We start from the raw sequence: 54,942 nt of genomic DNA, 5'->3' as shown, positions 1-54,942 counted from the left end.
GGCGGCGCCGGCGGGCGGCCGCCATCGCCAGCCCGCGCGGCAGCTCGGCGAGCGCCAGCACGATCCCGGCGGCGCCGGGGGCGTCGCCGTCGCGGAGGTGGTCGAGGACCGCGCGACCCCGCCGGGCGAGGAAGACCGCCGTCTCCCGGACCGGCCGCTCGGCGTGCTGGGGGAGGAGCACCTGCACCGTGCGGGCGTAGTGCCACTCGCGCAGGAACACCCCGCGGGCGGTGCGCCCGCCCTTGCCGTGCCGGAAGACGGTGTCGGGCACCCGCAGCAGCAGGTGCCCGGCCGCGCGCAGCCGCCGGGAGGCGTCCCGGTCCTCGTTGTAGAAGAAGTACAGGGGGTCGAAGCCGCCGGCGGCGAGGAACTCCGCGCGGCGCACGAGCAGCGCGGTGCCGCTGAGCTCGGAGGCGGGGAACGGCGGGCCGGGCGGGTCGTCGTCCTCCCCGGGGCCGTGCACCGCGGGCGCGGCCCAGACCGCCCGCGGCTCGGCGTCGAGGACCGCGGCCAGCCGGCGCAGCATGCCGGGGTCGGGCTCGCCGTCGGAGTTGACCAGCGCGACGTAGCGGCCCGTGCAGGCGCCGAGCGCGAGGTCCATGGCGCGCGCCCAGCCGAGGTTGCGCGGCGAGGACAGCACCCGGGCGTCGGCGTCGGGGTGGCAGTCGCGCAGGAGGGCGCGGGCGGCCGCGGAGGTCGCCGGCGCGGCGGCGTTCTCCACCAGCAGCGCCCGGCCCCGCCACCCCCGGCCGGTGGCCGCCGCGACCGCGGCGTGGTGCCGGGCGAGCATCTCCGGCGCCTCCCGGTGGACGAGGAACACGACGTCGACGTCGTCGAGGGAGGGGCGCGCGGGAGCCGTCACCGTGGCGCCCTACCCCGGGCGCGCCGGTGGCCTACCGTGCCGGGAGGGGACGGACGGCGGGGGGACCGTGGCGGGCACGATGCGGGTGGCGTCGACGGGCGAGGACCTGCGCGCCGCGGCCCGGCTGCTGGGCGTCGGCCCGGCGGCGCTGGCGCCCGAGCTGCTCGACCCCGGCGCGCGGCTGCTGGTCGGCGACGACGCCGCCGCGCACCTGCGGCGCCGCTGGACCGACGAGGGCACGACCGAGGCCGTCGTCCTCCACCGCTCCACGCACGTCACGGGCCGCGCGGCGCTGCTCGCCGTCGCCGCGGCCTGGGGCTGCTCGCAGGTCCGCGACGCGGGCACCGGCCGGGTGGTCGAGGTGGCGCCTCCGCCGGACGACGCACCGCTGACCGCGCGGTTCGCGCACCTCGCCGCGCTGGCCGCCACCAGGGTCGAGGTGGCCGTGGCGCTGGCCCGCGACACCGGCCGCGACCGCCGCAAGGACGACGGCAGCTGGTCGATGGCCGCCGACGAGGCCGCCCACGCCGCCGCGGCCGGGACGCTGGCCCCGCTCGGCGTGCCCGTGCTGTCGGAGGAGCGGCCCGACCCGGCCGTGCCCGACGGCGACCCGTGGATCGTGCTCGACCCGCTCGACGGCACCGGCAACTTCCGCGCCGGCCTGCCGCCGTGGGCGTTCTCGGCGGCGCTGGTGCACCGCGGCCGGGCGGTCGCCGGGCTCGTCGTCGACCTGTCCTCGGGGCGCCGCTGGGCCGGGACCGCGGACACCGGCGCGCAGCGGGACGGCGTGCCGGCGCGGGTGCGGGAGGGCAGCACCGTCGTCGCCCCGTCGGGCCGGACCGTGCGGGTGCCCGCGACGGCGCACCGCGTGCGGGTGACCGGCTGCACCGCCGTCGACCTGTGCCTGGTCGCCGACGGCTCGGCCGGCGCCTGGCACGACCTGGACCGCAGCGGCACGCACGTGCACGACGTCGCCGGCGGGCTGGCCGTGCTGGCCGCCGCCGGCGGGGTGGCGCTGACCGCGGACGGCGACCCGCTGTCCCTGCGGCCGGACACCGAGACGCTGATCCGGTTCGTCGCGGCGGCCTCCGCCCAGGGCGCGCGGGACCTGATCGAGGCGGTGCGGGACTAGCGCGCCGCGGCCGCCCGCACCGCGGCCAGCAGGGACTCGCGCTCGTGCAGCGTGGTCCGGGCGCGGCCGCGGGTGGCGCCGAGGGCGACCTCGGCGGCGTCGATGGCCCGCCAGTCCTCCAGCAGCACCGGCTCGGCGCCGCGGGCGCGCAGCGTGCACACCAGGTCGTCGCGGTCGCCGTGCGGGCCGATCACCCCGGCCTCGGCGTCGGCCAGCAGCGACGCCACGGTCTCGCGGGCGTCGTGCTTGTTGGTGCCGACGACGCCGGTGGGCCCGCGCTTGATCCACCCGGCCACGTACTCGCCGGGGGAGCGGGCGCCCTCGCGCAGCACCCGGCCCTCCTCGTTGGGCACGGTGCCGGTGCGCGGGTCGACCGGCAGGCCGGGCAGGCCCTGCCCGCGGTAGCCGACCGAGCGGACGACGAGGTCGGTGGGCAGCACCTCGGTCTCGCCGGTGCCCACGGCCCGCCCGTCGCCGTCGACGGCGGTGCGCTCCACCTCGATCCCGGTGACCCGGTCGGTGCCGAGGACGCGCACCGGCCGGCGGTAGAAGCGCAGCCACAGCCGGCCGCGGCCGGGCTCGGGCCGGTGGCCGGCCCACTCGCGCAGGACGGCGAGGTTCCGGCTGGCGTTGCGGTCACCGGACAGGCGTTCCTCGGCGGCCGGGTCGAGGTCGAGGTCGGCGGGGTCGACGAGCACGGTGGCCCGCTCGAGCCCGTCGAGCTCGCGCAGCTCCATCGTGGTGAAGGACGCCTGCGCGGGGCCGCGGCGGCCGAGCACGGTGACCTCCTCGACCGGCGTCCCGGCGAGGGTGTCGAGCACGTGCTGGGGCATGTCGGTGGGCTCGAGCTCCTGCGGGGCGCGGGAGAGCACCCGGGCGACGTCGAGGGCCACGTTGCCGACGCCGACGACCACCGCCCGCCGCACGCCCTGCAGCGCGGCCTCGACCCGCGCGCGGTCGGCGTCGGGGTGGCCGCAGTACCAGGCGACCAGGTCGGTGGCGGCCAGGCTGCCGGTGAGGTCCTCGCCCTCGATCGCCAGCGCCCGGTCCAGCGCCGCCCCGTAGGTGTAGACGACGGCGTCGACGTGCGCGCGCAGGTCCTCGAGCGGGACGTCGGTGCCCACCTCGACGTTGCCGACGAACCGCACGCCGGGGTGGTCCAGCGCGCGGTGCAGGGTGTCACGGATCGCCCGCATCTTCGGGTGGTCGGGCGCGATGCCGTGCCGGACCAGGCCGAACGGGGTGGGCAGCCGGTCGAGCAGGTCGACGGTGACCGGGACCGGCGCCCGGCGGGTCAGCGCCTCGGCGGCGTAGATGCCGGCCGGGCCGGCGCCGACGATGGCGACCCGCAGCGGCCGCTCGCCGCCCGGGGCGGGGGATCCGTCGTCGGCCACGACTGGCATCCTGGCCCGGCCGGGGCGTCGTGCGCCAGATCACCGCCCCGGCGAGCCGACCGCCCACCTCAGAGGGGACCGCCCGTGTCCGTCGTCGTCGTCGCCACCATCAGCCCGAAGCCCGAGCACGTGGACGAGGTCCGTCAGGCCGTGCTCGAGACGGTGCCGCAGGTGCACGAGGAGCCCGGCTGCGAGCGGTACGCGCTGCACGAGGGGCGGGGGGTGTTCGTCATGGTCGAGCAGTGGGAGAGCCCCGAGGCGCTGGCCACGCACGGCAAGGCCGAGCCGCTGACCGCGCTGTCGGCGAGGCTCGAGGGCAAGCTCACCGAGCGCCCCGCCGTCCAGGTGCTCACCGCCCACCCCGCCGGCGACGCCGCCAAGGGCGCCCTCTGAGCTCACCCCTCCCGTCGAGATCACGTGATCTCGTACGTCCCGGTCGGCCCTGGCGTACGAGATCACGTGATCTCGGCAGCCGTCAGACCGCCTGGCAGACGGGGCACCAGTAGAGGTTGCGGCCGACCATCTCCTCGGTGCGCACCTCGGTGCCGCAGACCCGGCAGGGCAGACCGGTGCGCCGGTAGACGTAGTGCGCGTCCTCGCGGCGCACCGCGCCCGAGCGGCGGGAGCGGTCGGCCGGCTGCGTGGTCACGATCCGGCCCATCCGGACGCCGGCGCGCATGAGCACCACCAGGTCGTCCCACAGCGCCTGCCACTCCTGCGCGCCGACGTCGCGGCCGGGGCGGAACGGCGAGATGCGGTGCCGGAAGAGGATCTCGGCGCGGTAGACGTTGCCGACCCCGGCGAGCACCGACTGGTCCATCAGCAGCGCGCCGACCGCCGTCCGGCTGCGGCCGACCTTCGCGTACGACAGCGGGCCGCCCCGGCGCGTGCGCAGCGGGTCGGGGCCGAGCCGGTCGAGGATCGCGTCGACCTCGGGCTGGGTGAGGACGTCGCACGCCGTCGCCCCGCGCAGGTCGGTCCACACGCCCTCGCCCTTGGGCCCGTCGGCCACCCAGCGCATCCGCAGCGCGCCGCGCGGGGTCGGCGGGTCGCCGACGCCGGTCGTGTAGGTGCCGTAGAGGCCCAGGTGGACGTGCAGCACGTGGCCGCCGAAGTCGGCGAACAGGTGCTTGCCGTAGCTGGTGACCTCCTCGAGGACCCGCCCGTCGAGCAGCCCGGCGCCGGCGGCGAAGCGGCCCTGCGGGCTGGTGACGTGCACCGGCCGCCCGGCGAACAGCTCGGACTGCTCCCTCGCCAGCCGGTACAGGGTGTGGCCCTCAGGCACCGCGCACCGCCTGGTACCGGGCCAGCGCCACCCGGCGCTCCTCGGCGTGGTCGACGACCGGCAGGGGATAGCCCTCGGGCGGGCCGCCGGGCAGGGTCCACGGCTCGTGCACGTACCGGTCGGGGACGTCGCGCAGCTCGGGCACCCAGCGCCGCACGTAGACGCCGTCGGGGTCGAACTGCTGCCCCTGCCGGGTCGGGTTGAACACCCGGTAGTAGGGCGAGGGGTCGGTGCCGGTGCCGGCCACCCACTGCCAGCCGTGGTGGTTGCTGGCGAGGTCGCCGTCGACGAGGTGGTCGAGGAAGTACCGGGCGCCCCGGCGCCAGTCGACGTGCAGGTCCTTGACCAGGAACGACGCCACGATCATGCGCACCCGGTTGTGCACGTAGGCCTCGCCGTGCAGTTGCCGCATGCCGGCGTCGACGATCGGGTAGCCGGTGCGCCCCTCGGCCCAGGCCGCGAAGTGCTCGTCGGCGACCGGGCCGGTGTCGTACTGCATGCGCGTCATCTGCGGGGTGAACGGCTCCCGCGCGGTCTCGGGGCGGTGCCACAGGACGTCGGCGTAGAAGTCGCGCCAGATGAGCTCGCCGGTGAACTTCTCCACCGCCTCGGCGTGGTCTCCGGCCAGCCGCTGCGCCTCGGCGACCAGGGTCCGGGGGTGCACGGTGCCGTACTTGAGGTGCGCCGACAGCCGGCTGGTGGAGTCGGTGCCGGGGGTGTTGCGGCCGGTCGCGTAGCCGAGCAGCCGCTGGTCGCGGAACAGCGCCCACGCGTCCAGCCCGGCGCGCTCGCCGGCCGGGGGCAGCACGGTGCCGTCGAGGTCCTGCGCCGGCGGCAGGTCCTCGGAGCGGACCCCGTCGGCCCACGCGACGTCGTCGGGGAAGGGGGCGGGGGAGTGCAGGCCGCGCGCCCGCCAGGCCCGCGCGAACGGCGAGTAGACCCGGAACGGCGTGCCGTCGTCCTTGGTCAGCCGGCCGGGGGTGACGCCGTAGGGCGAACCGGTGCGGACGAACGGGACCCCGCCCAGCGCCCGCTCGACCGCCGCGTCCCGCGCCCGCCCGTAGACGCCGGCGTCGGAGGACACGTGCACGCTCGCCGCCCCCGTCTCGCGGACCAGGTCGGGGACGACGCGCGCGGGGTCCCCGGACCGGACCACCAGCGCCCCGCCCGTCTGCTCGCGCAGGTCGGCCAGGCAGCCGCGCAGGAACTCCCGCCGGGGCCGGCCCGCGGGCTCCCACAGCCGCGGGTCGACGACGAAGACGGGCACCACCGTGCCGTCCCGGCCGGCCGCCTCGACCGCGGCGACCAGCGCCGGGTGGTCGCGCAGCCGCAGGTCGCGGCGGAACCAGAGCAGGGCTGTCGGCACCCGCGCCAGGTTAGGTCGCCCGGCGCGGGGCCGCAGGTCAGCGCCGGGTCAGCGGTCGGCGGTGGCCAGCCCGAAGTGGGGCTTGTCGTCGTCGGCGACGAGGTCGAGCGTCTCGGGATGCTGCTGGATGTAGTGGCGCACGAAGGAGCAGTAGGGCAGGACGTGCAGTCCGCGCTCGCGGGCGGCGTCGAGGACGCCACCCACCAGGACCTTGCCGAGTCCGCGACCCCCCATGCTGGGGTCCACCTCGGTGTGCGGCAGGGCCATCGTGCCGTTCTCGACGTGGTAGCTGGCCAGTCCGACGACGCGCTCGCCGACCCGCACCTCGAACCGTCCCCGCTCGGGGACGTCGACCACCGTGGTCTCCATCGTTGCGTTCCCACCTCCGCTACGCCCCGGCGCCGTTGCCGGGGGCACGACGTGCATCTGGAACGGTAACGCCTCGGAGGCCGAGAGGTTTCCTGCGCGAACGGGTGTCCGCCGGAGGAGTCGGTCAGCCGGTGCCGCCCCACAGCGCCAGGACGGCGCCCGCGACGAACGCGATGGGGGCGAGGCGGAGCACGCTCGGGCCCCACGGGTCCTCCGGCCGGGAGGCGTGCGCGGCGCCGACGGCGAGCGCACCGACGGCGACGGCCAGGACCAGTGCCACGACGAGGAAATCCACGACGGCCTCCCTGCTCGCGCCTGGTACAGGTGTACTACGAAGCGGGGGTCAGGGGCGGGGGTTCGTGCGCGTCCATCCCCGGTCGTCCCGGCGGGCGCCGAGCGCGGCGCGGCAGCGGCGGCAGACGGCCTGCACCTCCTCGGCGTGCCGGCCGGACTCCGGCTGCACGTCGGCCCAGCTCACGTGCGGGAACCGGGCCAGCCGCGAGCGGGACAGCGACAGGCCGCAGACCGTCTCGTTGCGCCCGCGCTCCCACGCGTGCACCTCGCCGCTGGGGTAGCGGATGCCGTCGTCGGGGTCGGTCCACTGCCCGGCGGCCGCGACCGCGGCGTTGCGGAGTGCCATGCGTCCCCGGTACCCGCGGTGCCCGTCGGGGCCACCCCGACGGGCAGGAGGAACGCAGGCGCGTCCAGCTCGTCGCCTCCGACGCCACCCCGCCCGAGGTCCCGGCCGTCTCGGTGCACACCGACGACGTCGACGCCGCCCACGCGGAGGCCCGCGGGCTCCGCTACGGGATCGTGCACCCGCTGACGTCGCGCCCGGTCAGCTCAGGTGGTCGAGCCGGTCCCGCAGGAACTCCAGGTGGGCCTGCGCCCGGGCCGACACGCCGTCGAAGAAGGCCACCGCGGCGAGCATCTCGCGGTGGACCGCGCCGACGTCGACGCGGTCGGAGCCGAACGCGGTCTGCAACCGGATCAGGGCGCGGGACGTCACCGCCGTGTCCTCCGCGGCGTCGGGCCACAGCCCGACCAGCACGTCCTGGACCACGCTCCAGTGCGCGAAGACGTCGTCCCCGTCGAGGGTCAGCGGCTCCCCGGTCAGCGCCGGGAGGTCCTCGACGACCCCGAGCAGGGAGAGCCGGAGGTGCTCCCGCCAGGCCTCCAGGAAGCGGTAGACCACGAACCGGCCGGCCGGGTCCCCGGCGGTCAGCCGCGCGTACAGCAGGGCCGCCTCCTGGAGGACGCCCTCCCGCTGCTCGTAGGAGCCCTGCGGCCCGTCCCAGCACAGCGGCACGAGGAGCGCCTCCGGCGGCGCTGCAGGGACCGGCGACTCCGCGTCGTCCACCATGGTCCGGAACGGTAGAGGGCGGCCGCCGCGACCGGTACGCCGGACGCGGCGGGCGGTCACGTGCCCGCTGCGGACGACGGTGCCCCCGGCAGGATTCGAACCTGCGACACACGGTTTAGGAAACCGATGCTCTATCCCCTGAGCTACGGGGGCTCGTCGGCGCTCGGCCGACCGGGGCGTGCGGACCGAGGCTACCGGCACGCACGGAGGGGGCCCGCGGAGCGTCCCGGGTGTCTACCGTCGGTGCGTGTTGCTCGCAGTGGTCGAGATCGTGCTGCTGCTGGTGCTCGTCGGCCTGTTGCTGTCCCGCCTCGGCGTCTGGACGGCGGGACGGCGGGCCGCCCTGCCGCGGGCCCGGTGGGCGCCGGCGCACGACGAGGTCGACGGGCAGACGCGGGTGCTGCTCCGCCGCTCGTACCCGGGCACCGACGGGGTGCCGGTCGTCCTCGAGGACCGCGTGTTCGCGGCCTTCCCGGCCGACGACCCCGCCTGGGAGGCCCGCTTCACCGAGGCGATGGCCGGCGCCCGGTTCCGCTGCTCGTACCTGGACGCCGAGGACTCCGCCGGCTGAGCCTCCGCGGCGCGGCGGGCGGGGACGCGGGCAGGATGGCGGCCATGGGACAGGTCGTGGCCACCGCCGAACGCGTCGTCCGTGCTCCTGCCGAGCGGGTGCGGGCGGCCCTCGCCGACTACACCGGCACCCGCCGCGAGGTGCTGCCCGAGCAGTTCAGCGACTACCGCGTCGAGGCCGGCGGCCAGGGCTCCGGCACGCGGGTGCACTGGCGGTTCGCCGCGACGTCGAAGCGGGTGCGCGAGCAGGACGTCGTAGTCACCGAGCCCGACGGCACCCTCGTCGAGCGCGACACCCGCTCCTCGATGGTCACCACCTGGACGGTCACCCCGGCCGACTCCGGCAGCAGCACCGTGCGGGTGCGCACCACCTGGGACGGCGCGGGCGGCATCGGCGGCTTCTTCGAGCGCACCTTCGCCCCCAGGGGACTGCGCCGGGTCTACGACGACCTGCTCGGCCGCCTGGAGGGCCGGCTCACCTGACGACGGCGGCGCGGCGTGCGGTCACGGAGGACGATGGGCCGGTGACCGCCGCCCTCCCCGCCGTCCAGACCGCGGACGGCCTCGACGAGCTGGCCGGCCTGGTCGCCGACGGCGACGTCCTCGTCCTCTCCGGCGCCGGCCTGTCCACCGACTCCGGCATCCCCGACTACCGCGGCGCGACCGGCTCCCTGCGCCGGCACACGCCGATGACCTGGCAGACCTTCCGCCGCGACCCGCGCGGGCGGCACCGCTACTGGGCGCGCAGCTACGTCGGCTGGCCGCAGATGGCCGCCGCCCGCCCCAACGCCGGGCACTCCGCCGTCGCCCGGCTGCAGCGGGCCGGCCTGCTCGCCGGCGTCGTCACGCAGAACGTCGACGGCCTGCACCAGGCCGCCGGCGCCCGGGACGTCGTCGAGCTGCACGGCGGGCTGGACCGGACGGTGTGCCTGGCCTGCGGCGACGTCGCCCGGCGGGACGAGCTGCACCGCCGGCTGCGGGCCGCCAACCCGGCCTTCGGCCCGCGCGCGGACGAGGTGAACCCCGACGGCGACGCCGAGCTGCCCGACGAGGTGCTCGACGGCTTCGTCATGGTCGGGTGCACCGCGTGCGGCGACGGGCCGCTCAAGCCCGACGTCGTCTTCTTCGGCGAGACCGTGCCCCGCGACCGGGTGGACGCCTGCTTCCGGCTGCTCGAGGACTCCGCCGGCCTGCTCGTCCTCGGCTCCTCGCTGACCGTCATGAGCGGCTACCGGTTCGTGCTGCGCGCCGCCGAGCTCGGCATCCCGGTGGCGGTGGTCAACCTCGGCCCCACGCGCGGCGACGCCAAGGTCGACGTGAAGGTGGACGCGCCGCTCGGCGAGGTGCTGCCCGAGCTGGCCCGCCGCTGCGGCGCGTGACCCGCCGCGAGGTCCAGCACACCGAGGACGGCCGCTGGCTCGTCGTCGACGGGCGGCGGTGGCGGAAGGCGGACCCGGCCCTCCCCGACGACGTCCGCGCCCGGCTGCTCTCCCACCTCGGCACGGCGCGCGCGGCGGTGCGGGCGGCCACCGACCCGGCCGCCGTCCGGGCCGCCCGCGACCGGGTGCAGCTGGCCAAGACCGGGCTGGGGGAGCGCGGCCCCGCCTGGTGGGAGCAGGACGACGACGCCCGCCGTGCCCGCTGGGAGGCGGCGCTGGAGGCGCTCGGCGGTTGACCGCCCACCCGACCGGGCAGGAACCGCCGCGATGCAGACCTTCCTGCCGGTGGCCGACTTCGAGGAGAGCGCGCGGCTGCTGGACTCGCCGCGCCTGGGCAAGCAGCGGGTCGAGACGCTGCAGGTGCTGCGCGCCCTGGAGCTGCCCGACTACGGCTGGTCCTCGCACCCGGTCGTGCACATGTGGCGCGGGCGGACGGCGGCGCTGGTCGTCTACGGCCTGGCGATGGTGCGGGTCTGGCGCGAGCGCGGGTTCGCCGACAGCACGCGCACGCTGATCGCCGAGTTCGCCCCCGACGTGGAGGGTGCCGGCCAGGACGAGCTCGCCCGTGCCGGGATGCTGCCCTCCTGGGTCGGCGACGAGGCGCTGCACCTGTCCCACCGGTCGAACCTGCTGGCCAAGGAGCCGGACTTCTACCGGCCGCGGTTCGCCCCGCTGTTCGGCGCCGAGCCCGACGATCTGCCCTACGTCTGGCCCGGCCCCGACGACGTCCCGCCGGCGGCCGTGCCCGAGGGCACCCGGGTGTGGGTGGTGCGGCCGCGGGCGCACAACGAGCTGGGCGCGTGCCTGGCCGCGGGCGTCGTCGGGCTCGGCACCCAGTCGGGGGTCGACGTCGACGCCACGGGCCTGTCGCCGGCCGAGCTGCGCGCGCTGGCCAAGGAGATCTCCGGGCGCCGGCCGAGCAAGGACCTGCGCCAGCTGTCGGCCTTCCTCGACGAGATCCGCCCCGGCGACCCGGTGGCCCTGCCGATCGAGCACGGCGCCGGCCTGCTGGTCGGCGAGGTGCTCGGCGACTACCGGTTCGACGGCCGCGAGCTGCTGCCGCACCGCCGCCCGGCCCGCTGGGACCGGGTGGTCCCGCGCGCGGCGGCCCGCCCGCCGGCGACGCTGCAGGACCCCCGGGCGCTGTTCTCCGTGGTGCTCGACCCCGACGTGCTGCCGCCGTCGTCGGCCGGCACCACCTACCGCGAGCCGGCGCTCCCGCTCGTCTAGTCGAGCACCCCGGCGAGTACCGCCGCGGCCTGCGCCCGCCGCTCCGGGTGGTGGGCGCCGACGACGGTCCACCAGGCCGCGGCGTGCAGCCGGCGCAGCTCCAGCCAGGGCGCCAGTTCGGCGTCGGACGGGCCGCCCATCGCGTCCAGCGCGGCCCGGCCGTCCAGCCGGGAGGTGAGCCGCAGGCAGGCGAGGTCCCACTCCGGCGGGCCGGCGCAGGTGTCCTCGAGGTCGGTCCACCGCCGGCCGTCCGGCGTGGCCAGCAGGTTGCCGGGGTGCGCGTCGCCGTGCAGCGCCTGCACCCGGCCGCCCAGCCGGGGACGGAGGACCTCCACCCGCTCCGCCATCCGCGCGCGGACGGCGGGCTCCACGCCCCACGCGCCGGCCCGCTCGGTGAAGACGGCGAGGTCGTCGAGCGGGGTGTCCAGCGCGCGCCCGGTCACGGGCAGGCCGGCGAGCACCTCGTGCAGCGCGGTGAGCGCGGCGGCCACCCCGGCCGGGGACGGTGGCCGCGGCAGCACCTCGACGTGCCGCCAGAAGGTGAGCGTCAGCCCCCCGTGCACGTGCGGTCCCGGCGGCAGCAGGTCGCTCGGCGGGACGACCGCGGCGCCGGCCGCCGCCAGCGCTGCGGCGAGGGCGACCTCGCGGCCGGCCGGGCGGGCCGGGTCGGGGCGCAGCAGCGGCGTCAGCGTCGCCACCCGCGCCACGACCGGCACGGGGACGAGGTGGACGACGACGTTGACGCCGTCGTGCAGCACCCGCGGCCCGGCCGACCGGACGCCGTGCGCGGCGGCCACCGCGGTGGCGGCGGCCGCCGCGCGCCGGGCCCGGTCGCTCACGCCCCCGGGAACGGCACGTTCTGCAGGCGCACCTGGCCGCGGGCGACGAGCTTGCCGTCCTCGGCGCGGGTGAGCTGCACCAGCCACAGCTGCAGGGTGCGGCCCTGCTGCACGGGCTCGGCGACGACGTCGAGCCGGCCGGCGGTGACCGGCCGCAGGAAGTCGGTGCTGTTGTTCACCCCGACGGCGAACTGGCCGCGGTCGGCGACGGCGGTGCTGGCACCGATCGACGCCGCCGACTCGATCACCGCGCAGTAGACGCCGCCGTGCACGACGCCCCACGGGGTGTGGTGGTCCGGCCCGAGCTCGACGGTGCCGGTGACCCGGGTGCCGCTGACCTCGGCGACGTCGAACCCGGTGGCCGCGACGAACGCGCTGGCCCTGCTCCGGTCGACGTCGGGCACGTGCGCGCTCACGCGGCGTCCCACACGAGGCAGAACGGGTGGCCCACCGGGTCGGCGTAGACGCGGAAGTCGCCCCCGCCGCCGGGCAGTCTCCGCGCGCCCAGGGCGAGCACCTCGGGCTCCGCCTCGTCGACGTCGGCCACGTACACGTCGAGGTGGAACTGCTGCGGGCGCTGCGGGTCCGGCCAGTCCGGCGGGACCAGGTCCGGCGCCTGCTGGAACGCCAACCGGTGCCCGCGGCCGCTGACCACGACCCAGTCGTCGCCCGGGCCGCCCTTGCTCACCTCCAGCCCCAGCAGCTCGGCGTAGAAGGTGGCGAGCGCGTGCGCGTCGGGTGCGTCGATCACGACGGAGTGCAACTGGCCGATCATGGGCCCCATCCTGGCCGGTCGGCACCGTCCCCACCGCCCGCGATCGGGCCGTCCGTCGCAGGGATCCGGCCAGGGGGCAGGATCGGGACGTGCCCGACCCGACCGACCGGCCCCCCGTCCTCGGCTCGCTGACCTGGGTTCCGGCCGCCTCGCGCGCCGACCTGCTGGCCGGCCCGGTCGCGGCCGCGCTGGCCGGCCTGCCCGGTCCGGCGTGGGTCGCCCCCGTCGACGACGCGCTCGCCGACACCGCCGCGTTCACCGAGGCGTACGGGGTGCCGCCGGAGGCCTCGGCGAACTGCGTCGTCGTGGCCGCGCGCCGGGCGGGGCAGACGACGCTGGTGGCCTGCGTCGTCCTGGCCACCACCCGCGCCGACGTCAACGGCCTGGTCCGGCGGCACCTGGGCGCGCGCAAGGCGTCGTTCGCGCCGCAGGACGTGGCCGTCGCCGAGAGCGGGATGGCCTACGGCGGGATCACCCCGGTCGGGCTGCCGGCGTCGTGGCCGGTGCTGGTCGACGCCGCGGTGGCCGCTGCCGGGCTCGTCGTCGTCGGCTCGGGGACCCGCGGGGCGAAGCTCGCCGTCCCGGGGGCGGTGCTGGCCGCGCTGCCGTCGGCGGAGGTCCTCGACGGGCTCGGGGTGCCGGTGGTCGAGGCGCCCCCGCCGCCACCGGCGGCCGCGGCCGAGCGGGCGCCCGACGACCGCGACGTCGGCTGGGGCGAGCGCCCCGACGACTCCGACCCGGACCGCCGCTACCTGGAGGACCGGCCGCCGCACTGGGGCTCCGACTAGGGTCGCGGATCACCCTGCCGGTCGCGCAGCAGATCGCGGATCTGGGCGAGCAGCTCCACCTCGGTCGGCGCCGCGGGCCCGGCCTCGACGCCGCGCCGGCGCCGCTCGGCGATCCGCTTCGTCGGCAGCACGACGACGAAGTAGACGACCGCCGCGGTCAGCACGAACGTGATCACCTGGCTGACGAACGCGCCGTAGGCGAACGTCTCGCCGTTGACGGTGAACTCGCCGCCGACACCGCCGCCACCGGTGACCAGCGCGATCAGCGGGGTGAGGAACGAGTCGGTGAACGCGGTGACGACCGCGGTGAACGCGGTGCCGATGACCACCGCGACGGCCAGCTCGACGACGTTGCCGCGCAGCAGGAAGTCCTTGAATCCCTTGAGCACGCGGCCATCCCCTCACGGCGACCGCGGCAGGCTCAACGTCAGCGTGGCGGTGGTGGCCGCAGCGGCGAGAGTGGCGGCCGTGGCCTCGTCGACGGCGAGCACGAGCAGCCCGCCGTCGTCCCCGCCGGACCGGGGTGCGGCGAGGACCAGCGCGCCGCGGGCCACCGCCTCGGCCCGTCCCGCGCCCGGCGCGGTGGCCAGCACGTCGACCCGGTCCCCGGCGGCGGCGAGCCCCGCGACGGCGAGGTCGGCGAGCCGGACGGGCGCGGCCACCTGGCCGGCCGGCAGCAGCGCCGTCAGGCCCGGGCCGAGCAGCCGGACGTCGGTGACCGGCTCACCGGCGCGCAGCGGCGCGGCCAGCACCCGGCCGGTCAGCTCCGCCGGGTCGGCCGCGACGCCGGCCGGGACCGCGCCGGCCGGCAGCTCCGCGGTGGCGAGCAGGTCGGGGGTCAGCACCGTCCCGGCCGGCAGGTCGCCGGCGGCGGTGACCACCGGGGTGCCGGCGGGCGGGGCCACGGCCGGGACCGGCGGCGGGCGCAGGGCGAGCAGCAGCGCGCCGACGGCGAGCGCCGCCGCCAGGCACCGGCGCAGCAGGAGGGCGGGGGAGCGGGGACGGCGGAAGCGGACCACCGGCCCAGGCTCGCCGCCCGGTCGCCCCGGCGGCGCCGGCGCGGGCGGGCTGTGGAGCGGCCGCCCGGCTGTGGACGGCCGGGGCTCAGCTCGCGGCGGCCTTGCTGCCGCCGCCCGAGGACGAGGGCGAGGACGAGGGCGAGGGCGAGGACGACGAGGTGCTGCTCGACGACGACGTCGAGGAGGACGACGAGTCCGAGGACGACGACGCGGTGCTCGTCGACGAGTCGCCGGAGGACGAGCCGGACCGGCTGTCGGTGCGGTAGAAGCCGGAGCCCTTGAAGACCACGCCGACCGAGCCGTAGACCTTGCGCACAGGGGTGTCGCAGGTCGGGCACTCGGCCACGGCCGCGTCGGTGAAGGACTGCACCACCTCGAACTGGTGCTTGCCCTCGGGGTTGGTGCAGACGTACTGGTACGTGGGCACGGCGTGGCACTCCTGGTCGAGCGGGGGTGGGGCGGGCCCGGCGCCGGCGGAGGCTGGCACTCGGGGCCCTCGACTGCCAATGATGCGCCACGCCGCGACCCGCCGTCCACGGATGTCGGCGAGTGTCACCTCTGCGGCGGGTGAGCCGGATCGCGGTGGGGGCGCGCGTCAGCCCCCGGTGCGGTCGAGGTGCGCTACCGTCGCGCTCTCCGGGCCGAGGGGGGCTCGATGGCCAGGATGCCCGACCCGAGAGCGCTGGCCGAGGTGCTGCGCAGTGGGGACCTCCGCGCGCGGCTGCGCGCCGCGCGGGAGGGTCTGACCGGGGTCCGGCTGCAGCTGGTCGCCGCCGCGCTCGACCTGGGCGTGCTCGACGCACTCGGCGAGGGCCCGGCCGGCACCGAGCAGCTGGCCGGACGCCTGGGTGTGGTCGACCGGGACCTGCTGACCGCCTACCTCCGCGTGCTCGCTGCCGCGGGGCTGGTCGCCGGGGAGGGCTCGTGGCGGCTCACCCGGTTCGGCCGCGCGGTCGTCGGCGACGACCCGGTGCGCGCGACGTACGAGGGCTTCGGCGGCTACCACACCGAGCTCTACCGGGACCTGCCGGTGCTGCTGCGCGGTGGCCCGGGGCGGCGCGACACCGCCGAGGACGGCGAGGTGATCGCCCGGCTCTCTGCCGCGATCTCCCCGCTGGTCCGCGCTCACCTGGTCCGCACGGTCACGGAGCGTCGGCCGCGCCGGGTGCTCGACGTCGGGTGCGGTGCCGGCCTGTACCTGGCGGCGGTGCTCGAGGCGGCCCCGGACGCCACCGGCGTCGGTGTGGACGTCGACCCCGACGCCGCTGCAGTGGCCCGGCGCACGCTGAGCGAGCGGGGCCTGGCCGACCGGGCCGCTGTCGAGACGGTCGACATCCGCAGGGCGCTCGCCGCCGGTCGCCCGGGCGCCCTCACCGACGGCATCGACCTGGTCCTGCTCGCCAACGTCGTCCACTGCGTGCCGGTCGACGAGCGCGTGGAGCTGCTGCGCGCGCTCGGCCGCTTGCTCGCACCCGGCGGCGCCCTCGTGGTCGTCACCACCGTGGTCGGGCCGCAGCTGTTCAGCCGGCACCTGGACCTGCTGCTGCGGGCGCAGGAGGGCCGCATGGAGCTGCCCGCCGTCGACGTGCTGCTCGGTCAGCTCCGCGAGGCGGGGCTGCAGCCGTACCCCCCGGAGCGGATCGGCCCTCCTGCGGCCGCGCTCAGCACGGTGACGGCGAGCCGCTGAGGACGTCGGCCACCCGGGGATCGCGGGCGCGCTCCGAACGCTGCCCGCAGAGCCGGCGTGGGTCGGCTAGTCGCCGTCCGCGGGGCTCCCGAAGTCGTCGAGCACGCGCTCGAAGGCCGTGGGGTGCACGGCGACGTCGCCGGCGAACGGGTAGTTGAACCCGACCGCGACGAACAGGAGCACGCCGATGAGCACCGAGAGGCTGCCCACCATGACGAGGTGCAGCGCGGTGCGTTCCAGGCCGAACAGGAGCGCGAAGCCGACGGTGACGAGGGCACCGACGACCAGCGCGACCCACAGGCTGGCGGGGATCCCGCTCTCGACGAAGTCGAGCCGCTGGCTGCGCAGGCTCACGAGCTCGTTCAGCCGGTCCACCTCCGCGCCCACGAACTCCTGCTCCCCGGGCGTGGTGACGGGCGTGCCGGCGAGCAGGTCCGCCATCTCCTGCAGGACGTCCCCCGCCTCGGGGTCCCCCGGGCGCCCGTCGGCCATGGCCGGCCACGAGTCCTCGACCACCTCGGTCGCGTACTGCAGGACCAGGTCCCGCATCTCCGCCTGCGACTCCCCGGGCAGGCCGACGCTGTCCCGGTAGAGGGTCCGCAGGGCGCTCGCCTCCTGGCCGACCACCTCCTCGGCCCTGGTGAAGCTCTCCCAGGCGACGATGACGACGAAGGCCAGCAGCACCGCGTAGATGACACCGACGACCGCGATGATGAAGCCCACCACGTCGTTGTGCTCACCCCGTGCCAGCGCCGGCCAGCGCCGCCGGATCCCCAGTTGGACGAGCAGGACCACCGCGGGGAAGACGACCACCAGCCCGATGAAGACGAGCCACCCCGGGGCGGAGAGGATGCTCCGGACCATGCTGCCCTCCCGGCGCTGCCGATCCCGCGCGCCCGGGATCGCGTCGTGGTCGAGGGCAGCGTCGCACTCCCCGCCGGGGGCAGGAACCCGATCCGGCCCCGCTGCGGGCCGATCCGTCGTCCCCCGGTGGCAGGGTGTCGGTGCCGCCGGGGCGGCGGCACGGCGAGGGAGCGAGGCGGCATGCAGGACGTGGGGGTCCGCCGGCACGTGGCGGCGCCGGTGGAGCGCGTGTGGGCGGTGGTCACCGACCTCGCGGGGTCGCCGCAGGTGGTCCGGGGCATCGACGCGGTGGAGGTCCTCACGCCGGGGGAGTTCGGCGTCGGGACGCGGTGGCGGGAGACCCGCACGATGATGGGGCGCTCGGCCACCGAGGAGATGACCGTCACCGCGGTGGAGCCGCAGCGGTCGTACACGACCGAGGCGGTGCGGCCGGGCGTCCGGTACCTGTCGACGGTCGCGGTGACCCCGGCCGGCGACGGCGGGAGCGACCTGGCGATGACGTTCGGGGCCCGGCCGACGTCCACGCTGGCGCGGGTCCTCGGGGCGGTCACCGGCCCTCTGGGCCGGCGCGCGGTGACCCGGGCGCTGGAGGCGGACCTGGCCGACATCGCCACCGCGGCGGAGCGGTCCTGACGCCTGGGGTCCCCGGTCAGCGGCCGACGAAGCGCAGGACGGCGTCGTTGACGAACGCGGGGGCGTCCTCGTGCACCAGGTGGGAGGCGCCCGGCACGACCACCTGCTCGGCGGAGGGCAGCAGGTCGGCGAGCCAGTCGCCGAGCGCCCGCGTGATCGCCGGGCTGCGCTCGCCGGTGAGGAGCAGGGCCGGGGCGCGCACGGTGCGCAGCTCCGCCTCGGTCACCGGCGGGAACCCCGCACGGAACTCGGCCTGCAGCGTGTCCGCGCTCTCGCGCACCTGCTGCCGGCGCTCGGGTGTCATGGCGGCCAGGGCCCGCCGGCCGAGCACGCCACGGGCGAAGAGCTCCAGCGCCCGCCCGGGGTCGCCGCGCCGGTAGGCCCAGGCCATGGGGGCGGAGGTGCGCAGCCCGAACCCGAGCACCGCGAGCGTCGCGCGCGGCCGGCGGCGCAGGGCGCGTGCCAGGTCGGCCGGCCGCGGGCGGGGCCCGGGGCCGAGCACCAGCGGCAGCAGCGGCGGCTCCTCGAGGACCAGGCCGCGGACGACGTCCGGGTGCTCCAGCGCGGTGAGCAGGCAGACGTACGCGCCCCACGAGTTGCCGACCAGGTGCGCCGGCGAGGCGTCCAGCGCCCGCAGCAGCGCGACCAGGTCCGCGACGTGCACCGGCATCGGGTCCGCCGCGCCGGCGGGGACCGGCGCGTTGGGGCGGGCGAAGCGGCGGCTGTAGGCGATGACCCGGCACCGCGCGCCGAGCGGCCCGAGCTGCGCGGACCACGTGCGCAGGTCGCCGAGGCCGCCGTGCACGAGGACCACCGGCTCGCCGGCACCCAGCTCCCGGTAGGCCAGCGACACCCCGCCGACCGTCACGTGGCGCAGCGCCTCGAACCCGCTGCCCTGTACCTGGGACACGGCCATGCCCGCTCCTCGGTCCGGCGGGCGTCCCAGCGTCCTCGCCCGCCGGCCCCGAGGGCAACCGGCGCGACCGCGGCTCAGCCGGGCAGGCGCGCCACCCGGCGCACCGCGGCCAGGCCGGCGTCCGTGCCCGGCCAGTGCCGGCTCAGCGCGTCGGCGCCGGCGCGGCGGACCACCGAGCGCAGCACGAGGGCCACGGCGACCGCGTCGTCGGCGTACCCGATCACCGGGATGACGTCGGGCACCAGGTCGACCGGCAGCGCGAGGTAGCCCAGCAGCAGCCACAGGCGCACCCGGACCCCGCGCGGCAGGGAGCGGTCGGCGGCCAGCCGGCGGACCAGCCGCAGCACGTCGGGCAGCAGCCGCACCAGCTCCCGCGCCCGCAGCTCGTCGGGCCGGGCCGCCCAGAGCGCCGCCACCAGCACCAGCCAGCACAGCAGCAGACCCCCGGCGATCCCGGCCAGCGTCCACGCCCACCCGGGCACCGCGTCCTCCTCGCGCCGGCGCGACGCTACGGCGCCGGCTGCGGCTGCACCACCTCGGACGGGCGGGGCGTCCTCGGCGCCACCACGGGCGCGACCGGCTGCAGCCGCAGGCAGAGCAGCACGACGTCGTCGTGCAACCGCTGGCCGCCGGTGAGCTCGGTCATCACCGTGTCGCACCAGGACCGGGGGTGGGCGCCGTCGAGCCGGGCGGCGACCGACGCCAGGCGGGCGAGGCCGGCGTCCACGTCGGCGTCGCGCCGCTCGACGAGACCGTCGGAGTACCAGAGCAGCGTCGAGCCGGGCGGGACCTCGACCTCGTCCTCCGCGCGGGGCCCGGCGGCGACCGACAGCGGCCGCGACCGCCCGCCGGTGAGGTACCGGACGTCGGAGCCGGTGACCAGCAGCGGGGGCGGGTGGCCCGCGCAGGCGTAGCGCAGCCGGCAGGTGGCCGGGTCGTACTCGCCGTAGCCGATGGTGGTCAGCGCCGCGCCCGGGACGGACGACGACGCCCGGTCCAGCGCCTCGAGCACCGCGGCGGGGCCGTCGTGCGGCGCGGCGGCCAGGACGCTCAGCGCCGAGTGCAGCCGGCCCATCGCCGCGGCGGCCCGCAGGTCGTGGCCGACGACGTCGCCGACGGCGAACCCCACCCGGCCGAGGGGCAGCGGGAAGGCGTCGTACCAGTCGCCGCCGATGTCGTGCTGCTGGTCGGCCGGGCGGTAGCAGCCGGCGAGCTCCACGCCGGGCAGCCGGTCGGGGACGGCGGGCAGGAAGGCCCGCTGGAGCTGGTGGGCGGCTTCCCGCTCCTCCTCGTACAGCCGGGCCCGGTGCAGCGCGGGACCCATGAGCTCGGCCAGCGTGCGCGCCATCGCCTCGACGTCGTCGTCGGCCTCGTCGTCGGCCTCGTCGTCGGCCGCGTCGCCGTCGGCGAAGCGGAAGCCGAGGGCCCCGAACGTCGTGCCGGCGACCCGGGCGGGCACCGCCAGCCCGGCCGGGTCCCCGGTGCGGACGGTGGCGCCGCGCCGGACCGCGGTGGCCAGCGGGGACGGGTCGCCGAGCGGCAGCGCGGTCTCCCCGTCCCCGTCCGTGGTCCACACGCGCAGCCGGCCGCCCTCCCGGTCGACCACCCCGACGGCGCCCGAGCCGGCGAGCAGGGCGATGCCGGAGCGGACCAGCACCGCGGCGATCGCGTCGGTGGTCGCCGCGGTCGCCAGCCCCGCGGTCACCTGCTGCAGCGCCTCGACCCGGCGGCGGGCGGCGGTCTCCCGGCGGGACGCCGACCGGGCCCGGTCCCGCTCGGCGATCTCCACGGCCAGCAGCCAGGCGCCCAGGACCGCCACGGCGATGAACGCCTGCAGGGCGGCGGCCTCCACCCGCGGGGTGTCGTGGAACGGGGCCCACGGCCCGCGCCCGACGACGGTCATGACGTTGGCGGTGACCGCGACCACCAGGCCGGCCTCGGTGACGACGGCGACGCCGTACCGGACGGCCAGCCAGGTGAGCCAGGGGATGGTCAGCCAGGCCACCGGGACGCCGACCGGCCAGAAGACGGCCGCCGTCACCGCGGCGGTCAGGAGCAGCACCGCCACCCGCCGGGCTGCGGCCGGCCGGCCCCGGCCCAGCCGCCAGGTCAGCACGGCCCCGCCGACGGTCAGCACGCCGAGCCCGTCGCCGGCCCAGAACGGGACGAGGCCGTCGAGCACCGCGGGCCCCTGCGACCAGTGGATGGTGACCGAGCCGAGCAGGCCGCCGACGAGCGGGCCGGCCAGCACGGCGCAGAGCAGGAACGCCGTCAGGTCGCGGCGGCGGCCCAGGTCGGGGGCGGGGGCGAACCGGCGCAGCAGGAGGGCGCCGACGAGGGGCTCGGCGGTGTTGGCCAGGGCGAAGCCCCAGGCGGCGACCGGGCCGATGCCCATGGACCGGTCGATCACCACCTCGACCAGCGCGGCCGTGGCGAGGACCCAGGGCCACCGGCGCCGGTCGCTGAGCACCAGCGCCGAGAGGGTCACCCCGGCCGGCAGGAACAGCACGGCACCGGTGCTCGACGCCTCGAACAGCAGGAACGAGGTGAGCGACCCGGCGGTGTACCCCGCGGCGACGGCGAGGACGAGCCGCCAGGGCACGGACAGGCGCGTCATCCCGGCCTCCGACCACTGGAGGGCCCCGCGCGCCTGTTCGACGGAGGCGGCCTCACCGTCGACCCTGGCAGGCGCCGGGCCGGAGCGGTAGGGGTGATCGTCCCGGCCCTGGCCCGCGGACGCCGGCGGGTGCAGCATCCCGCGGGTGAGCCTGCGCATCCCGCCGTCGGTGTCGGTCGAGGTCGGGGCACCGCCGGGGGCGGTGTGGGCGGTGCTCGCCGACCCGACCCGGGTGGGGGAGTGGAGCGGCGAGTGCGTCCGGGCGGCCTGGCTGCCCGGCTCCTCGGCGGTGGCCCCGGGTGCGCGCTTCCGCGGCTGGAACCGGTCGGGCCGGTCGCGCCGGGCGCGGGTCTGCGAGGTCACCGAGGTGGACCCGGGGCGGGTGCCGGCCTGGCGGACCGTGCCCACGGGGCCCTACCGGGACCGGACGCACTGGCGGGTCACCCTGGCACCGGCCGGCACCGGCACCCGGATCGGGCAGCGCCACGACCTCACCGGCATGCCGGCGGCGACGGAGCGGGTCGCGGCGCTGCTGCTGCCCGCGCACCGCGACCGCACCGCCGGCCTCCGGGCCGACCTCGAGCGCCTCGGCCGGGTGGCGGCCGCGGGTCAGGCGACGGCGAGCGCCCCGCCGAGCTCCTGACCCGCGGTCCCGGCGTCCCGGGTGGCCCGGACGGCGGCGGCCACCGAGCCCGCGGCGGCCTGCAGCTGCTCGGCGGTGTGCGTGGCCATCACCGACAGCCGCAGCACCCCCTTGCCGCGCGGGACGGCGGGGTGGGCGACGGCGTTGCAGTACACCCCGGCCTCGTAGGCGGCCCGCCACGCAGCGGCGGTCGCCTCCTCGCTGCCGGTCGGGACGGCGATGACGGCGCCGCTGCCGGGCAGGGGCGGGGCGCCGGCGACGGAGAGCTCGACGCGCAGCCGGGCGCCGTTCTCCTGCAGCCGGTCCCGGCGCCCGGGCTCCTCGCGCAGGATGCGCAGCGCGGCCAGCGCCGCGCCGACGCCGGCCGGCTCGTTGGCGGCGCTGAACACGTAGGGCATCGCGCTGGCCCGGATGCCGTCGGCCACCGCCTTCGACGTCAGCACCGCCCCGCCCACGCTGGCCAGCGACTTGCTGAAGGCCAGCGTCACCGCGTCGACCCGGTCCAGGACGCCGCAGTGCTCGGCCGCGCCGCGGCCGAGCTCGCCGAGGACGCCGAGGCCGTGCGCCTCGTCGACCACCAGGCGCGCGCCGTACGCGGCGCACAGCTCGGCGAGCCCGGCCAGCGGCGCGGTCTCGCCGGTCATCGAGTAGACGCCGTCGACGACGACGACCGCGCCGGCGTGCGGGTCCAGCCGGTCCAGCCGCCGGGTCAGCGACCCGAGGTCGTTGTGCCGGAACCGGATCACGGTGCCGCGGCTGGCCGCCGCCCCGGCGTGCACGCTGGCGTGCGCGTGCGCGTCGACCAGCAGGGCGTCGTCGGGGCCGCAGGCGGTGGACAGCAGCGCGACGTTGGCGTTGACCCCGGAGGAGGTCAGCACGGCCGCCTCGACGCCGTAGTGGTCGGCGAGCTCCTCCTCCAGCTGCAGGTGCAGCCGGGTGGTGCCGTTGAGGACGCGGCTGCCCGAGGTGCTCGTGCCGAACCGGCGGACCGCGGCCACGGCGGCCTCGACGACCCGCGGGTCACCGGCCAGGCCGAGGTAGTTGTTGCTGCCCAGGTTCACCCGCGGGACGCCGTCGTCGTAGACGGTGACCGGCTCGGGCGCGCCCGCCGTCGGGACGCCGTGGGTGCCCACCCCGGCGCGGTCGTGCTCGCGCAGCAGCGCGGCGAGGGGGTTGCCCAGCAGGGGGGCGAAGGCGTCGCGCCGCCCGGTCGCGGGGGTCGGTGCGGGCTGCTCGCCGTGGGGCACGGGGTCTCCGTTCGGGTGGTGCTGTTCAGGAACCGGCCGGTCCGCCGACCGCAGCAACCCTCGGTGGCCGGTGACTCTCCGTCAACGGTGCATCGGCTCACAGTCCGGGCGGGTGACACCCGTCCCCCAGGCAGGCGTCACGCGGTGGTCGACCGCTCACAGTGCGTACCACCGGATCCGGTGGTGGGCGGCTCATCCGGGTGACGACGCGCCGGTACCGTCGCCGCCGTGACCGCGCGCTGGCTCGACGACACCCAGCAGCGGGCCTGGCGCGCCTGGCTCACCCTCGCCGAGCTGCTCCCGCGCGAGCTCGACGCGCAGCTCCAGCGCGACGCCGGCCTCTCGCACGCCGCCTACGTCGTGCTCGCGATGCTGTCCGAGGCGCCCGGCCGCAGCCGGCGGATGAGCGACCTCGCCCGGCGGGCCAACCAGTCGCAGAGCCGGCTCTCGCACACCGTGGCGCGGCTGGAGGACCGCGGCTGGGTCCGCCGCGAGCGCTCGCCCGAGGACGGCCGCGGCAACGTCGCCGTGCTCACCGACGCCGGCTGGGACCTCGTCCGCAGCGTCGCGCCCGGGCACGTCGACGCCGTCCGCGGCGCGCTGTTCGACCCGCTCACCCCCGGGCAGACCGAGGTGCTGCGCGAGGTGCTCGAGACCGTCGTCGAGCACCTGGACCCCGACCGCTCCCGCCGGGTGCCGCACGGCGGGGACGCCGCCGGCTGAGGCGCGGACGCCGGGCGGTGGCCGCCGCCGGGGGCTGGTCCGGGAGGTCACCGCGGCCTAGCGTCCCCGCCATGGGAGCGCGCCTGGCCGCCTACCTCAGCTACCGCGACGCACCGGCCGCCCTGGCCTGGATGGCGGCGCTCGGCTTCACCGTCGTCCGGCGGTCCGACGCCGCCGACGGCACGGTGGCGCACGCCGAGGTCCGCTGCGACGACGTCGTCCTGATGGTCGCCAGCGACGACGCCGGCTACGTCCGCCCGCCGCTGCTCGGCCGGTCCACCGGGTCCGGGCTGTACCTGGTGCTCGACGACCCCGCCGACGTCGACGACCGCTTCACCCGCGGCGTCGCCGCCGGCGCGACGCCGGTCATCGCCCCGGAGGACACCGAGTGGGGCACCCGGCGGGCGCGGCTGGTCGACCCCGGCGGCCAGGAGTGGAGCTTCGGCACCTACGCCCCCGGCGTCGCCCGGTGAGCCGTCAGCGGCCGAGCCGCCGGTAGCGGTGCAGCCGGCTGCGGTGCCGCTCGGCGTCGTCGCGGCCGAGCAGCCCGGCCAGCTCCTCGCCGAGCACCCGGCCCAGCCGGCGGCAGAACTCGACCGGCTCGTCGGCGGCGTCGGGGCGCTCGGGCACCACCCGGTCGACGATCCCGGCCCGCCACAGGTCGGTCGCCCGCACGCCCTGTGCGGCGGCCATCTCCGGGGCCCGGTCGACGGTGCGGTGCACGATCGCCGCCGCGCCCTCCGGCGGCAGCGGACCCAGCCAGCCGTTGGCCGCAGCGAGCACCCGGTCGGCGGGCACCAGGGCCAGCGCGCCGCCGCCGGTGCCCTGGCCGAGCAGCACCGCGAGCGTCGGCGCCCGGAGCGTCACCAGGTCCTCGAGGCAGCGGGCGATCTCGGCGGCCAGCCCGCCCTCCTCGGCCTCCACCGACAGCGCCGCGCCCGGGGTGTCGATGAGCGTCACCAGCGGCAGGTGCAGCTCCGCGGCCAGCCGCATCCCGCGCCGGGCCTCGCGCAGCGCCGCCGGGCCCAGGGGCGCCGACAGCGACTGCCCGCGCCGGTCCTGCCCGAGGACGACGCACGGCGCGCCACCGAAGCGGGCCAGCGCCAGCAGCAGGCCGGGGTCCTTCTCGCCGGCGCCGGTGCCCGACAGCCCGACGACGTCGGTGGCCGCGGTCCGCAGCAGCCGCCGCACGCCCGGCCGGTCGGGGCGCCGGGACGCGGTGACGACGTCCCACGCGCTGCGGCCGTCCTCCGGGTCGTCGTCCTCGGTGCCGTCCTCGGGCACCGGGCGCTCGGCGTCGCGGACGTCGGCGTGCCAGGTGCGCCGCGCCGACAGCACCGACAGCGCCCGGTCGGCGAGGTCGGCGACGTCCTCGTGCGGCACGACGGCGTCGATGAGCCCGCGCCGGGCGAGGTGGTCGGAGGTCTGCACGCCGGGCGGGAACGGCTCGCCGTAGAGCGCCTCGTAGACCCGGGGACCGAGGAAGCCGACCGCCGCGCCGGGCTCGGCGATCGTCACGTGCCCCAGCGACCCCCACGAGGCGAGCACCCCGCCGAACGTGGGGTCGCGCAGGTAGACCAGGTAGGGCAGGCCCGCGGCCTTGTGCCGGGCGATCGCCGCGGTGATGCCGACCATCTGCAGGAACGCGACCGTGCCCTCCTGCATCCGGGTGCCGCCGGACACCGGGGCGGCCAGCAGCGGCAGGCCCTCCTCGGTGGCCCGCTCGATGCCGGCGACCAGCCGCTCGGCCGTGGCCACCCCGATGGAGCCCGCGAGGAAGCCGAACTCCCCGGCGACGACGGCCACCCGCCGGCCGCGCAGCCGGCCCTCGCCGGTGACCACGGCCTCGTCCTGGCGGCTGCGCTCGGCCGCGGCGCGCAGCTCGGCGGCGTACCGCGGGTCGACGTCGCGCGGGCCGATCGGGGCGTCCCAGCTCGTCCACGAGCCGGGGTCGAGGACCAGGTCGCGCAGGCTGCGGGCGTCGAGCCGACGGGTCACGCGGAGAGCCAGGCGCGGACCGTCTCGTCCGACCCGCCGAGCACCGGGGGCGCGGCGTGGTCACGGCGGGTGGTCTCGGTCTCGCCGTCGGGACCGGCGGCGAAGAACCGCAGCGGCGGGCCGGGCAGCGACAGCCGGCCGAGGGTGGCGTGCTCGACGTCGACCAGCAGGCCCTGCGAGAGGGTCTGCTCCCAGCCGTAGACCTCGTCGATCGTGCGCACCTTGCCCGCCGGGACGCCCGCCGCGGCCAGCCGGGCGAGCAGCGTCTCGGCGTCGATGTCGGCGAAGGTCCGCTCGAGCAGCTCGACGACCTGCTGCCGGTTGCCCACCCGCTCGCCGTTGGTGGCCAGGCCCGGCGCCTCCGGGTCCAGGCCGAACTCGGCGCACAGCCGCCGCCACAGCGACTCCGACCCGCAGGACAGCTGCACGCTGCCGCCCTTGCAGTGGAACAGGCCGTAGGGGGCGATCGAGGGGTGGTGGTTGCCCTGCGCGCGGCCGACCTGCCCGCCCACCGTCCACGCCGTCCCCTGGAAGGCGTGCACGCCGACGACGGCGGCCAGCAGCGAGGTGCGCACCACCTGGCCGCGGCCGGTCCGCTCCCGCTCGTGCAGCGCGGCGAGCACGCCGTAGGCGCCGTACATGCCGGCCAGCAGGTCGCCGATCGGGACGCCGACGCGCTGCGGGTCGTCCGGGCCCGGGCCGGTCAGCGACATCAGCCCGGCCTCGCCCTGCGCGATCTGGTCGTAGCCGGCGCGGCCGCCCTCGGGGCCGTCGTGGCCGAAGCCGGAGATCGACAGGGTGACCAGCCGCGGGTTGAGCTCGGCGAGCACGGCGGTGCCGAAGCCGAGGCGCTCGAGCGTGCCGGGGCGGAAGTTCTCCATCAGCACGTCGGCCCGGCGGACCAGCTCGCGCAGCAGCTCCTTGTCGCCCTCGTCCTTGAGGTCGAGGGTCACCGACTCCTTGTTGCGGTTGGCCGACAGGAAGTACGTCGACTCCCGGTCGCCCTGCTCGGGCTGGACGAACGGCGGCCCCCACCCGCGGGTGTCGTCCCCGCCGCCGGGGTTCTCCACCTTGATCACCCGGGCGCCGAGGTCGCCGAGCATCATCGCGGCGTGCGGCCCGGCCAGCGCGCGGGTCAGGTCGACGACGAGCACGCCGTCCAGTGGTCCGGTCACGAGCCCTCTCCCGTCGGGGTCTACAGCCAGCCGGGGACCACGAAGACCAGCCAGGCGAGGAACGGCCCGGCGGCCACGACGATCCCGGCGTAGGCCAGCATCTGCTTGTAGAAGCGGTCCCGGTCCACCCCCTGCGCGTTGGCCAGGACCAGCGCGCCGTTGGTCGAGAACGGGCTGACGTCGACGATCGTCGACGACACGGACAGCGCCACCACGACCCCGACGGCGCCGATGTCCCCCGACTGCAGGAACGGCACCGCCAGTGCGATGGCGACGCCGATGATGGCCGTCGACGACGCGAACGCCGACACCACCCCTCCGATGTAGCAGAGCAGCAGCGCGACGAGCAGCGGTGCGCCCAGGCCGATGACCGCCTCGCCGACGTAGTCGATCGTGCCCGCCTCCTGCAGCACGAAGACGTAGCTGAGCACCCCGGCGATCAGCAGCACCGTCGACCAGCTGATCTGGCTGACCGCGTTCTTGTGCCGGGCGGCGGCGAACAGCACGAGCACGGTGGCCACGGTGATCGACACGAAGCCGATGTCGAGGTCGAACACCAGCGCCAGCACCGCGACGGCGGCCAGCCCGACCAGCGTGAGCACCTGGTCGAGGGTGATCAGCTGCGGCGCGGTCGCGTCGTCGTCCGGACCGTCGCCACCGCCGGTGGTGTCGGGACCGACGGCGGGACCGGGCGGAGCGCCGTGCCCGCTGACCACCGGCTCCTCGGCGCGCTCGGCGTGCGCGGGGACCGTGGCCGCCACGCGCCGGCCGAGCAGCCGGCGCCCGCCGAGCACGAGGAACAGCACCACGCCGATGGCGAGGTTGAAGAACAGGCTGCCCAGGAAGACCGCGCCCGGGCTTCCGGGCAGCCCCTCGGCGTCGACGATCTCGTTGACGGTGACGCCGTAGACGCTGATCGGCGAGAACCCGCCGCCCTGCGCGCCGTGGACGACCATCATCCCCATGAGCAGCGGGTTGATGTCGTAGCGCGCGGCGAAGCCCAGCGCGATCGGCGCGACGATCGCCACCGCGGCGGGGGACAGCGCGCCGATCGCGGTGAGCAGCGCGGTGACCGCGAACATGATCCACGGGATCGCCGCCACGTAGCCGCCGACCAGCCGCACCGCCCCCCGCACCAGCAGGTCGACCGTGCCGTTGTTCTGCGCGATCGCGAACAGGTACGTGACGCCGATCAGCGTGACGACCAGCTCGGCCGGGAAGCCGGCGAGGATGTCGTCGGTGGTCAGGCCGACCGACAGCGTGCCCACCAGGAAGGCCGCGGTGAACGCCAGCGCCCCCATGTTGATGGGCAGGAAGGTGGCGATCGCGAAGATGGCGACCAGCGCCAGGATCGTGACGATCTCCGGGGACACGGGTGGCTCCTCGACGTCGGCGCTGACGGGTCGACCCACCGTGTCACCTACTGGCCGGTATCTCCTGCCAGCCGCCGGAGGGGGTGACGACGGCGGTCACCGGGCGGTCGTGCTCGAACGCCGGCAGCCGGTCGACCAGGTCGTCGTCGAAGACCAGCGCCGCGACCACCGCGCCGGGGCGGACGTGGTCCAGCGCGCGGTCGTAGTAGCCCCCGCCCCGGCCCAGCCGCACGCCGGTGCGGTCCACCGCCAGGGCCGGGACGACGACCACCTCCGCCGTCCCCAGCGCCGTCGGCCCCAGCCGCGGGCCCACCGGTTCGAGCAGCCCGAACCGGCCGGGCGCCAGCCGGCCCGTGTCGACGGCCCAGCGCAGCTCGGCGCCGCTGTCCGGGACCACCGGCAGGAGCACCCGGGTCCCGAGCTGGGTGAGCACCGCGGGCAGCCGCCCGTGCCCGGGCTCGGTCTCGTCGGGCACGAAGGCGGCCAGCAGCCGGACCCCGGCCAGGCGCTGCAGGAGCGCCGCGGCGACGGCGGCGGCCGCGGCGGCGCGCTCGGCCGGGGGGCGGGCCCGGCGGCGGGCGAGGACCGCCTCGCGCAGCGCGGCCTTGGCCGCTTCGCCGTCCTGCGCGGGGGTCACGCCGGGAGGCTAGTGCGCGGTCACCCCAAGGGGCCGGGAGCGCGGACGACGGGCTGGATAGGCTCCCACCCCATGTCGACCCCGACGCCGCGTCCGGCGCGCAAGGCCGTCATCCCCGTCGCGGGGATGGGGACCAGGTTCCTCCCCGCCACCAAGGCCGTGCCCAAGGAGCTGCTGCCGGTCGTCGACCGGCCGGCGCTGCAGTACATCGTCGAGGAGGCCGCCCGGGCCGGCCTCGGTGAGGTGCTCATGGTCACCGGCCGGAACAAGGCCGCGATCGAGGACTTCTTCGACCGCACGCCCGAGCTCGAGACCGCGCTGGAGAAGAAGGGCGACGCCGGCCGGCTGGCCGCCGTCCACGAGTCCACCGAGGTCGCCCAGGTGCACTTCGTCCGGCAGGGCGAGGCCCGGGGCCTGGGCCACGCGGTGCTCCAGGCGGCGGCCTTCGTCGGCGACGAGCCGTTCGCCGTCCTGCTCGGCGACGACCTGATCGACGCCCGCGACCACCTGCTCGAGCAGATGCTCGCCGTCCAGGCCGAGTACGGCGGCTCGGTGATCGCCCTGCTCGACGTCGGCCGGGAGAACATCGACAAGTACGGCGCGGTCGCGGTCGAGCCCGGCTCGTCCGACGGCGTGGTGACGGTGACCGGCCTGGTGGAGAAGCCGCCGGTCGACGAGGCGCCGAGCAGCCTGGCGATCATCGGCCGGTACGTGCTCGCGCCCGAGGTCTTCGGGGTGCTGCGCGAGACCGCGCCCGGCCGCGGCGGGGAGATCCAGCTGACCGACGCGCTGGCCACGCTGGTCGAGCGCGGCGAGCCGCTGCACGGCGTGGTCTTCGACGGCCGCCGCTACGACACCGGCGACAAGCTCGACTACCTCAAGGCGGTCATCCGGCTGGCCGCCGAGCGCGAGGACCTGGGCCCCGCGCTGCGCTCGTGGCTGACCGAGTTCGTCGCCGACCTGCCCGCCGAGGGCGCGTCGCAGGCCTGACCCGCTCCCCGCAGGGGGGACGATCGCAGCGATGAGCGAGAACGGCACGCCCGGGGCGCGGGACACCACGGCGCTGGACCTCCACAGCGGGGCCACCCTCGACCCCCCGACGTCGCCGCGGCTGCCGGTGCACGCCACCGCCGCGATCGACCGCGCCCCGGCGCCGCCGCCCCCGGCGGCGGCCGCCGGGCCCGAGACGCCGGCGCTGCGCACCGTCGAGACGCACCTGGACGAGATCCTCGCCGCGGTGCCGCAGCCGGAGCCGATCGAGCTCGCCGTCCTCGACGCCCAGGGCCTGCTGTGCGCCGAGGAGGTGGTCAGCGCCCGCGCGCTGCCCGCTTTCGACCAGGCCGCGCTCGACGGCTACGCCGTCCGGGCCGAGGACGTCGCCGCGGCCACCCCGGACGAGCCGGTGGAGCTGGCCGTGGTGGGGGAGACCGTCGCCGGCGCGGCCGGCCCGACCGCGCTCGCGCCCGGGCTCGCGCAGAAGGTGACCGCCGGCGCGATGCTGCCCACCGGCGCCGACGTCGTCGTCCCGGCGGTGTGGACCGACCGCGGGCTGGTCCGGGTGCAGGTGCACGGCGCGCCGGAGGCCGGCAGCTACGTCCGGCGGGCCGGCGACGACGTCTCGCCCGGCACCGTCGCCGTCCGCACCGGCACCCCGATCGGCCCGGCGCAGATCAGCCTGCTCGCCGCCGTCGGGCGCGACCGGGTGCAGGTCCGGCCCCGGCCGCGGGTCGCCGTCCTGTCGGCCGGCAGCGAGCTGGTCGACATCACCGCCCGGCCCGCGCCCGGCCAGGTGGTCGACGTCAACACCTACGCCCTGGCCGCCGCCGCCCGCGACGCCGGCGCGGCCGCCTACCGCTGGGGGATCCTGCCCACCGACCGGCGCCGGCTGACCGAGGTGCTGGAGAGCCAGCTGCTGCGCAGCGACCTGGTGCTCGTCGCCGGCACCTTCGCCGAGGAGGGCGACATGGTGCAGGAGGTCCTCGCGGAGCTGGGCCCCATGCGCTTCCGTCAGGTGACGATGCACCCGGGGCCGGTGCAGGGCTTCGGCCGGCTGGGCCGGGACGAGGTCCCGGTCATCTGCGTACCCGGCGAGCCGGTCGCCGCGCTGGTGTCCTTCGAGGTGTTCGTGCGCCCGGCGATCCGCTCGATGCTGGGCAAGCGGCAGCTGTTCCGCCGCACCGTGCAGGCGATCTCGGCCGAGCGGCTGGTCTCGCCGCTGGGCTACCGGCAGTACCTGCACGGCCAGGTCATGCGCCACCCCGACGGCGGCTACGTCGTCGAGCCGCTCGGCGACGGCGACGAGGCGATGCTCGCCCGCATGGCGCGGGCCAACTGCCTGATCGTCGTGGACGAGGACGTCACCGAGGTCGCCGAGGGCGGGCTCGTGACGGTCATGCCCCTGCTGCTGGGGGGCTGAGCTGGACCCGGCGCAGCACCCGGGCTGGCCCGCCCACCTGGCGCACGGCCCGGTCGAACTCCACCCGCTCCGCCGCGGCGACGCCGGCGAGTGGAGCCGGCTGCGACTGGCCAACGAGTCCTGGCTGCGGCCGTGGGAGCCCTCGGCCGGGGTGGCCTGGTCGGTGCGGCACACGCCGGCGGCCTACCGCGCGATGCGCCGCTCGGTCGCCCGCCGCGCCCGGGCCGGGACCGCGCTGCCCTTCGCCGTCCGGGTGGACGGGCGGCTGGCCGGGCAGGTCACCGTGGACAACGTCGTCCGCGGCGCGCTGCGGTCGGGGTCGCTGGGCTACTGGATCGACCGGGAGGTGGCCGGGCGGGGGATGGCCTCGCTCGCGGTGGCGCTGGTGTGCGACCACGCGTTCGGCCCCGGCGGGCTGCACCGGCTGCAGGCCGACATCCGCCCGGAGAACGGGCCGAGCCAGCGGCTGGTCGAGCGGCTCGGGTTCCGCCGCGAGGGGCTGCTGCGCCGGTACCTCGACATCGACGGCGACTGGCGCGACCACATCGCCTACGCCCTGCTGGCCGAGGACGTCCCGCAAGGCGTGCTCGGGCTCTGGGCCACCCGCGCGCCCCGCTGACACGTCTCTATCACGTTCACGCTTCGTGAGCAGTCGACTACGTGTCGACACGCCGCTTGGCAAACCACATCCGTCTCACGACTCGTCGCGCGACACGCCCAGGAACATCCCTCGACCTGGGGATTCGCGTGCATAACCTGCCGCGGCAAGTGACTCGTGTGACGGGTGGTGTTCTCGATGGGGTCAGGCGTGCTTCTCGCCGCGCTGGTCGTGCTGTGGTTCGTCGTGCTGGTGCCGATGGTGGTGACCCGCGGCGACTCCTCGTCGACCCGCGCGGAGGTCACCCGGGGCCGGACGCTGCAGCGCCGGCGCGTGGGCGACCCGGTCCGCGCGGCGGAGACCGAGCGGGTGTCGGTGGACCGCGACCTGCTGCGCCAGACCGGCGAGCTGCGGATCGACGTGCACGCCGTCCGGCGGCGCACGCTGGCCGGGCTGCTGGCGCTGACGCTGCTGGCGCTGGCCGGCGCGCTGACCCTCACCCCGTGGCTGTGGGTGGCCCAGGGGCTGCTCGACGTCGCGCTGGTCGGCTACCTGGTGGTGCTGCGCGCCGCCGTGCGCCGGGAGCGGGCCGCCGCCCGCCGGGCCGCCCGCGCCGCCGCCCGCTCGACCGCGCGCCCGGCCGCCCGGCCCGCGCCGCGGCCGGCGCCCCGCGTGGCCGAGCCGCTGGTCGCCGAGCCGGTGGTGGCGGACGACGAGCCGGTGCACCCGACCGTCGGCCTGCCGCACCCGAGCCTGCCGCTGGCGCCGGTGCACCCGCTGCGCCCGGCCCGCGTGGTGGCCGCCCGCCCGGTGCCGGCCGGCTGGCAGGACAGCGCCGTCGTCGGCCTGGACGACGACGACATCGGTTTCGCCGACATCGACCTGTACCAGCCGCGCGTGGTCAACGGCTAGACGAAGGGCCTCCCTGCCCCCCACCGTGGAAGGACCCCGTCCTCCCCACCCTTCGCAGGCTCAGGGTGGGACCCGGGACGGGGCCAGCGGCGGGATCCTGCAGGGAGGCCGTTCGACCCCGGGTGCCACCCCGCTGGTGGCGCCCGGGATCGCGGGCGGTAGTCTTGGGCCCGCAGTCAGGGGCTGTAGCGCAGTCCGGTAGCGCACCTCGTTCGCATCGAGGGGGTCAGGGGTTCAAATCCCCTCAGCTCCACCCAGACCGCACCACCGCCGACGCCGTCGGGGCACCCGCCCCGGCGGCGTCCGCCGTTCCGGGACCCGGACGGCGGTCAGGCGGGCGTCGGCGCCATCTCCCACGGCGCCTCGGGCAGCACCTCGCCGGTCTCCAGCAGCGACTTGAGGTTGGCGCACACGGCCGGCCAGCCCTGCGACACCTGGCCCAGCTCGGTCTCGCCGGCCAGGTTCTCGTGCCGCACGGTCAGCCGGACGATGCCGCCGTGCTCCTCGACGAGGAACGTCACCACCGAGTCCCCGCCCGGGGGCTCCTCGCCGTCGGCCTCCCCGAAGGTGACCACCAGGCGCCGCGGCGGGTCGGTCTCGAGCACCTTCCCGCCGGCGTCGGCGATCCCCGAGCCGTCGGTGCGCCGGTGCTCCCAGCGCGAGCCGGGCCGCCAGTCCGAGACGTTCGCGTGGCCCCAGTAGCGGGCCGTGAGGTCGGCGTCGGTCAGGGCGTGCCAGACCTGCGCGGCCGAGGCGCGGACGTACGTGACGTAGACGTAGGTCGGGACCCGCTCGCTCATGGCGTGCTCCTCTGCTGCGGTGCGGATGGCGGACAGCGCCTGCAGGCGCGGCCGGTCGAACGCCGCGATCCACCGCCGCTCGATCTCGGCGATCGGGACCGGGTTCAGGAAGTGCAGCCGCTCGCGGCCGCGCCGGACGGCGGTGACCAGCCCCGCGGCGACGAGGACGTCGAGGTGCTGCGTGGCCGACTGGCGGGCCATGCCGGTGCCGGCGCACAGCTCGCCGAGCGACTGCCCGTCGCGCTCCCGCAGGCGATCCAGCAGGAGTCGCCGGGTGCGGTCGGCCAGCGCCTTGAAGACGGCGTCCTCGCCTCCGGGCTGCACGTCCCCGATCGTGCAGGTGTCTACCTGCACGTGTCAACGGGCGGGTGAGCCTGCGGTCACCACCGTGGCCGGGGAGGACGCCGTCGCCGCGGTGCGGGCGGCCGTGGCCGGCCGGGACCACGGGCGCCTGCGGCTGTTGCCGCACCCGTACCTGCACTGGACGGCCGGCGACGGGACGGTGACCCGCGGCCGCCCGCGGGTGCCGGCGCTGCCCGCCCGGGCACCCGCGCCCGGCCCGCCGTCGTCCGTGCAGCTGCGCGACGGCCAGGAGTACCGCTGGACCTGCTGAGCGGGTCAGGCGCGGGCGCGCTCCGCGGCGGCCTCGTCGTCGATCGCGGCCGGGGCGCCGCCGAACTCGTCGGCCACCTCACCGGCGACGTCGTCGGCGGGCACGTGCGCGTCCCCGCCCGGGCCGGCGTCGGCGGCGGCACGCATCCGGTGGCCGGTGGCCAGGGCGCCGACACCGAGGGCGACCGCGGCCGCGCCGACGACGAACGGCACGTGGATGCCCCAGGCGTCGAGCATCTGCCCGGCGACGAACGGCGCCAGCCCGCCTCCGATGAACCGGACGAACCCGTAGGCGGCCGAGGCGACCGGGCGCTCCACCGGCGAGACGAGCATGACCGCCTGGGTGGTGGGCGTGTTGTCGATGCCGACGACCGCGCCCGAGGCGACCACGCAGGTGATCAGCGCGGAGCGGACGTCGGTGAACAGGCCGATGAGGAGCAGCAGGACGGCGAAGGTGCCCAGCGCGCCGTAGAGCGAGGGGGCGGTGCCGAAGCGGGCCTGCAGCCGTGGCGCGGCCACCATGGAGAACAGGGCGACCAGCAGGCCCCAGCCGAAGAACACCCAGCCGAGCTGGATCGCGCCGAGCTCCATCGGGGTAGGGCGCGTAGCCCAGCATCGAGGCCGATGCCCGTGAAGCTCACGACGCAGGCGAAGGCGACGGCGTAGACCGCCTTCGGCTGCTTCCACGTGCTGGTCCCGGCGGCGGAGCTGACTGGGTCACCTCCGGGGTGGGGTCGTGCCGGCGCAGCGCGCCGGCGAGGGGTCGAGGGCCGGCAGCGCGTCGGCGATGCGGCGGACCTCGTCGGGGGAGAGGGCGGCCAGGGCGGCGTCCACGCGCCGGGCCCGCCGGGCGCGGCGCTGCGCCCGGCGGTCGGCACCCTCGGCGGTGAGGTCGAGCAGGACGACCCGGGCGTCGGCGGGGTCGCCGCCGCGGCGGAGCAGGCCCTGCGCGGCCAGGCACGCGGCGAGGGCGCTCATCGAGGGCTGGGGGACACCCTCGGCGGCGGCGAGCTCGGTGACCCGGGTGGGGCCCTGGCGTCCCAGGCGCGACAGCGTCGCCGCGGCGGTGCGGGACGGGCCGTCCTCGGGGTCGGTGAGGACGCCCGGCCGCAGGACGACGTCGGCGAGCCGGTCGTCGACGGTCGGATCGCTCACGTACTCAGTTGTACGGCCCAACTATCTGTCGTGCCGCGGGCTCCTCAGAACCAGGACGGGAACCACATGCGCAGCAGCCAGTCGGCGTGCGACAGCGGGCGCCCGGCGAGCACCGGGTAGAAGAAGGCGAAGGTGCCGGCCACCAGGGCGACGTAGCCGCTGACCGCCGCCAGGCCGGTGCTGCGCCGCCACGGGGGAGCGTCCGGGCGGCCGAGGACGTCCTGCAGCACCAGGGTCACGGCCAGCACGAAGAACGGCAGCACCGGCGCCATGTAGAAGACGAACATCGTGCGCTCGGGGTTGAGGAACCAGGTGCCCCAGCCGGCGGCGACCGTGACGGCGACCAGCAGCGCGGCCGGGTCGCGGCGGGCGACGACCCGCCAGGCGGTCCAGGCCAGCGCGGGCGCGAACGCCAGCCACAGCGTCGGCGTCCCGACCATGAGGATGTAGCGGACCACCTGGTCGCCCGCGGCGTCGGTGAGGCCCTGCGGGTTCCACAGCAGGATCGGCCGGCCGTTCACCAGCCACGTCCACGGCCCCGACTCCCAGGGGTGCGGCGTGGACAGGCCGTTGTGGAAGGTCCACCACTCGGCGTGCATGTGCCAGAACGAGCGCAGCGCGTCGGGGACCCACGGGAACGCCGTCTCCGGGTTGCGCTGCGCCCACCAGCGCCCCTGTGCCGTCTCGCCGAGGAACCACCCGGCGAAGCTGGCGACGTAGGTGAGCACCGGGACGGCGGCCAGCGCCCAGGTGGCGCCGGGCAGTCCGCGGCGCAGCGCCGTCGCCGTCGGCCTCGGGACCCCGGCCTCCCGCCACGCCTGCCGGTCCCACCACAGCGACAGCACCGCGCAGGACGCGAGGAACCAGATGCCGCTCCACTTCACCGAGCAGGCGCAGCCGAACAGGAGGCCGGCGGCGATCCGCCAGCCCCGCGGGCCGAGGCGGAACCCGGTGGCGGGGACCGGCCGGGAGCCCGCGACCCGGGCGCGCACCCGGTCGCGGTCGACGACCAGGCAGGCGACGGCGGCCAGCACGAACACCTGCAGGAAGACGTCGAGCAGGCCGATGCGGGAGACGGTGAAGGCGAAGCCGTCGAGCGCCAGCAGCAGCCCCGCGACGAGGCCGAGCAGCGTGGACCCGGTCAGCCGCCGGGCCAGCCGGGTGAGCAGGACGACGGCGAGCGCGCCGGCCACCGCCGAGGGGAACCGCCAGCCCAGGCTCGTGTAGCCGAACACCTGCTCGCCGGCGGCGATCAGCCACTTTCCCAGCGGCGGGTGGACGATGAACGTGTAGCCGCGGTTGTACTCGTGGCCCCAGACCAGCAGGTCGTGCGCCTCGGGCGGGTAGTAGGCCTCGTCGAACAGCAGCGTGTCGGGGTAGCTGATGCCCACCAGCCGGCCGGCCAGCGTGGCGACGCCGAGCACCGCGGCCAGGACCCACGACAGCAGCCGGTCGCCGGGCAGCGGCGGGATGCGGTCCACCCGCGGCCGGGGCACCGGCCAGCGGCGCGGGGGACGGGCGGGGACGTCGTCCGGCGGGTCCCCGGCGCCCGTGCGCTCGGGAGCCAGGACCGCCATGCGCCTCAGGGTATGTGGGAGGACCGTGCCCCCCGGCGTGACAGGCTCGTCGTCGTGACCGGACGGCTCGTGCTCGGTGGTGCGCCCCTCGGCCAGCCCGGCGACGTCGGCCCGCGGCTGCGGCGCGTCATGGCCGAGGCCGACGTGCTCGCCGTCGAGGACACCCGCCGGCTGCACCGGCTGGCCACCGACCTGGAGGTCACGCTCACCGGGCGGGTGGTCACCTTCCACGAGTCGGTCGAGCGGGCGCGGCTGCCCGGGCTGATGGCGGCGCTCACCGACGGCGCGACGGTCCTGCTGCTCACCGACGCCGGCATGCCCTCGGTCTCCGACCCCGGGTACACGCTGGTGCGGGCGGCGATCGAGGCCGGCGTCGAGGTCACCTCGGTGCCCGGGCCGTCCGCGGTGACGACGGCGCTGGCGGTCTCGGGGCTGCCCGTCGACCGGTTCTGCTTCGAGGGGTTCCTGCCGCGCAAGGCGGGGGAGCGGCGGTCCCGGCTGGCCGCGCTCGCCGACGAGCGCCGCACGATGGTCTTCTTCGAGTCGCCGCACCGGCTGGCCGAGGCGCTGACCGACTGCGCGGCCGCGTTCGGGGACTCCCGGGAGGCCGCCGTGTGCCGGGAGCTGACCAAGACGCACGAGGAGGTCCGGCGCGGGCCGCTGTCCTCGCTGGCCTCGTGGGCGGCCGACGGCGTGCGCGGGGAGATCACCCTCGTCGTCGCGGGGGCCACGCCGGAGCCGGTGTCGCTGTCGGCCGCCGAGCTGGCCGCGCTGGTGGCGGGGGAGGAGGCCGCGGGCGCCACCCGCAAGGACGCCATCCGCGCCGTCGTCACCCGCACCGGCCTGCCCCGCCGCACCGTCTACGACGCCGTCGTCGCCGCCAAGTCCTGAGGCCGCGGCGCGCTGTGTGTACGAACCGCCGTCTGTGGACGTCGTCGGACGCCCCGGCGGCGGGCCCGGTCAGCGTCCAGGCGTGTCCACGACTCTCCCCGACGCCCTCCGCGACCGCGCGCGGGCGGCGGCGCGGCTCCTGCTCCCCGGTGCGGTCGTGTCGGGGCCGAGCGCCGCGGTCCTGTGGGGTGTGGACCTCGCCGGCGAGCACGACGACGTCGAACTCGTCCTGCCACCGGGATCCCACCCGCGCCGCGTCCCGGGGATCCGGGTGCGACGGCTGACCCTGTCGGCCGGTGACGTCCGTCTGGTGCACGGCGTGCGCGTGCAGTCGGCCGTGGCGGCGGCCCTCCGCGTGGCCGCCCTGCTCGAGCCGGGTGAAGCGGTCGTCGCCGTCGACCGGATGGTCGCGGCGGGCGTCGTGGACCTCGAGGCGCTGAGGGCCCGGGCGGGGTGCCCGGTGAGGCGTCCGGGCGCGTCCGGCGGGCCTGCGCCCGGGCGGACGGCCTCGCCGAGTCACCGCAGGAGACCCGGCTGCGGCTCCCGGTCGTCGACGGCGGGCTCCCCGCGCCGGTCGCGCAGTACGTCGTCCGGCACGAGGGGTCCTTCGTGGCCCGGGTCGACCTCGCCTGGCCGGTCCTGCGGGTCGCGGTCGAGTACGACGGCGCGTGGCACGCCGAGCCCGGGCAGTTCGCCCGCGACCGGCGGCGGCTCAACGCCCTGCAGGCAGCGGGGTGGACCGTCGTCTTCGTGACCGCGGCCGACACCTGCGGGACCCCGTCCGGCTGCTCGCGACGATCCGGGCGGCGCTGCGGCGGTGAGCAGGACGTGCACCCGACGCGCTCCCGGCGCGGTCGTGCCCGCTCCGTGTGCACACAGCGCGGGCACGGGTGTCACAGCCAGCCGTTGCGCTTGAAGCCGCGGTAGAGCAGGGAGCAGGTCACGAGGATGACCAGCCAGACCATCGCGTAGCCCCAGCGCCACTGGAGCTCGGGCATGTGCTCGAAGTTCATCCCGTAGATCCCGGCGATCGCGGTCGGCACAGCCACGATGGCCGCCCACGCCGAGATCCGGCGCATGTCCTCGTTGTCGGCCATCGAGGTGCGCGCGAGCGAGGCCTGCAGGATCGACGACAGCAGCTCGTCCAGGGAGCCCACCTGGTCGCGCACCCGGATCGCGTGGTCGAGGACGTCGCGGAAGTAGGACCGCATCGGCTCCGGGACCGAGTCGACCTGCCGCTCGGCCAGCTTCTGCAGCGGCACCTCCAGCGGACCCACCGCCCGCCGCAGCGACATCAGCTCGCGCTTGAGCTGGTACAGCCGGCCGATGTCGTCGGTGCGCTCGGGGCTGAACACCGACGCCTCGAGCTCGTCGACGTCGTCCTGCACCTGCTCGGCGACGTCGACGAACGTGTCGACGACGTGGTCGGCCACCGCGTACAGCACCGCCGACGGGCCCAGGCAGAGCAGGTCGCGCTGCTCCTCCAGCCGCTGCCGCAGCTCGGTCAGGTCGTTGTGGTCGCCGTGCCGCACGGTGATCACGTGGCGCGGGCCGAGGAACACCATGACCTCGCCGGTGTCGACCACCTCGCTGGTCGCGGTCAGCTGCTCGTGCTCCACGTACCGCGCCGTCTTGAGCACCATGAACAGGTCGTCGTCGTAGCGCTCGAGCTTGGGCCGCTGGTGGGCGTAGACGGCGTCCTCGACGGCGAGCGGGTGCAACCCGTAGCGCTCGGCGATCGCGCCGAGCTCGGCCTCGGTCGGCTCGAACAGCCCCAGCCAGACGAAGCCGTCCCGCTCGACGGCGGCCTCCAGCGCCGCCATCGGGTCCACCGGCGGCTCCCGGCGTCCCTGCACGTAGACGGCGCAGTCGACGATCGCGTCGACGCCCGCCGCCCGCGCCGTCGCGGGCCGTGGCGCCCCGGCCGGCCGCGGCCGGGTGGTCGGCACGAACGGCACGGGAGGGGCATCGGCCCGCTGGTCGGTCACCGGTGTGCCTCCTCCCGTCCCGCCGCCGCGGCGGGGCGACAGAAGCGTAGGCGTGCGGGCTCGCGGCCCTCGTGCCACGCTGCCCGTGGGGCCGCTGCCGGGTACCGACCGAGGAGGACGCCGTGGCCGCAGACTCGCGCCGGGTCAAGTCCGTCGAGGAGTCCATCCGCGACACCGACGAACCCGAACACCGGCTCAAGAAGAACCTCTCCGGCCTGGACCTGGCGGTCTTCGGCGTCGGGGTGATCATCGGCACGGGGATCTTCGTGCTCACCGGGGTGGTCGCGCGCAACCAGGCCGGACCCGCGGTGGCGATCTCCTTCGTCATCGCCGGCGTCGTCTGCGGGCTGGCCGCGCTCTGCTACGCCGAGTTCGCCTCCACCGTCCCGGTGGCCGGCTCGGCGTACACCTTCTCCTACGCGACCTTCGGCGAGTTCATCGCCTGGATCATCGGCTGGGACCTCGTCCTCGAGCTGGCGCTGGGAGCGGCCACGGTCGCCGTGGGCTGGTCGGGCTACCTCAACCAGCTCCTGGACGACGTCGGCCTGGCACTCCCGACGTCGATCGCGGGGGAGACGGCGTCGTTCAACGTCCCGGCGATCGTGATCGTGCTGGCGATGACCGCCGTCCTCGTGCTCGGCATCAAGCTGTCCTCGCGGGTCACCGCGGTGATCGTGGCCATCAAGCTGGCCGTCGTCCTGCTGGTGATCGTGGTCGGCGCGTTCTACCTCGTCGCCGACAACTACTCGCCGTTCGTGCCGCCCGCCGAGAACGCGGCCGACGGTGGCGAGAGCTGGCTGGACACCCCGCTCATCTCGGTGCTCACCGGCTTCAGCCAGGGCACCTTCGGCTGGGGCGGCGTCCTGGCCGGCGCGGCCATCGTGTTCTTCGCCTTCATCGGCTTCGACATCGTGGCCACCGCCGCCGAGGAGACCCGCAACCCGGCCCGGGACCTGCCCCGCGGCATCATCGGCTCGCTGGCCATCTGCACGCTGCTCTACGTCGCCGTCTCGCTGGTGGTCGTCGGCATGCAGAACTACACGGAGCTCAGCGAGAGCGCGCCGCTCGCCGGGGCGTTCGCCGCGAACGGGCTCACCTTCTTCTCGAGCATCATCTCGCTGGGCGCGCTCGCCGGACTCACGTCCGTGGTGATGATCCTGATGCTCGGCCAGTCGCGGGTGCTGTTCGCGATGAGTCGCGACGCACTGCTCCCACGGTCGATCGGGACCGTGCACCCCCGGTACGGCACGCCTTACAAGATCACCATCGGCACCGGGATCGTCGTCGCCGTCCTGGCCGGGCTGGTGCCGCTCTCCGAGCTGGCCGAGCTGGTGAACATCGGGACCCTGTTCGCCTTCTTCCTCGTCTCCATCGGCGTGTGGATCCTGCGGCGCACCCGCCCGGAGCTGCCCCGCTCGTTCCGCGTGCCCCTGGTGCCGCTGCTGCCGATCGTGTCGGCGCTGGCCAGCCTGTGGCTCATGGCCAACCTGCCCACCGAGACCTGGCTGCGGTTCCTCGTCTGGATGGCCGTCGGCGTCCTCATGTACTTCGTCTACGGACGACAGCGCAGCCGCTTCGCCACCGGCTCAGCCCGGGCGGAGGAGACCGGCAAGCGCCTCTGACTCCTCACCCCCGGGGGTGAGGAGGACTCCGCCGTCCCTCCTGCGCCGGCCCGCGCGGGACGACCTGACCGGTGACCGACGTCCCCGGCCAGGAGCAGACCCGTGGCGACCAGCGTCCTCGACGCACCCCTCCCCGCACCCGTGCCGTCCGTGCCCCGGCGGTGGCCGGCGGCCGTGCTCGCGCTGGCCGCCGTCTGCTGGTTGGAGGCCGCGGCGCTGCTCGCGGCCGGGCTGACCGGGCTCGACGGGCTGTTCTCCGCCGCGTCCCGGCCGCCGGCGCCGGTCGTCGTCGTGGTGCTCGGCGGGCTGGCCGGCTGGATCGTGCTGTGCGCGGGCAGCGGCCTGGCGGCCCTGGAGGGCGGACGGCGGCTCGTGAACGGCCTGGCCTGCGCCGAGGCGGCGGGCGTGGTGGTCCTGCTCGTCGTCAGCCAGGTCACCCCGCTGGTCGGCGACCTGCCGACGACGCTGCCGCTGCCGGCCGTCGCGCTGCTCGCCCTGGCGGTGCCGGTCGGCAAGCTGCTGCTCACCTCGGCGCCGGCCACCCTCGCCTGGGCCGCCGCGGTCCCGCCGCGCACCCGCCCGGCCGCCCCGGCCCGCCACCCGCGGCTGCGCCTGGCCACCGTCGCGGTGATCGGGCTCGCCCTCGGCGCCGTCGCGCTGACCACGCCCGTCGGCGGCGAGCTCCCGCCCGCGAGCACCGTCGCCGGTCACTGACGAGGCGGGCAGCAGCCGCTCACTACCCTCGGTGTCGTGAGTGATCGGCACATCCTGACCGCCGTGGCCTGGCCCTACGCCAACGGCCCGCGGCACATCGGCCACGTCTCCGGCTTCGGCGTCCCCTCCGACGTCTTCAGCCGCTACCACCGGATGGCCGGTGACCGGGTGCTCATGGTGAGCGGCACCGACGAGCACGGGACGCCGATCACCGTCGCCGCCGACGCGGAGGGGGTGACCCCGCGCGAGATCGCCGACCGCAACAACCGGATCATCGTCGGCGACCTGCAGGCGCTGGGCCTGAGCTACGACCTGTTCACCCGCACCACCACGGTCAACCACGCGCAGGTGAGCCAGGAGATCTTCCTCGGCCTGCTCAAGAACGGGTACGTCTTCCCGCAGACGACGCTCGGCGCGATCAGCCCCTCCACCGGCCGCACGCTGCCCGACCGCTACATCGAGGGCACCTGCCCGATCTGCGGCTACGACGGCGCCCGCGGCGACCAGTGCGACAACTGCGGCAACCAGCTGGACCCGACCGACCTCATCAACCCGGTCAGCCGGATCAACGGCGAGACGCCGCGCTTCGTCGAGAGCGAGCACTACTTCCTCGACCTGCCCGCCTTCACCCGCTCCCTCGGCGACTGGCTCGACAGCCGCCGGGGCTGGCGGCCCAACGTGCTCAACTTCGCCAAGAACCTGCTCGAGGACCTCAAGCCGCGCAGCTACACCCGCGACATCGACTGGGGCGTGCCCATCCCGCTCGACGGCTGGCGCGACCGGCCCGACAAGCGCATCTACGTCTGGTTCGACGCCGTCGTCGGCTACCTGTCGGCGTCCATCGAGTGGGCCCGCCGCTCCGGCGACGCCGACGCCTGGCGCCAGTGGTGGCAGTCGCCCGACGCCGACGCCTACTACTTCATGGGCAAGGACAACATCGTCTTCCACGCCGAGATCTGGCCCGCGCAGCTGCAGGGCTACAACGGCGAGGGCGACAGGGGCGGCAGCCCCGGCTCGCTCGGCCGGCTGGCCCTGCCCACCGAGGTGGTCTCCAGCGAGTTCCTCACCATGGAGGGCCGCAAGTTCTCCAGCAGCCGCCAGGTGGTCATCTACGTCCGCGACTTCCTCGCCCGCTACGACGCCGACGCGCTGCGCTACTTCGTCGCCGTCGCCGGCCCGGAGACGCAGGACACCGACTTCACCTGGGCGGAGTTCCTGCGGCGCAACAACGACGAGCTCGTCGCCGGCTGGGGCAACCTGGTCAACCGCACGGTGTCGATGGCGGCGAAGAACGTCGGCGCCGTCCCGACGCCGGGCGAGCTGACCGACGCCGACCGGGCGCTGCTGGCCTCGACGTCGTCGGCGTTCGGGCCGATCGGCGACCTGCTGGCCCGCAACCGGCAGAAGGCCGCGGCCACCGAGGCCATGCGGGTGGTCGGCGAGGCCAACAAGTACCTGTCCGACCAGGCGCCGTGGAAGCTCAAGGAGGACCCGGCCCGCCGGGACACCGTGCTGCACACCGCGCTGCAGGCGGTCAGCGACTGCAACGCGCTGCTCACGCCGTTCCTCCCGCACTCGGCGCAGAAGGTGCACGAGCTGCTCGGCGGCACCGGCGTCTGGTCGCCGGCGCCGCGCGTGGAGGAGGTCACCGACCTCGACGACGGCTCGCCCTACCCGGTCATCACCGGTGACTACGGCGACGCGCAGGCGGTGTGGGCCTCCCGCCCGCTGCCGCCGGGCACGCCGCTCTCCCCGCCCACCCCGGTGTTCCGCAAGCTCGACGAGTCGATCGTGGCCGAGGAGCTGGCCCGGCTGGAGGACGGGACGAAGTGAGTCGCTCGGCCGCGTCCCGCGCGAACCGGCGGGGCGAGCCGCCGCCGTCCCCGGAGCCGCTGCCGGCGCCGGCGGTCGACAGCCACACGCACCTCGACATCGTCCTCAACGGCTTCCGCACCGACGAGCCCGCGGACGACGGCGCGGTGGACGCCGAGATCGCCGCGGCGGCCGCGGTGGGGGTCCCGCGGCTGGTGCAGGTCGGCGTCGACGTGCCCTCCTCGCGGTGGGCGGCGGAGCTGGCGGCCCGGCACCCCGGCGTGCTGGCCGCCGTCGCCGTCCACCCCAACGAGGCCGGGGAGGGCGCCGCCGACGACGACGCGCTGGCCGAGATCGACCGGCTGGCGGCGCTGCCGCGGGTGCGCGCGGTGGGGGAGACCGGGCTGGACCGCTTCCGCACCGGGCCCGAGGGCTGGGCGGCGCAGGAGGCCTCCTTCCGGGCGCACGTCAGGATCGCGAAGGAGCACGGGGTCGCGCTGGTCGTCCACGACCGGGACGCGCACGAGGAGGTGCTGCGGGTCGTCGACGACGAGGGCGCGCCGGAGCACGTGGTCATGCACTGCTTCTCCGGCGACGCCGCGTTCGCGAAGGCCTGCGTCGAGCGGGGCTTCGTGCTGTCCTTCGCCGGCACGCTGACCTTCGGCAACGCCGGCTACCTCCGCGAGGCCGCCGCGCTCACGCCGCTGGACCAGCTGCTCGTCGAGACCGACTCGCCCTTCCTCACGCCGGTGCCGTACCGCGGCCGGCCCAACGCCTCGCGCCTGGTGCCGCACACCGTCCGGGCACTGGCCGAGGTCACCGGCGTGGACCTCGTGCAGCTCTGCGACGCCCTGACCCGGACCGCCGAGCGGGTCTTCGGAACCTGGGAGCCCGACCGGGGCGGCTGACCGCCCCGGCGATGCACACTGGTCGCGTGGGTCGCCTCATCGCCGTCGTGCTGTTCATCGCCGTCCTGGTGCCCGGTGTGCTGCTCGCCCGCGCGTGGGCCCTAGCGGCCGGCCGCCGCGCCGTCGCGTCCGCCGCGATCGACTTCTCCACGCCCACCCCGGAGGGCGTCGCCACGCTGCAGCGGCAGGCGCAGCACGGCCGCCGCGTGCGCCGGCTCGGGCTGCTCCTCGGTGTCGTGGGGATCGTCGCCAGCGTCGTGATGTTCGCCGAGGCGTCGGTGTTCCTGTGGCTGCCCGCCCTCGTCGTCGGCCTGCTCGCCGGCGTGCTGCTCGCGGAGGCGACCCGCCCGCGGCCGCGCTGGCGGATGTCCGACCCCGCCCGCCGGCCCCGGCGCGGCGAGCAGGTCTCGCCGTGGCTGCTGTGGACCACGCGTGCCGTCGTGCTCGCGGAGGTCCTCGTGACCGTCTGGATGTGGCGGCGCGGGGACCTCGCCGACACCGTCGCCTGGGTCGCGCTGCTGGTCCCGCTCGTGGCCTGGCTGCTGGCCGAGACGGCGCTGCTCCGCGTCCTCGTCCGCCCGCTGCCCGCCGAGGGCGCCGACGTGCCCGTCGACGAGGCGCTGCGCACCTGGACCGCGCACCTGGTCACCGCGGCGACGAGCGTGCTCGCACTGCTGCCCCTCGGCACCCTGCTGCTGGTCGCCGGCATCGACCTCGGCGACCGGGTCACCGAGAACGTCGACCTGCTGCCGGTCGCGCTGGTCGCCGGTGGTTTCGCGGGCCTGGCCGCTGGCCTCGCCGTCGCCGGTTTCCTGCTCACCTGGCTGCGCCCGGTGCGGGCGGACGAGCGGGCGCTCGCCGGCTGAGACCCACCCCGGTGCCCGATCGGGGGACCGGCCACACCGTGACGTCGGTCACCGCCTGATCCCACGCGCCGCGTCCGTCACGGCTGTCACGTGCGGCGCGTCCGTGACAGTCCGTGTCGGCGCGGCTGCATGTCGACGTGTCGTCCCTCTGGTTCACTTCCTGCGCACCGTTGCTAGACGTGGCGCACTCGTTATCGTGTCGTGACTGACAGCCGGGGTGGGATCGCCGGACGGCGTCCGACGGTCCCGGGAACCCCTGCGCTGTCGGCTGCCGCTCGGGTGTGCGACCCCCTGCCCGGTCCCTCGACCCCGTGGAAGTGTCGTGCCCCGAACGCTGAAGCTCGCCCTGTTCGCCCTGGTCCTGCTCGGGCTGGTCGGCGGGTCCGTGGCCTGGTTCACCGCCCAGAAGTCGCTCACGCTCACCGTCGACGGGCAGGCCCGCGAGGTCAGCACCTACGCCGACACCGTCGGGGAGGTCCTCGAGGAGGAGGGCCTGCAGACGCAGTCGCACGACGTCGTCCTCCCGCGGCCCCCGGCCGCGGTGGCCGACGGCGACACGGTCGTGGTCAACCGCGCCCGGCCGCTGCAGCTCACCGTCGACGGCGTCACCCGCGAGGTCTACGTGACCGCGCTGTCGGTGGACGAGGCCCTCGACCAGCTCGGCTACCGCGCCGAGGACATGGTGCTGTCGGCCAGCCGCAGCGAGCGGCTCCCGCTCGACGGCATGGCGCTGTCGATCACCACGCCGAAGGCCGTCACGCTCGTCGTCGACGGCGCCACCCACGTGGTCACCACCACCGCGGCCACCGCCGGCGCACTGCTCGCCGAGCAGGGCGTGACCCTCGGCGAGCACGACCGGACGAGCCTGTTCGCGACCCAGCCGCTGCTCAACGCCATGCGGCTGCAGGTCTACCGTGTGCAGGTGACCGAGCAGGTGGTCACCACCCCGATCCCGCACCAGACGGTCCGCACCGACGACCCGAACGTCTTCGAGGGCGACGAGACCGTCACCCAGCCCGGCGTCGACGGCGAGCAGGCCACCACCTTCCGCGTGACCGTCACCGACGGCGTCGAGACCGCCCGCGAGCAGCTGAACACCGCGGTCACCCGCCCGGCGGTCGACGAGCTGGTCAGCGTCGGCACGAAGGAGCGCCCGGCCCCGGAGCCCTCCACCAGCGGCCTGGACTGGGACGCGCTGGCGCGGTGCGAGGCCGGGGGCAACTGGTCGATCAACACCGGCAACGGCTACTACGGCGGGCTGCAGTTCAACCAGAGCACCTGGCTGGCCAACGGTGGCGGCCAGTACGCCCAGTACCCGCACCAGGCCTCCCGGGAGCAGCAGATCGACATCGGCGAGCGGCTCTACGCCGCCCGCGGCGCCTCGCCGTGGCCGCACTGCGGTCGCTACCTCTGATCCCCCGGAGAACCCCCCGCTGAGCACACCTCCCGAGCAGGCCGACGGGCTGCTGGGCCCGGCCGCGATCCGCGAGCTGGCCCAGCAGCTCGACCTGCGCCCGACCAAGACCCTCGGGCAGAACTTCCTGCACGACGCGAACACCATCCGCCGGATCGTGCGCACCGCCGAGCTGCGGCCCGACGACGTCGTGCTCGAGGTCGGGCCGGGCCTGGGCTCGCTGACCCTGGGCCTGCTGCCGGCCGCCGCCGCGGTCACCGCGGTCGAGATCGACCCGCGGCTGGCCGCCCTCCTGCCGGCCACGGTGGCCGCCCGCCGGCCCGACCTCGCCGGCCGGCTGACCGTCGTCGAGGCCGACGCGCTGCGGGTCACCGAGCTGCCCGGGCCACCTCCGACGGCGCTGGTGGCCAACCTGCCGTACAACGTGGCCGTGCCCGTCCTGCTGCACCTGCTCGAGCTGCTGCCCTCCCTGCGCCGGGCGCTGGTGCTCGTCCAGGCGGAGGTGGCCGAGCGGCTGGCCGCCCCGCCGGGCGGGGCCGCCTACGGGGTGCCGTCGGTGAAGGCGGCCTGGTACGGCACCGCCCGGCGGGCCGGGAACGTCGGCCGCCGCGTGTTCTGGCCCGAGCCCAACGTGGACTCCGGGCTGGTCGCGCTCGACCGGCACGACCCGCCGCCCGGCGACCGCGCTGCCACCTTCGCCGTCGTCGACGCCGCGTTCGCGATGCGCCGCAAGGGCCTGCGCGCGGCGCTGGCCCGCTGGGCGGGCAGCCCCGCCGCCGCGGAGGCCCGGCTGCGCGCGGCGGGCATCGACCCCGCGACCCGCGGCGAGCAGCTGTCGGTGACCGACTTCGCCCGGCTGGCGGCGACCGCGCCGTGAGCTGGTCCTCGCCGGGCGGTCCCGGCCACACCCGCGGCGACGGCTCCGTGGCCGCGCACGCCCCCGCCAAGGTCAACGTGTCGCTGGCGGTCGGCCCGCTGCGCGAGGACGGCTTCCACGACCTGCAGACGGTCTACCTGGCCGTGTCGCTGCTGGACACGGTGACCGTGCGCCCCGGCGAGGGGCTGTCGGTCACGGTGACCGGCGAGGGCGCCGGCGGCCCCGACCCGGTGCCCACCGACCGGCGCAACCTCGTCTGGCGGGCCGCCGAACTGCTCGCCGAGCACGCCGGGGTCGCCGCCGACGCCGCCATCGCCGTCGACAAGGCCATCCCGGCCGCCGCGGGGCTGGCCGGCGGCAGTGCCGACGCCGCGGCCGCGCTGGTCGCCCTCGACGCGCTGTGGGGCACCCGGGCCACCCGCGGCGACCTCACCGCCCTGGCCGCGCAGCTGGGCAGCGACGTGCCGTTCTCCCTGGCCGGCGGGGTCGCGCTGGGCAACGGCCGCGGGGAGCGGCTCACCCCCGTCCTCGCCCGGCGGCCGTCGCACTGGGTGCTCGGCATCGCCGAGGGCGGGCTGTCGACGCCGGCCGTCTACGCGGAGCTCGACCGGCTGCGCGCCGAGGGCCGGGTGCCCGGCGGCGCCACGTTCCCCTCGCCCGAGCCGGTGGTCGCCGCCTTGCGCAGCGGCCCGGTGGACGCCCTCGCCGCGGCGCTGGCCAACGACCTGCAGGCGGCCGCGGTCTCGCTGCGCCCGGCGCTGCGCCGCGCCCTGCGGGGGGCCGTCGACGCCGGCGCCGCCGCCGCGGTGGTCAGCGGGTCGGGCCCGACCGTGGCCGCGCTGGCCGCCGACGAGGACGCGGCGGTGCGGCTGGCCGCCGTCCTGGCGGGGGAGGGTCTGTTCCGCACCGTCCGGGTGGTGCACGGGCCGGTGCCCGGGGCCCGGCTGGTCGGCTGAGCTCAGCCGCCCCGGTGCCGCAGCGCCGGGGCGGGGTCCAGGTGCGCGAGCCCGTGGAAGGCGAGGTCCACCAGCCGGGCCGCCACCTCCGCCTTGCCCGGCGAGCGGGTCCCCAGCCACCAGTGGCCCACCTGCGCGACCATCCCGACCAGCGCCTGGCTGTAGAGCGCGGCCAGCCGCGGGTCGTAGCCGCGCGCGCCGAACTGCTCGCCGAGCAGGTGCTCGACCCGGCGGGCCAGCTCGCCGATCAGCGACGAGTACGAGCCGGGGGAGTCGCGGGACAGCACGCGGAAGCCGTCGGTGTCCTCCTCGACGTAGTCCAGCAGCGCCAGCGCCGCCCGCTCCAGCAGCGCCCGCGGGCTGCCGCCGGCGGCCAGGGCCGAGGTGAACCGCTCGAGCACCTGCGCCATCTCCCGGTCGACGACCGCGGCGTAGAGGCCCTCCTTGCCGCCGAAGTGCTCGTAGAGGACCGGCTTGCTCACGTCGGCGCGGGCGGCCAGCTCCTCGATCGAGGTGGCCGCGTAGCCGCGCTGCGCGAACACCTCCCGGCCGACCGCCACCAGCTGCTCGCGCCGCTGGGAGCGGTCCATCCGCGCTCGTCGCCGGGGCGGGCCCGCGGTCAGGACGCCGCGGCGCCGGCGGCCGGGACCCGCCGCTTGGCCGCCAGCCGGACCGGGTCGGGCCACTTGACCGAGTGCGCCCAGCCGAGCTTCTCGAACACCCAGATCACCCGGGCGCTGATGTCGACCTGACCGCGCAGCACGCCGTGCCGGGCGCAGGTCGGGTCGGCGTGGTGCAGGTTGTGCCAGGACTCGCCGGCGCTGAGCACGGCCAGCGGCCAGAAGTTGGTGGCGCGGTCCCGCGAGGCGAAGGGCCGGCTGCCCACCACGTGGCAGATCGAGTTGATCGACCAGGTCACGTGGTGCAGCAGTGCCACGCGCACCAGCCCGGCCCAGAAGAACGCCGTCCACGCGCCCGTCCAGCTGCCGGTCACCAGGCCGCCGACCGCCGTCGGGACGGCCAGGCTCAGGAACGCCCAGAGGATGAACAGCCGGCTGGTGATCCGCAGGCCGCGGTCCTTGAGCAGGTCGGGGGCGTACCGCTCGGCGTTGGTCTGGCGCCGGTCGAACAGCCAGCCGAGGTGGGCGTGCCACATGCCCTTGAGCAACGCGCGGGTGTCGGTGCCGTACCGCCACGGCGAGTGCGGGTCGCCCTCGCGGTCGGAGAAGGCGTGGTGCCGGCGGTGGTCGGCCACCCACTGCACCACCGGGCCCTGGACGGCCATGCAGCCGACGACGGCCAGCGCGATCCGCAGCGGGCGGCGGGCCTTGAACGAGCCGTGCGTGAAGTACCGGTGGTAGCCGACGGTCACCCCGAGCAGGGTGAGGAAGTAGAAACCGACGGCCAGCCCGACGTCCAGCCAGGACAGCCCCCAGCCCCACACCGCCGGCACGACGGCGGCCAGCGCGAGGAACGGCACGACGACGAACACGTAGAGCGTGAGCTGCTCCAGGTTCCCCTTCGCCTTGCCCAGCGCGTTGGGCGGCAGGCCCTTGTCCGGGTCTGCGGGACGGAAAGCCGCCGGCCGGGTGAGGGAAGGAGCGGACACGTGGCCTCCAGGGATCGTCCGTCGCGGGGCCGCGGTCGACGTCCGGCGGCTACGGGGCCGTAACCTACGTCACCGTAGGGAGGACCGCTCCCCGAGGGGGAGACGCCGCCCGGGCGGCTCCCGTGCCCGCCTCCGGTGCGCCCCCTAGGCTCGTCCCACGCGCCGCCGTGCGGGGACGGCGCGCGGTGGGGGATGGGGTAATCGGCAGCCCGCCGGCCTTTGGAGCCGGGAGGTCTCGGTTCGAGTCCGAGTCCCCCAGCAACGTCCCGCCCGGTCGCACCCGTCGTCGAGGAGATCCGTGAGCCCGCAGCAGCCCGTCGCCGCCGTCGTCGTCCTCGCCGCCGGTCAGGGGACCCGGATGCGGTCGACCACCCCGAAGGTGCTGCACGAGCTGGGCGGGCGCAGCATGCTCGGCCACGTCCTCGCCGCGACCGCGCCGCTGGCGGCGGGCACCACGCTGGTCGTCGTCGGGTCCGGCCGCGAGGCGGTCGAGGAGCACCTGGCCGCCGTCGCGCCGGACGCCCGTGCCGTCGTGCAGGAGGAGCAGCGCGGGTCGGGGCACGCGGCGCAGGTGGCGCTGGAGGCGGTTCCCGATCTCGAGGGCCCGGTGCTCGTCGTCAACGGCGACTCCCCGCTGCTCACCACCGGCACCCTGGCCGCGCTCGTGGCGGCCCACCACGAGGCCGGCAGCGTCTTCACCGTGCTGACCGCCGAGGTCGGGGACCCCACCGGCCTCGGCCGGATCGTGCGGGGGGAGGACGGCGCGCCGCGGGCCATCGTCGAGGAGAAGGACGCGACCGCGGAGCAGCGCGCGATCCGCGAGGTCAACGCCGGCGTGTACGTCGCGAACGCCGCCACGCTGCGCCGGGTCCTCGCCGGGCTGTCCACCGACAACGCCCAGGGCGAGCAGTACCTGACCGACGCGCTGGCGCCGCTGGTCGAGGGCGGCGCCCCGGTGGCCGCCGTGGCGGCGGAGGACCCGGTCGACGTCCTCGGCTGCAACGACCAGCGGGAGCTCGCCGCGCGGCGGCGCACCCTCAACGACCGCGTGCTCGACGCGCTCATGGTCGCGGGCGTCGCCGTCGTCGACCCGGCCACCACCTGGGTCGACGTCACCGCCTCCGTCCGGCCGGGGGCCCGGCTGCTGCCCGGCGTCCAGCTGCACGGGACGACGACGGTCGCGGCCGGCGCCGTGGTCGGCCCGGACACCACCCTGACCGACTGCACGGTGGGGGAGGGCGCCAGCGTGGTGCGCACGCACGCCACCGGCGCCGAGGTCGGCGCGGGGGCGGAGGTCGGGCCGTTCAGCTACCTGCGGCCGGGCACCCGGCTGGCGGCCCGGTCCAAGGTGGGCGCCTTCGTCGAGACGAAGAACGCCGTCGTCGGCGAGGGGTCGAAGGTGCCGCACCTGTCCTACGTCGGCGACGCCACGATCGGCCGCGGGTCGAACATCGGTGCGGCGACCGTCTTCGTCAACTACGACGGCGTGGCCAAGCACCACACGACGATCGGCGACGCCGTCCGTGTGGGATCGGACACGATGCTGGTCGCGCCGGTCACCGTCGGGGACGGCGCCTACACGGCCGCGGGCTCGGTGATCACCCAGGACGTCCCGCCGGGGGCCATGGGTGTGGCGCGGGCCAGACAGCGCAATGTGGCAGGCTGGGTGGGACGCCGTCGCCCGGGCTCCGCAGCCGCGCAGGCCGCGGCGGCAGCGACAGCAGCAGCGGCCGAGGACCCGGCCGGGAGCCGGCCCGCGGGTGACGCACCGGACCGGCCGGCGGACCCCGAGGCCACCCACGAGCAGTGAGGCAGTGAGCCGATGAGTGCGATCCGGCAGACCACCAGCAAGAGCCTGATGCTCTTCTCCGGCCGGGCGTACCCCGAGCTGGCCTCCGAGATCGCCGGGCACCTCGGCGTCACGCCGACCCCCACGGCCGCCTACGAGTTCGCCAACGGCGAGCTGTTCGTCCGCTTCGAGGAGTCGGTCCGCGGCTGCGACGCCTTCGTCGTGCAGAGCCACACCGCGCCGATCAACACCTGGCTCATGGAGCAGCTGATCATGGTCGACGCGCTCAAGCGCGCCTCGGCCAAGCGGATCACCGTCGTCGCGCCGTTCTTCCCCTACGCCCGGCAGGACAAGAAGCACCGCGGCCGCGAGCCCATCTCCGCCCGACTGGTGGCGGACATGTTCAAGACCGCCGGCGCCGACCGGCTGATGGTCGTCGACCTGCACACCGCGCAGATCCAGGGCTTCTTCGACGGTCCGGTCGACCACCTGTTCGCCCTCGACCTGCTGGTCGCGCACGTGCGCGAGCGCTGGGGCGACCGCGACATCACCGTCGTCTCGCCCGACTCCGGCCGTGTGCGGGTGTCGGAGCGGTGGAGCGACAAGCTCGGCGGCGTCCCGCTGGCCTTCATCCACAAGACCCGCGACCCGATGAAGCCCAACGAGGTCGTCGCCAACCGCGTGGTCGGCAACGTCGAGGGCCGGGTCTGCATCCTGGTCGACGACATGATCGACACCGGCGGCACGATCGTGAAGGCCGCCGAGACGCTGTTCGAGGCCGGTGCCGCCGACGTGATCGTCTGCGCCACGCACGGCGTCCTCTCCGGCCCGGCCGTCGACCGGCTGAAGAACAGCAAGATCAGCGAGGTCGTCGTCACCAACACGCTGCCGATCGAGCCGGCCCGCCAGTTCGACAAGCTCACCGTCCTCTCGATCGCCCCGCTGCTGGCGCGGGCGATCAAGGAGGTCTTCGAGGACGGCTCGGTCACCAGCCTCTTCGGCGGCGCCAGCTGACGCTGCCGGGACCGCCGCACCGCGGTCCCGGCAGCGTTTGCGGCGTCAGTCAGTGAAGTCCCGCGAGAGGCAGGCCCGCTGCCGGGCGTCGAGCCCCTCCAGGACGACGGCCCGCTGCCGCGCCGTCGCCGGGGGCTTGGTCAGCGTGGTCACCGGCCGGCGCGAGGTGTAGGTGAAGGTCACCGAGTAGCGGTCCTGCACGCGCGGGGGCATCGCCCGGTGGAACAGCGAGCGGGTGTCGACGAGCAGGCACGTGCCGGCCGGCCCGGTCGCCTGCCGCCACTCCGACCGGGGCACGAGGCCCTCGATCTCCTGGTCGGAGACGAAGCCCGACACATAGCCCAGGGACCGGGTCACCCGGTCGGTGTGCACCCGGTCCAGGTACTCGAAGGGCCCCCCGTCCGGGCCGACGTCGTCCAGCCAGACGAGGATCTTGAACATCCGGTGGTCCTCGAGGTCCCGGTGCCACTGGCGCACGCCGACGGCCCGGGAGGTCGCCCGCTCCAGCCGCAGGTCGGCGCCGTAGTACCGCGCGGGCAGGCCGAGGTGGACCTCGACCACGTCGAGCAGCTCCTGCGCGAGGCCCCACCGCCAGACGGCGGGCTCCTCGAGGACCTCGTCCACGGACAGCAGCGTGGTGTCCTGGCCGGTGTCCGGCTTGGCCGCCAGCCGCTCCTTGAGCGCGAGCAGGCCGGTCCACAGCTCGCCGCTGTGCGGGAGCCCCAGGTCGTCGAGCGCGACCAGGCGGATGCCGTCCCGCCGCACGTCGTCCAGCAGTGCGCGCCGGTCGGCCGGGAGGGCCGGCAGGGAGGAGGCGTACTCCTGCACCCGCCGCTCGTGACGACGCTCGACCAGGGTCCGGATGGGCGGGACCCGGGCGATCGCCTCCCGCTTGGCGCGGCTGACCACCCGCGTGGTCGTGTCCAGCATCAGCATCTCCTCGGCGTGTGTGTCGAGCACCGGTGTCCCCGATGCCGCGGTGCGGTGACGCGGTGGTGCCGTGACGCAGTGCGGTGACGCGGTGGTGCCGGGGCGCAGCACTGCGGGACCCGCCGCACGCCGGTGGGCGGCGGGACGGGAAGGGGCCGTCAGCCGGCGCGGCGGCCGAGGGCGCGGTGGGTCCAGCCGGCGGCGGTCCAGGCCTCCCGGTCCAGGGCGTTGCGGCCGTCGAGCACCCGCTTCTGCTGCACGACCTGCCCGAAGGTGACCGGGTCCAGCTCGCGGTACTGCCGCCACTCGGTGAGCACCAGCACCGCGTCGGCGCCGGCGGCGGCCTGCTCCGGCGTGGCCGCGTAGTCCAGCTGCGGCCACTCCCGGCGGGCGTTGTCGATCGCCGCGGGATCGGTCACGCACACCACCGCGCCTTGGAGCTGCAGCTGGGCGGCCACGTTCAGCGCCGGGGAGTCGCGGATGTCGTCGGAGTCGGGCTTGAACGCCGCGCCCAGCACGGCGACCTTCTTGCCCAGCA

The 54,942-nt window shown here is 76.3% G+C and carries 62 protein-coding genes and 3 tRNA genes (1 of these 65 only partly in view); 32 read left to right on the top strand and 33 right to left on the bottom strand.

The genetic code is table 11. The features are described 5' to 3' along the window. On the bottom strand, nt 1-862 hold the 5' portion of the coding sequence (locus tag ACI796_RS13770) for a glycosyltransferase (RefSeq protein WP_456941793.1). 68 nt of this gene lie to the left of the window's left edge; the window shows 862 of its 930 coding nt (coding positions 1-862); it begins with the start codon at nt 860-862; the stop codon falls past the left edge of the window. Between the two features lie 79 nt (nt 863-941). On the opposite strand from ACI796_RS13770, the gene ACI796_RS13765 reads away from it, so the two are divergent. Beyond that, nucleotides 942-1,994 (top strand): inositol monophosphatase family protein, encoded by a 1,053-nt coding sequence (locus tag ACI796_RS13765; protein WP_456941843.1) that lies wholly within the window; start codon nt 942-944, stop codon nt 1,992-1,994. On the opposite strand, the gene ACI796_RS13760 is transcribed toward ACI796_RS13765, so the two are convergent. Continuing rightward, a complete protein-coding gene (locus ACI796_RS13760) occupies nt 1,991-3,397 on the bottom strand; it encodes an FAD-dependent oxidoreductase (protein WP_456941792.1) in 1,407 nt (468 codons plus the stop codon). The two genes, ACI796_RS13765 and ACI796_RS13760, sit on opposite strands and share 4 nt — an antisense overlap. Before the next feature lie 75 nt (nt 3,398-3,472). On the opposite strand from ACI796_RS13760, the gene ACI796_RS13755 reads away from it, so the two are divergent. Then, nucleotides 3,473-3,781, top strand: coding sequence for a putative quinol monooxygenase (locus ACI796_RS13755; protein WP_456941791.1), 309 nt, complete (start codon nt 3,473-3,475; stop codon nt 3,779-3,781). Nucleotides 3,782-3,863: 82 nt separating this feature from the next. On the opposite strand, the gene ACI796_RS13750 is transcribed toward ACI796_RS13755, so the two are convergent. The 7 genes from ACI796_RS13750 to ACI796_RS13720 form a co-directional block, all read right to left on the bottom strand. Further along, a complete protein-coding gene (locus tag ACI796_RS13750; protein WP_456941790.1) occupies nt 3,864-4,673 on the bottom strand; it encodes an Fpg/Nei family DNA glycosylase in 810 nt (269 codons plus the stop codon). Continuing rightward, nucleotides 4,666-6,039, bottom strand: a complete 1,374-nt coding sequence (locus ACI796_RS13745; protein WP_456941789.1) for a cryptochrome/photolyase family protein — start codon at nt 6,037-6,039, stop codon at nt 4,666-4,668. Before ACI796_RS13745 ends, ACI796_RS13750 begins: the two co-directional genes overlap by 8 nt. A 48-nt stretch (nt 6,040-6,087) precedes the next feature. After that, nucleotides 6,088-6,408, bottom strand: coding sequence for a GNAT family N-acetyltransferase (locus tag ACI796_RS13740; RefSeq protein WP_456941788.1), 321 nt, complete (start codon nt 6,406-6,408; stop codon nt 6,088-6,090). 124 nt (nt 6,409-6,532) lie between these two features. After that, the gene (locus ACI796_RS13735) at nt 6,533-6,703 is read right to left on the bottom strand and encodes a hypothetical protein (protein WP_456941787.1); all 171 of its coding nucleotides are present in this window, start codon (nt 6,701-6,703) and stop codon (nt 6,533-6,535) included. Nucleotides 6,704-6,751: 48 nt separating this feature from the next. Further along, nucleotides 6,752-7,048 (bottom strand): hypothetical protein, encoded by a 297-nt coding sequence (locus ACI796_RS13730; RefSeq protein ID WP_110004333.1) that lies wholly within the window; start codon nt 7,046-7,048, stop codon nt 6,752-6,754. Between the two features lie 198 nt (nt 7,049-7,246). Then, nucleotides 7,247-7,771, bottom strand: coding sequence for a hypothetical protein (locus tag ACI796_RS13725; protein ID WP_456941786.1), 525 nt, complete (start codon nt 7,769-7,771; stop codon nt 7,247-7,249). A gap of 80 nt (nt 7,772-7,851) precedes the next feature. Beyond that, nucleotides 7,852-7,924 (bottom strand) — tRNA-Arg (locus ACI796_RS13720). A gap of 94 nt (nt 7,925-8,018) precedes the next feature. On the opposite strand from ACI796_RS13720, the gene ACI796_RS13715 reads away from it, so the two are divergent. Genes ACI796_RS13715 through ACI796_RS13695 form a run of 5 tightly spaced genes read left to right on the top strand, consistent with a single transcriptional unit; the run spans nt 8,019 to nt 11,010 of the window. Next, nucleotides 8,019-8,342 (top strand): hypothetical protein, encoded by a 324-nt coding sequence (locus ACI796_RS13715; RefSeq protein WP_456941785.1) that lies wholly within the window; start codon nt 8,019-8,021, stop codon nt 8,340-8,342. 44 nt (nt 8,343-8,386) lie between these two features. Beyond that, nucleotides 8,387-8,824, top strand: a complete 438-nt coding sequence (locus ACI796_RS13710; RefSeq protein ID WP_456941784.1) for an SRPBCC family protein — start codon at nt 8,387-8,389, stop codon at nt 8,822-8,824. Between the two features lie 41 nt (nt 8,825-8,865). Continuing rightward, a complete protein-coding gene (locus ACI796_RS13705) occupies nt 8,866-9,720 on the top strand; it encodes an NAD-dependent protein deacetylase (RefSeq protein WP_456941783.1) in 855 nt (284 codons plus the stop codon). Then, on the top strand, nt 9,717-10,016 hold the full coding sequence (locus ACI796_RS13700) for a biopolymer transporter Tol (RefSeq protein ID WP_456941782.1): 300 nt from the start codon (nt 9,717-9,719) through the stop codon (nt 10,014-10,016). Before ACI796_RS13705 ends, ACI796_RS13700 begins: the two co-directional genes overlap by 4 nt. A 31-nt stretch (nt 10,017-10,047) precedes the next feature. Continuing rightward, on the top strand, nt 10,048-11,010 hold the full coding sequence (locus ACI796_RS13695) for an MSMEG_6728 family protein (protein WP_456941781.1): 963 nt from the start codon (nt 10,048-10,050) through the stop codon (nt 11,008-11,010). On the opposite strand, the gene ACI796_RS13690 is transcribed toward ACI796_RS13695, so the two are convergent. The 3 genes from ACI796_RS13690 to ACI796_RS13680 are packed head-to-tail and all read right to left on the bottom strand — an operon-like array spanning nt 11,007 to nt 12,624. Continuing rightward, complete coding sequence (locus ACI796_RS13690; RefSeq protein ID WP_456941780.1) at nt 11,007-11,849, bottom strand: phosphotransferase family protein; 843 nt, start codon at nt 11,847-11,849, stop codon at nt 11,007-11,009. The two genes, ACI796_RS13695 and ACI796_RS13690, sit on opposite strands and share 4 nt — an antisense overlap. After that, nucleotides 11,846-12,265: a PaaI family thioesterase gene (locus tag ACI796_RS13685; protein WP_456941779.1), complete on the bottom strand. Its 420-nt coding sequence runs from the start codon at nt 12,263-12,265 to the stop codon at nt 11,846-11,848. Before ACI796_RS13685 ends, ACI796_RS13690 begins: the two co-directional genes overlap by 4 nt. Beyond that, nucleotides 12,262-12,624, bottom strand: coding sequence for a VOC family protein (locus tag ACI796_RS13680; RefSeq protein WP_456941778.1), 363 nt, complete (start codon nt 12,622-12,624; stop codon nt 12,262-12,264). The genes ACI796_RS13685 and ACI796_RS13680 overlap by 4 nt, the downstream gene beginning before the upstream one ends. 89 nt (nt 12,625-12,713) lie before the next feature. Between ACI796_RS13680 and ACI796_RS13675 the strand changes: the two genes are divergently transcribed. Continuing rightward, a complete protein-coding gene (locus ACI796_RS13675; protein ID WP_456941777.1) occupies nt 12,714-13,412 on the top strand; it encodes a YbaK/EbsC family protein in 699 nt (232 codons plus the stop codon). On the opposite strand, the gene mscL is transcribed toward ACI796_RS13675, so the two are convergent. The 3 genes from mscL to ACI796_RS13660 all read right to left on the bottom strand — a co-directional run bounded on the left by mscL (nt 13,409) and on the right by ACI796_RS13660 (nt 14,858). Continuing rightward, nucleotides 13,409-13,801 (bottom strand): large conductance mechanosensitive channel protein MscL, encoded by a 393-nt coding sequence (mscL, locus tag ACI796_RS13670; RefSeq protein WP_456941776.1) that lies wholly within the window; start codon nt 13,799-13,801, stop codon nt 13,409-13,411. The genes ACI796_RS13675 and mscL overlap by 4 nt on opposite strands. A 12-nt stretch (nt 13,802-13,813) precedes the next feature. Beyond that, the gene (gene cpaB / locus ACI796_RS13665) at nt 13,814-14,431 is read right to left on the bottom strand and encodes a Flp pilus assembly protein CpaB (RefSeq protein ID WP_456941775.1); all 618 of its coding nucleotides are present in this window, start codon (nt 14,429-14,431) and stop codon (nt 13,814-13,816) included. An 85-nt stretch (nt 14,432-14,516) separates the two neighbouring features. Then, nucleotides 14,517-14,858: an FmdB family zinc ribbon protein gene (locus ACI796_RS13660; protein WP_456941774.1), complete on the bottom strand. Its 342-nt coding sequence runs from the start codon at nt 14,856-14,858 to the stop codon at nt 14,517-14,519. Between the two features lie 237 nt (nt 14,859-15,095). Between ACI796_RS13660 and ACI796_RS13655 the strand changes: the two genes are divergently transcribed. After that, nucleotides 15,096-16,118 carry a methyltransferase gene (locus tag ACI796_RS13655; RefSeq protein ID WP_456941773.1) on the top strand — a complete coding sequence of 341 codons (1,023 nt, stop codon included), beginning with the start codon at nt 15,096-15,098 and terminating at the stop codon, nt 16,116-16,118. Between the two features lie 66 nt (nt 16,119-16,184). Here ACI796_RS13655 and ACI796_RS13650 read toward each other — a convergent pair whose 3' ends face one another. Next, entirely contained in the window at nt 16,185-16,982 is a 798-nt protein-coding gene (locus ACI796_RS13650; protein WP_456941772.1) for a bestrophin-like domain, read from the bottom strand. A 180-nt stretch (nt 16,983-17,162) separates the two neighbouring features. Between ACI796_RS13650 and ACI796_RS13645 the strand changes: the two genes are divergently transcribed. After that, the gene (locus ACI796_RS13645; protein ID WP_456941771.1) at nt 17,163-17,615 is read left to right on the top strand and encodes an SRPBCC family protein; all 453 of its coding nucleotides are present in this window, start codon (nt 17,163-17,165) and stop codon (nt 17,613-17,615) included. 16 nt (nt 17,616-17,631) lie between these two features. Here the strand turns inward: ACI796_RS13645 and ACI796_RS13640 are convergent, their stop codons facing one another. The 3 genes from ACI796_RS13640 to ACI796_RS13630 all read right to left on the bottom strand — a co-directional run bounded on the left by ACI796_RS13640 (nt 17,632) and on the right by ACI796_RS13630 (nt 21,148). Further along, nucleotides 17,632-18,531 (bottom strand): alpha/beta fold hydrolase, encoded by a 900-nt coding sequence (locus ACI796_RS13640; RefSeq protein WP_456941770.1) that lies wholly within the window; start codon nt 18,529-18,531, stop codon nt 17,632-17,634. Nucleotides 18,532-18,605: 74 nt separating this feature from the next. Continuing rightward, the gene (locus tag ACI796_RS13635) at nt 18,606-19,013 is read right to left on the bottom strand and encodes a YkvA family protein (RefSeq protein ID WP_456941769.1); all 408 of its coding nucleotides are present in this window, start codon (nt 19,011-19,013) and stop codon (nt 18,606-18,608) included. A 26-nt stretch (nt 19,014-19,039) separates the two neighbouring features. Next, nucleotides 19,040-21,148 (bottom strand): SpoIIE family protein phosphatase, encoded by a 2,109-nt coding sequence (locus tag ACI796_RS13630; protein WP_456941768.1) that lies wholly within the window; start codon nt 21,146-21,148, stop codon nt 19,040-19,042. Nucleotides 21,149-21,293: 145 nt separating this feature from the next. On the opposite strand from ACI796_RS13630, the gene ACI796_RS13625 reads away from it, so the two are divergent. Beyond that, nucleotides 21,294-21,791, top strand: coding sequence for an SRPBCC family protein (locus ACI796_RS13625; protein WP_456941767.1), 498 nt, complete (start codon nt 21,294-21,296; stop codon nt 21,789-21,791). On the opposite strand, the gene ACI796_RS13620 is transcribed toward ACI796_RS13625, so the two are convergent. Then, nucleotides 21,758-23,038, bottom strand: coding sequence for an aminotransferase class I/II-fold pyridoxal phosphate-dependent enzyme (locus ACI796_RS13620; protein ID WP_456941766.1), 1,281 nt, complete (start codon nt 23,036-23,038; stop codon nt 21,758-21,760). The two genes, ACI796_RS13625 and ACI796_RS13620, sit on opposite strands and share 34 nt — an antisense overlap. Nucleotides 23,039-23,266: 228 nt before the next feature. Between ACI796_RS13620 and ACI796_RS13615 the strand changes: the two genes are divergently transcribed. Together ACI796_RS13615 and ACI796_RS13610 are read left to right on the top strand one after the other, a co-directional pair. Then, nucleotides 23,267-23,761, top strand: coding sequence for a MarR family winged helix-turn-helix transcriptional regulator (locus ACI796_RS13615; RefSeq protein WP_456941765.1), 495 nt, complete (start codon nt 23,267-23,269; stop codon nt 23,759-23,761). Nucleotides 23,762-23,832: 71 nt separating this feature from the next. Further along, a complete protein-coding gene (locus ACI796_RS13610) occupies nt 23,833-24,234 on the top strand; it encodes a VOC family protein (protein ID WP_456941764.1) in 402 nt (133 codons plus the stop codon). A 4-nt stretch (nt 24,235-24,238) separates the two neighbouring features. Here the strand turns inward: ACI796_RS13610 and ACI796_RS13605 are convergent, their stop codons facing one another. The 4 genes from ACI796_RS13605 to ACI796_RS13590 are packed head-to-tail and all read right to left on the bottom strand — an operon-like array spanning nt 24,239 to nt 28,944. Beyond that, nucleotides 24,239-25,759, bottom strand: coding sequence for a carboxyl transferase domain-containing protein (locus ACI796_RS13605; protein ID WP_456941763.1), 1,521 nt, complete (start codon nt 25,757-25,759; stop codon nt 24,239-24,241). After that, nucleotides 25,756-26,934, bottom strand: a complete 1,179-nt coding sequence (locus ACI796_RS13600) for a CaiB/BaiF CoA transferase family protein (protein ID WP_456941762.1) — start codon at nt 26,932-26,934, stop codon at nt 25,756-25,758. Before ACI796_RS13600 ends, ACI796_RS13605 begins: the two co-directional genes overlap by 4 nt. Before the next feature lie 20 nt (nt 26,935-26,954). After that, complete coding sequence (locus ACI796_RS13595; protein WP_456941761.1) at nt 26,955-28,346, bottom strand: SLC13 family permease; 1,392 nt, start codon at nt 28,344-28,346, stop codon at nt 26,955-26,957. A 4-nt stretch (nt 28,347-28,350) separates the two neighbouring features. Then, a complete protein-coding gene (locus tag ACI796_RS13590; protein WP_456941760.1) occupies nt 28,351-28,944 on the bottom strand; it encodes a 5-formyltetrahydrofolate cyclo-ligase in 594 nt (197 codons plus the stop codon). A gap of 72 nt (nt 28,945-29,016) precedes the next feature. On the opposite strand from ACI796_RS13590, the gene galU reads away from it, so the two are divergent. From galU to ACI796_RS13565, 5 genes are all read left to right on the top strand, one after another. Beyond that, nucleotides 29,017-29,934 carry a UTP--glucose-1-phosphate uridylyltransferase GalU gene (galU, locus tag ACI796_RS13585; RefSeq protein ID WP_456941759.1) on the top strand — a complete coding sequence of 306 codons (918 nt, stop codon included), beginning with the start codon at nt 29,017-29,019 and terminating at the stop codon, nt 29,932-29,934. Nucleotides 29,935-29,965: 31 nt separating this feature from the next. Then, the gene (gene glp / locus ACI796_RS13580; protein WP_456941758.1) at nt 29,966-31,360 is read left to right on the top strand and encodes a molybdotransferase-like divisome protein Glp; all 1,395 of its coding nucleotides are present in this window, start codon (nt 29,966-29,968) and stop codon (nt 31,358-31,360) included. 1 nt (nt 31,361) lies between these two features. Next, nucleotides 31,362-31,979 carry a GNAT family N-acetyltransferase gene (locus ACI796_RS13575; RefSeq protein ID WP_456941842.1) on the top strand — a complete coding sequence of 206 codons (618 nt, stop codon included), beginning with the start codon at nt 31,362-31,364 and terminating at the stop codon, nt 31,977-31,979. A gap of 189 nt (nt 31,980-32,168) precedes the next feature. Next, nucleotides 32,169-32,870 carry a divisome protein SepX/GlpR gene (gene sepX / locus ACI796_RS13570; RefSeq protein ID WP_456941757.1) on the top strand — a complete coding sequence of 234 codons (702 nt, stop codon included), beginning with the start codon at nt 32,169-32,171 and terminating at the stop codon, nt 32,868-32,870. 179 nt (nt 32,871-33,049) lie between these two features. Next, nucleotides 33,050-33,123, top strand: a tRNA-Ala gene (locus tag ACI796_RS13565). Between the two features lie 76 nt (nt 33,124-33,199). On the opposite strand, the gene ACI796_RS13560 is transcribed toward ACI796_RS13565, so the two are convergent. Then, nucleotides 33,200-33,994 (bottom strand): ArsR/SmtB family transcription factor, encoded by a 795-nt coding sequence (locus ACI796_RS13560; protein WP_456941756.1) that lies wholly within the window; start codon nt 33,992-33,994, stop codon nt 33,200-33,202. Between the two features lie 64 nt (nt 33,995-34,058). On the opposite strand from ACI796_RS13560, the gene ACI796_RS13555 reads away from it, so the two are divergent. Continuing rightward, a complete protein-coding gene (locus tag ACI796_RS13555) occupies nt 34,059-34,283 on the top strand; it encodes a hypothetical protein (RefSeq protein WP_456941755.1) in 225 nt (74 codons plus the stop codon). A 5-nt stretch (nt 34,284-34,288) separates the two neighbouring features. Here the strand turns inward: ACI796_RS13555 and ACI796_RS13550 are convergent, their stop codons facing one another. The 3 genes from ACI796_RS13550 to ACI796_RS13540 all read right to left on the bottom strand — a co-directional run bounded on the left by ACI796_RS13550 (nt 34,289) and on the right by ACI796_RS13540 (nt 37,014). Beyond that, entirely contained in the window at nt 34,289-34,873 is a 585-nt protein-coding gene (locus tag ACI796_RS13550) for an MFS transporter (RefSeq protein WP_456941754.1), read from the bottom strand. Nucleotides 34,874-34,999: 126 nt separating this feature from the next. Further along, on the bottom strand, nt 35,000-35,437 hold the full coding sequence (locus tag ACI796_RS13545) for a MarR family winged helix-turn-helix transcriptional regulator (protein WP_456941753.1): 438 nt from the start codon (nt 35,435-35,437) through the stop codon (nt 35,000-35,002). 44 nt (nt 35,438-35,481) lie between these two features. Continuing rightward, entirely contained in the window at nt 35,482-37,014 is a 1,533-nt protein-coding gene (locus ACI796_RS13540; RefSeq protein ID WP_456941752.1) for a dolichyl-phosphate-mannose--protein mannosyltransferase, read from the bottom strand. Between the two features lie 54 nt (nt 37,015-37,068). Here ACI796_RS13540 and rsmI point away from each other — a divergent pair, with 54 nt between their 5' ends. Both rsmI and ACI796_RS13530 read left to right on the top strand, forming a co-directional pair. Beyond that, the gene (rsmI, locus tag ACI796_RS13535) at nt 37,069-37,905 is read left to right on the top strand and encodes a 16S rRNA (cytidine(1402)-2'-O)-methyltransferase (protein WP_456941751.1); all 837 of its coding nucleotides are present in this window, start codon (nt 37,069-37,071) and stop codon (nt 37,903-37,905) included. 453 nt (nt 37,906-38,358) lie between these two features. Further along, a complete protein-coding gene (locus tag ACI796_RS13530; protein WP_456941750.1) occupies nt 38,359-38,832 on the top strand; it encodes an endonuclease domain-containing protein in 474 nt (157 codons plus the stop codon). Here the strand turns inward: ACI796_RS13530 and corA are convergent. Further along, complete coding sequence (gene corA, locus ACI796_RS13525) at nt 38,799-39,893, bottom strand: magnesium/cobalt transporter CorA (RefSeq protein WP_456941749.1); 1,095 nt, start codon at nt 39,891-39,893, stop codon at nt 38,799-38,801. The two genes, ACI796_RS13530 and corA, sit on opposite strands and share 34 nt — an antisense overlap. A 122-nt stretch (nt 39,894-40,015) precedes the next feature. Between corA and ACI796_RS13520 the strand changes: the two genes are divergently transcribed. From ACI796_RS13520 to ACI796_RS13485, 8 genes are all read left to right on the top strand, one after another. Then, the gene (locus ACI796_RS13520) at nt 40,016-41,515 is read left to right on the top strand and encodes an amino acid permease (protein ID WP_456941748.1); all 1,500 of its coding nucleotides are present in this window, start codon (nt 40,016-40,018) and stop codon (nt 41,513-41,515) included. Nucleotides 41,516-41,617: 102 nt separating this feature from the next. Then, on the top strand, nt 41,618-42,229 hold the full coding sequence (locus ACI796_RS13515) for a hypothetical protein (protein WP_456941747.1): 612 nt from the start codon (nt 41,618-41,620) through the stop codon (nt 42,227-42,229). Nucleotides 42,230-42,265: 36 nt separating this feature from the next. Continuing rightward, entirely contained in the window at nt 42,266-44,062 is a 1,797-nt protein-coding gene (metG, locus tag ACI796_RS13510; protein WP_456941746.1) for a methionine--tRNA ligase, read from the top strand. Then, nucleotides 44,059-44,949: a TatD family hydrolase gene (locus ACI796_RS13505; RefSeq protein ID WP_456941745.1), complete on the top strand. Its 891-nt coding sequence runs from the start codon at nt 44,059-44,061 to the stop codon at nt 44,947-44,949. The genes metG and ACI796_RS13505 overlap by 4 nt, the downstream gene beginning before the upstream one ends. Nucleotides 44,950-44,975: 26 nt before the next feature. Continuing rightward, nucleotides 44,976-45,815 carry a hypothetical protein gene (locus tag ACI796_RS13500; RefSeq protein ID WP_456941744.1) on the top strand — a complete coding sequence of 280 codons (840 nt, stop codon included), beginning with the start codon at nt 44,976-44,978 and terminating at the stop codon, nt 45,813-45,815. Between the two features lie 322 nt (nt 45,816-46,137). Further along, nucleotides 46,138-47,229: a transglycosylase family protein gene (locus tag ACI796_RS13495; protein ID WP_456941743.1), complete on the top strand. Its 1,092-nt coding sequence runs from the start codon at nt 46,138-46,140 to the stop codon at nt 47,227-47,229. A gap of 19 nt (nt 47,230-47,248) precedes the next feature. Beyond that, nucleotides 47,249-48,106 (top strand): 16S rRNA (adenine(1518)-N(6)/adenine(1519)-N(6))-dimethyltransferase RsmA, encoded by an 858-nt coding sequence (gene rsmA, locus ACI796_RS13490; protein ID WP_456941841.1) that lies wholly within the window; start codon nt 47,249-47,251, stop codon nt 48,104-48,106. Continuing rightward, a complete protein-coding gene (locus ACI796_RS13485; protein ID WP_456941742.1) occupies nt 48,103-49,062 on the top strand; it encodes a 4-(cytidine 5'-diphospho)-2-C-methyl-D-erythritol kinase in 960 nt (319 codons plus the stop codon). Before rsmA ends, ACI796_RS13485 begins: the two co-directional genes overlap by 4 nt. 2 nt (nt 49,063-49,064) lie before the next feature. Here the strand turns inward: ACI796_RS13485 and ACI796_RS13480 are convergent, their stop codons facing one another. Both ACI796_RS13480 and ACI796_RS13475 read right to left on the bottom strand, forming a co-directional pair. Next, nucleotides 49,065-49,652 (bottom strand): TetR family transcriptional regulator, encoded by a 588-nt coding sequence (locus ACI796_RS13480; RefSeq protein WP_456941741.1) that lies wholly within the window; start codon nt 49,650-49,652, stop codon nt 49,065-49,067. 29 nt (nt 49,653-49,681) lie between these two features. Then, nucleotides 49,682-50,671, bottom strand: a complete 990-nt coding sequence (locus ACI796_RS13475; RefSeq protein ID WP_456941740.1) for an acyl-CoA desaturase — start codon at nt 50,669-50,671, stop codon at nt 49,682-49,684. Nucleotides 50,672-50,857: 186 nt separating this feature from the next. On the opposite strand from ACI796_RS13475, the gene ACI796_RS13470 reads away from it, so the two are divergent. The 3 genes from ACI796_RS13470 (at nt 50,858) to ACI796_RS13460 (ending at nt 53,474) form a co-directional block, all read left to right on the top strand. Further along, nucleotides 50,858-50,930, top strand: a tRNA-Gln gene (locus tag ACI796_RS13470). 39 nt (nt 50,931-50,969) lie between these two features. Continuing rightward, nucleotides 50,970-52,481, top strand: coding sequence for a bifunctional UDP-N-acetylglucosamine diphosphorylase/glucosamine-1-phosphate N-acetyltransferase GlmU (gene glmU, locus ACI796_RS13465; protein WP_456941739.1), 1,512 nt, complete (start codon nt 50,970-50,972; stop codon nt 52,479-52,481). Between the two features lie 12 nt (nt 52,482-52,493). Next, complete coding sequence (locus tag ACI796_RS13460; RefSeq protein WP_456941738.1) at nt 52,494-53,474, top strand: ribose-phosphate diphosphokinase; 981 nt, start codon at nt 52,494-52,496, stop codon at nt 53,472-53,474. A 45-nt stretch (nt 53,475-53,519) separates the two neighbouring features. Here the strand turns inward: ACI796_RS13460 and ACI796_RS13455 are convergent, their stop codons facing one another. Both ACI796_RS13455 and ACI796_RS13450 read right to left on the bottom strand, forming a co-directional pair. Then, on the bottom strand, nt 53,520-54,404 hold the full coding sequence (locus ACI796_RS13455) for a hypothetical protein (protein WP_456941737.1): 885 nt from the start codon (nt 54,402-54,404) through the stop codon (nt 53,520-53,522). Nucleotides 54,405-54,562: 158 nt separating this feature from the next. Further along, nucleotides 54,563-54,942: UDP binding domain-containing protein (locus tag ACI796_RS13450; RefSeq protein ID WP_456941736.1), on the bottom strand; the 380-nt coding region annotated here is incomplete at its 5' end.

This window comes from Geodermatophilus sp. SYSU D00525 (genome assembly GCF_054050475.1).
Note: the sequence above shows the minus strand (reverse complement) of the source record. Positions and strands in the feature narration are given on the sequence as shown.

Bases quoted from the DNA above. Each gene is read 5' to 3' on its own strand.
- ACI796_RS13765 (WP_456941843.1), top strand. From the start codon at position 942: ATGCGGGTGGCGTCGACGGGCGAGGACCTGCGCGCCGCGGCCCGGCTG.
- ACI796_RS13760 (WP_456941792.1), bottom strand. From the start codon at position 3,397: ATGCCAGTCGTGGCCGACGACGGATCCCCCGCCCCGGGCGGCGAGCGG.
- ACI796_RS13740 (WP_456941788.1), bottom strand. From the start codon at position 6,408: ATGGAGACCACGGTGGTCGACGTCCCCGAGCGGGGACGGTTCGAGGTG.
- ACI796_RS13730 (WP_110004333.1), bottom strand. From the start codon at position 7,048: ATGGCACTCCGCAACGCCGCGGTCGCGGCCGCCGGGCAGTGGACCGAC.
- ACI796_RS13725 (WP_456941786.1), bottom strand. From the start codon at position 7,771: ATGGTGGACGACGCGGAGTCGCCGGTCCCTGCAGCGCCGCCGGAGGCG.
- ACI796_RS13710 (WP_456941784.1), top strand. From the start codon at position 8,387: ATGGGACAGGTCGTGGCCACCGCCGAACGCGTCGTCCGTGCTCCTGCC.
- ACI796_RS13695 (WP_456941781.1), top strand. From the start codon at position 10,048: ATGCAGACCTTCCTGCCGGTGGCCGACTTCGAGGAGAGCGCGCGGCTG.
- ACI796_RS13680 (WP_456941778.1), bottom strand. From the start codon at position 12,624: ATGATCGGCCAGTTGCACTCCGTCGTGATCGACGCACCCGACGCGCAC.
- ACI796_RS13655 (WP_456941773.1), top strand. From the start codon at position 15,096: ATGCCCGACCCGAGAGCGCTGGCCGAGGTGCTGCGCAGTGGGGACCTC.
- ACI796_RS13650 (WP_456941772.1), bottom strand. From the start codon at position 16,982: ATGGTCCGGAGCATCCTCTCCGCCCCGGGGTGGCTCGTCTTCATCGGG.
- ACI796_RS13645 (WP_456941771.1), top strand. From the start codon at position 17,163: ATGCAGGACGTGGGGGTCCGCCGGCACGTGGCGGCGCCGGTGGAGCGC.
- ACI796_RS13640 (WP_456941770.1), bottom strand. From the start codon at position 18,531: ATGGCCGTGTCCCAGGTACAGGGCAGCGGGTTCGAGGCGCTGCGCCAC.
- ACI796_RS13630 (WP_456941768.1), bottom strand. From the start codon at position 21,148: ATGACGCGCCTGTCCGTGCCCTGGCGGCTCGTCCTCGCCGTCGCCGCG.
- ACI796_RS13610 (WP_456941764.1), top strand. From the start codon at position 23,833: ATGGGAGCGCGCCTGGCCGCCTACCTCAGCTACCGCGACGCACCGGCC.
- galU (WP_456941759.1), top strand. From the start codon at position 29,017: ATGTCGACCCCGACGCCGCGTCCGGCGCGCAAGGCCGTCATCCCCGTC.
- glp (WP_456941758.1), top strand. From the start codon at position 29,966: ATGAGCGAGAACGGCACGCCCGGGGCGCGGGACACCACGGCGCTGGAC.
- ACI796_RS13550 (WP_456941754.1), bottom strand. From the start codon at position 34,873: ATGGAGCTCGGCGCGATCCAGCTCGGCTGGGTGTTCTTCGGCTGGGGC.
- ACI796_RS13540 (WP_456941752.1), bottom strand. From the start codon at position 37,014: ATGGCGGTCCTGGCTCCCGAGCGCACGGGCGCCGGGGACCCGCCGGAC.
- ACI796_RS13480 (WP_456941741.1), bottom strand. From the start codon at position 49,652: ATGGACCGCTCCCAGCGGCGCGAGCAGCTGGTGGCGGTCGGCCGGGAG.
- ACI796_RS13460 (WP_456941738.1), top strand. From the start codon at position 52,494: ATGAGTGCGATCCGGCAGACCACCAGCAAGAGCCTGATGCTCTTCTCC.
- ACI796_RS13455 (WP_456941737.1), bottom strand. From the start codon at position 54,404: ATGCTGGACACGACCACGCGGGTGGTCAGCCGCGCCAAGCGGGAGGCG.